We start from the raw sequence: 56956 nt of genomic DNA, 5'->3' as shown, positions 1-56956 counted from the left end.
CAACTATGCGAGTCGGCTGGATTAAACAAAAAAACCTGCCCTTAACCCCTGAACTGGCAAAATATCTCCATTATATACAGGTAGCTCTCAACAAGGCGGTTGCCGACACCCACCTTCCTACGACAGCTTCCGCATACAATACCTATGTACAATAAACTTTTAAAACTCTAAAATTCTATTTTCTACAAGCGAAAAACCGGCAGATATAATCTGCCGGTTTTTTCATTTCAAAGATTTTACAAACTTTGCTTACGTCTTTAAGAGGCTGTCATCAGCTTGGCTTCAGCCGTAACAGCCACGGTTCCGTTTTCCTTTATAACGCATCCTTTTGTTACAAACAACCGTCCTCGCCGAGAAACGATGTGAGATTCAATACGAACTTTCTCTCCGATTTTCACGGAATCCTTGAAGCGGAGGTGCAGGTCCGCCGTATACGCCGGTTTTCCCGTCAAAACGAAAACGTGATTTCCCATAACTTCATCGATGAGCGTGGATACCAACCCCCCATGCATTCGATCATCATAACTTTGATGCTCCGGCTTCGGAACAAAGTCGGCATACGAATCACTTTCATTTACATACATATCCAATTTTAATCCTATGGGATTATCCTTACCGCAGCCGAAACACCGTGTGTATTCTTTCTTTTCCAATTCCGCACCTCCTCGAGTTTGTTCTTCATTATACCATAGGTTTACTCATACAAATGAAGAATACAATTTAAATTACCGCTACTTTTTATTGACAACTTTTTTCATAATTGATATATTGATATCGACAGATGATATGGTTTGCGGAGGTAGGGCATGAATATCGATACACTCTTAATTCATCACTGTGCACCGACATTGGCGGGTCTTAAACCCGGTGCTCTTCTCTGTTTCCACCGCCAGGGAACCGTAGATGAATTTAAAAATACGGTTGATAAATATAATCATAAATTCAACAAAAAAGGATTATATTTTCGCATTTTATTCACCTGCCCGACTCGAACGCTGTTATACGTATATCGTCCGAAAATGATCTGTGAATACGTGCGTCGCAAATGCAACCTTTGTTTCTTACGACAATTCGGATATAGTGACAGTATGACATTGACCGATATGTTGAACAAATTGAAAGAACGTTTTTCCGAGACGGGTTGTTTTCCCCACGAGTCAGGGATTTTCCTCGGTTATCCTGTTGAAGATGTTTACGGATTTATTCGCAATAGCGGCAACCATGCCAAACTGTGCGGTGAATGGAAGGTATACGGCGATGCTCAAAAAGCGGCCGAAATCTTCGAAACGTATACACGCTGTCGTCAAGACTATATCAACAGATTCTCTGTTGGCATAAAATTAGAAGAGCTTATAGTAGCTTAAGGAGGAGTTCATTATGGTAACAATCGTTTATTGGAGCGGCACAGGCAACACGGAAGCAATGGCTAACGAAATCGAAGCAGCAGCAAAGGGTGCCGGTGCTGAAGTTGAAAAAATGTTATTTGACGATACAACCGTCGACGCCGTCGCAGGTAAAGACGTTATTCTCCTCGGTTGCCCCGCAATGGGCGGCGAAGAATTGGAAGAAACGGTAGTTGAACCGTTCTTTGCAGAATTAGCCGGCAAATTAAGCGGCAAAAAAGTCGGTCTCTTCGGCTCTTACGGCTGGGGTACCGGTGACTGGATGGAAACTTGGAAACAGCGCGTAATTGATGCCGGTGCAAACTTAATCGGTACAGCTATTGTTAACGAAACGCCGAATGATTCCGAAGAATGCAAGGCTCTCGGCGAAGCTGCTGCCAAAGCATAAGATTTAAAATCCGATTCATATTTCATGAAACTCCATTAAGAAGGGCGCTTCCGCAAAGCGCCCTTCTTTATTTATGTAACCTCTTCGTATCATCAGACAGCATAATAAAACCGCCTCTGCAAGTCTCATCTTACAGAAGCGGTATATATATTTCTTTATTCTTCAATCATTTGAGATTCCGATGCCATACGCATACGCAGTTGCATGGCTTCATCTTCCTGTTGAGCTTTTAAAGACGGATCCTTGTCCGTACCCACAAGGCGTCCGTAAAAGAGAAAGTAGCACACAAGCGCTACAAGAGCAATAACAGCCGTCGTCGAAAACATTCCTGTAAAGCCGACGGTTTCCTTCCAAGCTCCCAAGATATAAGGCCCGACACCAAGGCCCAGGTCAAGAGCGATAAAATAAGTCGATGTAGCCACGCCGATGCGATGAACGGGAACCATTTTAATGACAACGGCCTGACCGTTAGACATGTATGTACCGTAACCCAATCCGACAAATACGGCCGATAAAAGGACCATCCATGAAGCCGTAGCCTGACTGAGAAGTACGATACCGATAGCTAAACATACATAGCTGGGATACATAACACAATTTTCGCCGTGACGATCGAATACGATACCGAGGACGGGCCTAGTCAGCGTAATGACGATAGCATAAACTACGAAGAACAAGGTACCTGCTTCAACGAGATTTACTTCACGGGTATAAGAGGCCATGAAGCCCAAAATGCCGGAGTAGGACAGGCCCACGAGAATAGACACAAGAGAAATAGAGTTAACTCGCGGTTCCAGAAAATCGGAAATACGCGTGCCCTTTTCTTCTTCTACGACTTCGGCACTGAATGTAGGTTCTTCAAACTTCAACAAGAACGCTCCGATAATACACAAAATAACAAGAGCTACACAGAAAGCGACGATAAAGGTAAAGTTTGTAATCGACAGCATTAAAATTCCCAAGAAAGGACCGATAGCTGCTGCCAAGCTGAGGCTCAAACCGTAGTAGTTAATGCCTTCACCTCGACGAGTCTTCGGAATAACCGTAGCCACAATCGTACTGGTTGCCGTCGATGTAACACCGTAGGCAAAACCGTTTACAAAGCGGATAGTATCCAAGACGAGCAAATTCGGTATATAAAAATACAGAATCGTAGAAATAAGATAAATGAACAGACCGCCGTACAAGACTCGTCGGCATCCTAAGGTACCGACAAAACGGCCGGCAAAGATACGAGCTACGACAGTACCGATAATATAAATACCTACCGCCAATCCGGCCTCACTGGCTGAAGCATGTAATTCATCTTTAGCTACGACAGCAATGATAACCATCAATAAGTAGTAAATCAAAAATACCAGCAAATTAATAACCGTATCCAGTACAAACGGAACAGTCCATAAGGTTTCCTTTTTCTCGCCCATCATCTTATACTCCCTTTTCGATATTAGCTTAAAGAATTAATAAAGACGATTATAATTCCGTCACCATATCATGTATAGACAATAAAACGAATGGCGCCATCAAAATAATTAATGACGCCATTCGTTTTACTGAAAACTTTTCTTTTGTAAGTAATCGGAAAATACATCGATATAGGGCTGTTTAACATGATCCTTTTTGTGTACTAAATAAAGAGGCAACTTCAGACCCTGTCGTAAATCTTTACACTTTCTGCGAATTCCCGTTGATTCAGCCAACCGTTCAGATAAGAGAAATCCGGCTCGATTCCGCCTGCAATAATCAATCATGGCATAGGGATTGGACAATTGAATTTCTTCCCTGGCGTGTCGACCTGCAAAGTACTCGTGAAAAGCAGTCTCCATAAAATATTTCGGAGGATACCTTAATAAAGGCAAGTCCAAAATTTCTTCTCTATCCACCGGATCGGATGAATTCAATTTCGGTCCGAAATATACATATCGATCGGCACCGACGGGAACGACTCCGTACGCTTCCCACTTCGTCATATCCGTAATATAGACAAAGGCTACATCTACTCGTTCAGCATATAAATCCGATATGATTTCTTCTTCTTCCATGTCGTACACGTTCACAACAAAGTCGGGATGATGTTTCTTAAAGTATGCAATATGGGTATTCATGACTACATCACCCATACTGCGCATAACGGCCACATGAAGCTCGGGGCGACGACTGTCATACATGGTTTGCGTACTTACAACGGCTTGTTCCAAGGCACTCAAAATCCTTGTCGCCTCTTTGTAAAAGATTTCTCCCTCTGCCGTAAGGGAACTCCCCTTATTGTCCCGACGAATAAGAGGCACGCCGACAATGATCTCCAGCTTTTTAATTTGTGCACTGAACGCCGACTGTGTTACGTTAGCTTCTTTGGCTGCCAAGGTGAAATTCCCCAAGCGCCCGTAAATGACAAAACTCCTTAAAGTCTGAATATTCGGTAATTCCATAGTATATATACCCACTCCAACATATACTCTTATAAATAATATATGCCGATTATACCAAGACCTGTTATTTTAAACAATAAATCCCTTTTGGGTCGTGTAAAACAATAACCCCTATGTTAAAATAACTATAATAAGGGTATTATTTTTAAGCGAGGTACTCATGATATCTATAGACTTTTCATCACTAACAATTTATTCTCCTTTTACAGGTGAACTGCATCCTATCGATGACACCCCCGACGAAGTCTTCTCTTCTAAAGTTACAGGCGACGGGTTTTGCGTTTTTCCCTCAAAAGGAGAGGTAACAGCGCCTACAAGCGGTACGATTACCTATGTTTTCGATACAAACCACGCACTGGTACTACACGATACTAACGGAGTAGAATACTTACTGCACATAGGTATCGACACAATTCGCTTAGGCGGCCGCGGATTTACGATTCATGTTGCAGAGGGAGATACGGTAACTCGCGGCGACACACTTCTTACCTTTGACCGCGAATTGCTTCATTGCGAAGGATATTCCGACGTCTGTGTCTGTGCCTTCACGGACCTTGATGATACAGTAGAAGTTGCCCCTGTTACAGTGCGTGACGTAAACGCTACAGACCCGGCCGTTCAAATCGTATACAGGAAGGACTGCGAATAATGAAGAAAAAGGACCTGCTTCTCATCGGTATCCTACTTCTTTTATCACTTTTACCTACGCTTTACTTTTTCGCCGACGGCACACTATCACGGGCCGGTCGCACATATGCCGTTATACACGTAGACGGAAAGGAATATAAAACCGTACCGTTGGATACTCACCGCGGTACAACCTTGATTACCGTTAAAACCTCGGCGGGGTACAATACCATAGCCGTGCAAGATGAATCAATCGGTGTCGTCGAAGCCGACTGTGCCGACCACATTTGTATAGACGAGGGCTTTATTTCACGACCCGGACAAACGGTAGTTTGCTTGCCCCACAAGGTGCTCATCGAAGTCCGTTCCGATGACGGCGATGAGCCGGATATCATCCGTGCTCGTTAGAGGTGCTTATGAACAGAACATTTAAATCCGTTATTATCGGAATCTTTATAGCTCAATCCTTAGTGCTGTATTTAATTGAAGGCCTACTGCCCGTACCCTTTATCGCTCCCGGAGCCAAACTGGGGCTCTCTAACCTGATTACGGTCATCGCCCTATATACATTTCCGAGAAAAAGAGATACGGCCTATATCCTTTTAGGCCGTATCATTCTCTCAACGGCTTTTGCCGGCGGCATAAATGCTTTTTTATACAGCATTGCCGGTGCAGTTTTCAGCTTTGCCGCTATGACCTTCTTAAAAAAGACGAACAGATTTACCCTCATAGGCGTCAGCGCGGCCGGCGGCATTTTACACAATTGGGGGCAGATGGCCATTGCCTGCCTCATTGTAGAAAATGCCAAGGTACTCCTGTATTTACCGCTCCTGTCCGTAGCCGGTGCCGGCACGGGTATTCTTATCGGTATTACGGCTCACTTTACCTTGAACCGACTGAAACGGTTGCCTGTATACGCGCGCATGAAAAATGCGGGAGCCTAAATACTCCTTATCTGAATATAAAAAAGGATAGATACCCGTCAGGGCATCTATCCTTTTTTGTTCTCCCCTTCTATTTCGCTTCCAAGTATTTTTTCAAGTCTTCATCAAATAAGATTGTATCTTCATCCGTCACCAGTCCGGGCACGCCTACATACCCTCCGGCTCTTCGCGAATCAAATTCAGGCCGCGTATCGCGCAGATGTAAAAACTCCTTAAGCTCCGGCATAGACCCTGTAATATTGACGACAGGAATATTCAAACCTTTCTCTTTAATAAGTTCCAACACAGGCGGGCATTCAGGGCATAAATGGCTGACATACAGTTTCATGTTAATTCCTCCTGACGAGATTATTTAAACGGCAAGATATTGCAGACAACGGCTGCATAATACAGGGGATAAAAAACAAATATATAAAAAAGGTTCGTTCCGATAAAGGCCGCCATGGACAGATTGACATTCAAATTATATAGTCGCACGGCTATTAGAGCGTTGATAGCACACGGTGCGGCCATAGCGATAATCATCGTTCCCGTCAAGACAGGGTCTTCAAAGAAGAAGAGACTGACTCCGTAAAGAATGAGCGGTGTTACCACTACTTTTACGGGAATGAGTTCGGCCGTCTTTTTAAAATATGCCGGTAAGGCGGCAAAATCAATCATATACCCGATAGGAACCAGACTGGCCCAGGCACTGAAGTGAATGAGAAAATGAAAGGCGTCGCCCATAAGTGCCGGCCGTTGAATTCCGTTTGAATAAAGAATTGCCCCTACAACCATACCGACAACGGCTAACTGATTTTTATTAATGAATACATTCTTCCAAGGAATATCTCGTATAGACGAGCCGGCTCCACCTTCTACTCCATATTTATAATAACTTCCCATGGGAAAAAGCACAAAAAACATGACCAGATTCTGAAATACGGCCATGAGTTGAATGTATGCAAAAGAAGTTTCACCGTATAAAATATAGCCGCAAAGGCCTCCTAAGGATCCTACGTTGGACGGAATGGCCGTAATTAAATAGCTGCCTCTTTCCTGTACATTCGTAAAACGCTGATCAAACCTGCCTACTTTTACAATAAGCCACGGTACAATGACATTAAAATACGCAAAAAAAGGCAGGGCCATCAATTCTTTACGTAGTGGTAACGTCCAAAAGCTCAAAAGAGCCAAGGCCGTCATGACGACGATAATATTAAAACGAATGAGGCCGTTACAAAAACCGGATGATACAACACTGCGTTTTTTCAAACAATAACCGACACCGATGGGCATAATAATATCGAAAAAAATGTACGCAATGCGAAACAGTTCGCCTTCCCCCATAACTCTCCTTCTTTCATTTTTATATACGTTACTTATTATAACACAGCCACCGTCTCTCTGTGCCGTATTGTTCCTGTGGTATAATGAGAATGATAAAAGGAGGTGTTTTTTTGAAACGATTGTATGCATCGGCACTCATAGGTTTATTCGTAATTTCGATTTTTTCCGGTTGCGGCACGGAAACAAAAGTTGCCGAAAAAGAACCGGCTCAAACAAAAATACACGAACGCAGTCCTGAAGCGGCACGACTGATTCAAGAGGGCGGCGAGGCCTACGGTCGCTTCAACTATGACCGAGCCGTCGACCTGTATTCACAAGCGCTCGCCATAGACGAAAACGACTATACCGCACTATCCGGCGCCGGCATCGCCCTGGCCATGCGCGGCAATGCGACAGGCTCACAAAGTGATATTCAAGAAGGCATCCGAAAGATAGAAAAAGCCTTGACCGTAAACCCCGACGATACGGCTTCTTTTTACAATCTGGCACTGGCTTACAAAATTGCAGGCCGCACGGATGAAGCCGTTACCTGGTTTCAAAAGGTCATAGACAAGGACCCGCAAAATACATGGAGTTATTACGGCATTGCCTCTATTTACGGTGACCGCGGCAATGCCGAAAAAGCGGTTGAATACTTGCAAAAAGCCATGAATACGGACGAGGAGAACGTTCGCAATGCCGCCGCATCACAAAGCCACTTTGATGCTGTTCGCAACGATTCTCGGTTTCGCAAGCTAATTTATAAGGAGTGATTTCATATGAATGAACGCACAGACGGAAAACACACAGCTTATGACATTAAAGGACCTCTTGTGGCCAAACAGTTTACAAAACGTAATTTCGAAGCTACCTACTGTCCTACCAAAGAAGAGGCCTTAGCCAAAGCACTCTCTTATATTCCTTCGGACCACGTCGTCTCCTGGGGCGGTTCCGTATCGATCAATGAAATCGGCTTGAGACCCTACGTATTGGAGCACAATCCGGTCATCGACCGGGATACGGCCAAATCTCCGCAAGAAAGAGTTGAACTGATGCGCAAGGCACTTCTTTGTGATACTTATATTATGGGAACAAACGCGGCTACGGAAGACGGCCAACTCGTTAATATAGATGGAAACGGCAATCGCGTAGCCGCTCTGACCTTCGGTCCGAAACAGGTCATTGTCATCGTCGGTATGAACAAGGTAATGCCCGACGTGGAAGCAGCTTTCCACCGCTCCCGTTCCACAGCGGCACCTGTTAACGTACGCCGCTTTCCCGGCACGAAAACTCCCTGCTACACTACGGGCATGTGTCGGCACTGCGTATCGGAACAAACAATTTGTTGTCACCTTGTACGCACGCGGGTCTGTCGACCTGCCGGACGCATCAAAGTCATTCTTGTAGGTGAAGACTTAGGTTACTAGGTTTTCTACCGTAAGTAAGACAAAACCGGTACCTTACGGTATCGGTTTTTGTATTGTATAAATCCGGCCTCACCTATACACTAACAGCTATACATTTAAGGTTGATTCACAAAGTTTAATAATCTCTGTTTCAAGGAGTGCTTCATGAACTACTCGCATTTTCAAAATCCGGCCCGTATGGGTCTCTGTATATCTTTAACGGTCATTATGTCCTACATACTGGCCATTCACACAACCTTTATTCATCTCACCTTCGGCTTTATTCCCACGGCAATTTTCGCTATTCTCTACGGTCCTGTCGCCGCCGGAATCATGGCAGCTATTGCTTGTTTTATCGGCATGCTGCTCTTCGGGCAAGGCGTCTTCTTTCCGGGCTTTATGGTCTCCGAGTTTCTCGTAGGCTATATATACGGTTACTTTTTATATAAAAAGGATGTTACGTGGCAACGACTTCTTTTGCCGGAAGCCCTCATTACGGTCTTCGTTCACTTAGGTCTCAACACGCTTTGGCTGACATTGTTCTACGGTAAAGCGGCAAGTGCCATCTTAACAGGACGAATTGTTAAAAATCTCATTTGCTTTCCCTTGGAGATTTTTTTAATTCTCCTCGTCTATAAAGCCGTTTATTCTATCCTGAAGCGGGAAACTTTATAACTGCATGACAGCCTGTATCTTTTATTCCCATCCGCTTACAAGCACGTTCAAAACATGACGTCAAGCCTCCTCCAACACGAGGTCTGTACCCCCCAACACAAAGACACAGGTATCGTTCATGAACGATACCTGTGTCTTTGTGTTCCTATATATCCGCTTCCGCAATTTCACAAATCATGTGAATTATCATAATGTGCATTTCCTGAATACGTGCCGTAACTTGCGAAGGCACGGCCAGGCAAAGATCCGACTCCTTTGCCAATATGCCGCCATTTTCACCGGTCAGGGCGATGACGTAAATCCCCTTTTCTTTAGCTGTTTTTACCGCCTTTACTACATTGGCGCTATTGCCCGACGTGGAAATGGCAATGAGAACATCTCCTTCTTGTCCCAGGCCTTCTACTTGACGTGAAAAAACGCAATCAAAACCGTAATCATTACCGACGGCTGTCAAGAGGGACGTATCTACTGTAAGTGCCAACGCCGGTAGAGATTGTCGCTCTTTTACGAAACGACCGACAAACTCCGCCGCCATGTGTTGTGAATCGGCAGCACTACCGCCGTTACCGCAAATGAGGATCTTACGTCCCTTTTCCAAAGCCGTGCGCACCCTAAGTCCCGCCGACGCTACTTCAGGCATGATTTTTTTCATATCCTGTACGACTTTAAAATGATTTTCAAGACGCTGTCCTGCCAACAATTCGGCAGCCTGTATTTGAGTAGCCATAAGCGTACCTCCTTAGGTCTTATAAGTCTTCAAGAAAGGAAACGGCCCCCGTATGGGGATTAATGACACAACCGCAAACATTTACATAAGCGGGAAGATAAGGACATTCTTTCAGCTTTCGGACACTTTGAGCCGTCGAGTCTTCGACGCACTCAATCGAATCGGCCCAAGTTTCTATATACGGACGCAACTCTTTTATGGCCGTTTCATCAATACCCGCCTCGGCCATTTTAGCGCACAGCGATTCGCCTGTCGTCGCCAGCATCCCGCAACCTTCGTGACCGACAACCAGAACCGTATGAGCCTTCAATTCATAAACGGCTACGAGCAGACTGCCCAGAACACTGTCAAATCCGTCACTTACAGTATTCCCCGCCACCTTAATAATTTTGGCATCCCCTCGTTCAAGGCCCAAGGCCGGTTCTAAAAAATTGACGAGGCGCGTATCCATGCAGGTCAATATAACCAGATTCCGTTTAGGGTACTTATCGACTACTGCCAAGCCTTCTTTGGCGGATTTTTGTAGAAAGGCTTCATTGGCAGCCTTTAATTCTTTTATAATGGGCTTTAAGGTCTCATTTGTCATTATACATCTTCCTTTTTCATTATAACTTTCACCGGCAATATCGTGCAAGGCACACCGGCTTACAAGCCTACAGCTAGAAAACCCGTATATAAGGAAACCGCATCTGCACACAGTGGCAGATGCGGCCGATATACTGGTGCGCCCAAGAGGATTCGAACCTCCGGCACGCGGTTTAGGAAACCGCTGCTCTATCCACCTGAGCTATGGGCGCATATACACTTATGATGCTTTCTTATGATACCATGTTCTATCGGCGTAAGCAATTCCGAAGAGACCGTCTCCGTATGATATAATAAATCCGAATATACGAGGGGAGAGATTCGTTCATGATTGATTTACATACTATTGCAACAGAACAGCGTAATACGGCGACAACAGCCATTGATACCCTATCTACACAAGACTTGGTCGCTTTGATTAATCATGCTGACAAAGAGGTTCCGCTGGCCGTCGAAAAAATTCTACCCGCTTTGGCAACGGCCGTCGATGAAACGGCAAGTCGTATACGCCAAGGCGGACGACTTTTTTACGTCGGCGCCGGTACTTCAGGACGACTCGGGATTTTGGATGCCGCCGAATGTCCCCCCACATACAATACAGACCCGCAAACCGTACAAGCCCTCATCGCCGGCGGAGAGTCTGCCGTTTTTACGGCTAAAGAAGGTGCCGAAGATTCGGAATCTGCAGGCGCCCGCGACTTGTCTTCTAAAGAACTTTCACCCGTTGATACCGTTGTCGGCCTCAGTGCATCGGGCCGCACCCCCTATGCCCTCGGAGCCTTACGCTATGCCGCTTCTTGCGGTGCCTATACCATCTGCATCACCTCTTCTCCCGCATCACCGTTGGCTGCCGTCGCGAACCTTGAACTTTGTGCCGTAACCGGACCTGAAGTCATTACGGGATCTACCCGCATGAAAGCCGGTTCGGCACAAAAGATGATCCTAAATATTTTGTCGACAGGGGTCATGATTCGATTAGGCAAGGTATACGGCAACTTAATGGTCGATGTCAAAGCCACTAATGAAAAATTGCGGGAACGGGCCAAGCACATTGTCGTCGATGCGACCGGTTGTACAATTAAAGAAGCCGAAACAGCATTGAATGCGGCGGCAGGCAAGGCCAAAACAGCCATCGTCATGCTTTTATTACATGTAACGGCAGAACAGGCAAACGCACGACTTGAACAAGCAGACGGCTATATACGTCACACCTTGGATGGAGGCAACCATGACTTATAAGGAAACGGCACGGCAAATATACGATATTATAGGTCCGGCAAACAATATTATTAACCCTTACCACTGTATGACACGCCTTCGCTTCACGGTAGCTAAAGAGGACTTTACAAAAGAGGCTTTAGAGGCCTTGGAAGACGTAAAAGGTGTACACATTTCCGGTGCGGAATGGCAAGTTATCCTGGGGCCCGGCAAAGCTTCTAAGGTAACGGAAGCCCTTGAAGAAATTATAAAAAATGAAGAAATGACGATCGCTTCGTCGCCTTCTCCAATTACGGGCGGAGACGATTTACATACGCGAATTCGCAAAAAAAATGCGACTCCTTTTAAAGAAGGTTTGCGAAAAATTTCCCGCATTTTCACCCCCCTCATTCCCGCCTTTATTGCTTGCGGTTTATTGACAGGTATTTTGAACGGCATAGCCAAGGTTGACCCGAATCTGGCCGTTACGGCCTGGTTCCAACTGGCCTCCGTCGCCGGTAATACAGCCTTTTGGGGATTAAACATCTTCGTAGGCCTGTCGGCCTCCAAGGAGTTTGAAGGCACCCCGATAATCGGCGGTATCCTGGCAGCCTTTATGATGCATCCGGCGCTGTCTAAGATCATGCTTTTCGATGCACCCCTGACGCCCGGCCGCGGCGGTATTATTGCCGTCATCTTAATCTGCTTTATAGCCGCCAAGACGGAAAAGAAGTTACACCATTTGATTCCTGATATGTTTGATCTGTTTTTAACCCCTCTGATGACCTTTCTTATAGCTTCCGCCCTGGCCATTCTTATTTGTCAACCTGTAGGCGGATTTATTTCCGAAACCATAGGAATTTTGGCGACAACGGCTATAGATAAAGGTGGCGCTTTGACCGGCTTCGTCTTAGCAGGTACTTTTTTACCCCTCGTCCTCTTGGGCGTTCATCAAGGCCTGACTCCCATCCACGCCGAATTATTGTCTCGCTATGGCGTTACGGTTCTCTTACCCATTCTCGCCATGGCCGGTGCCGGACAAGTAGGTGCATCCATTGCCGTTTACACAAAAACGAAGAATAATCATTTAAAAAAGACGATTGCTTCCGCCTTGCCCGTAGGTGTCCTCGGTATCGGCGAACCGCTGATTTACGGAGTAACCCTACCTTTGGGAAAACCGTTCATCTGTGCTTGTCTGGGTGGAGCCTGTGGCGGTGCCGTTATCGCCTTCTTCGGAATCGGAGCTGCGGCCTTCGGTATATCCGGTCTACCTTTAGCCGCAGCTACGACGCGGCCGTTGTACTATTTGTTGGGACTGATTACAGCCTATACCGTCGGATTTTTTTTAACGTATATAATAGGGTTTGCAGATCCGCAAGAATCTTGCGAGGAGGTATAGTATGACCATCGGAATTTCCGTATATCCAGGCTTGGATAGTCGCAAATCGTTAGAAGAATCAGTGGCCCTTGCTATAAAAGAGAATTTAAAGTACCTTTTTTTATCACTCCATATCCCCGAGGCAGATCAAACAACCTTTTCCGAAGATCTGGAGTACGTCTTATCTCTAAGTCGAAAAAATCACATAAACGTTATCGCCGATATGACTCCTGAAACGAAAAAATTATTCGGAAAGAAAGTAAGTTGTTTTCATAAAGCGGGTATTAGCATCCTTCGCCTCGACGACGGCTTTTTACCCCATGAAATTGCCGACCTGTCTTATGACTCCGACCTGGCCTTAAACGCTTCTACCTTGTCATACAACGATTTGGACGCTCTTTGCAGTGCCGGCTGTGATTTTTCGCGCATTACAGGTCTACACAACTTTTACCCGAGACCTTATACAGGCCTCGGTCCTCGTGACTTATATCATAAAAATGAATTATTTCACCACTATCGTATAGCAACAGGAGCTTTTGTCGCTGCCGCAAATCACGGACGAGGTCCCTTGCATTGCGGCCTACCTACATTAGAGACTACGCGTAATACGGATATTTATAAAGCTACTCGACTCTTACGTCTCTTAGGCACTGATGAGGTATTCATCGGCGACTCTCGTGCTACACAAAAAGACATTCAGGCCCTTAAGAGCGGCGCCTATGAATCGACGGACTGCATTAGGCTCCCCATTGTTCCACAAGGAGACAAGTCCTTAGTGGAAAAAATCGTCAACATTCCCTTCCTGTCCCGCCCTGACCGGGCCTGCAACGTCATTCGTGTCAACCGTATTCGTACGAATGTATTTAAAGACATATCCGTCCCTATAAATTCCGACACAACGGTACGGCGTCGCGGTGATATTACTGTCGACACCGGCGCTTACGGTCGTTATAACGGTGAAATACAAGTCATTACGACAGATTTGCCGGCAGATTCGAAAACACGCCTCGTTGCCCGTATAAAAGAAGAGGACACATGGCTTCTGGACGGTATTACGGAAAACCAGTCCTTTATGCTCGTCTGCAAGGATATGGGGTCATAAGTTCTTACATTTCAGCGTATACACAAAAACTCACGAGAAAAAATTTCTCGTGAGTTTTTCACACAGCCCTTATTCTCCGTGACGCTTTAAATGATATCGTGTCGAGTGCTTAATAAATAACGGCACAAAACACACCTCAACAAGATGCAAAAGCACGTAAGCAAGAACTACGAAAGGCATGACGGCGACCATCGGCTCCAACCAAGTTCCCTTCCCTTCAGGCGTATGCAAAAGTTGCGTAACGAAGGGTAAGTACGTTTTGAAAATAAAACGGTTGGTTGTTATATTGCCGAATAGAAAGTACACTCCGGGCGTTAAAATGGCAAGAATTCCGACGAGGCGAACCTGCCCAACCACTTCGTGCAACACCTGCACCTGTATGATTTTAGGTAAGGTTGCCATGTAAGGCGTACATGCCGACCACTTTCGCAAGAGCCGTGCCTCGCCTTCATGGAAGCGCCGTTCACCCCGTGCTTTAATCCGATTACAACGAAAATACAAAAAGAAGCAAAAAATCGCCAATACCAGGGTGCCGGCGGTCACAAAGGGCAGATACGGCATAGGCAACTCTTCCCCGTGCAGCTCATATAAAAGAGAGGCTAACAACAAAAATACAACATAGGAAACACACCCTACCCAAGCAGTTACGGTAACAGCTACGGCATATCGTTCACGACGTTTTTTATAAGCAAGTAACATAGAGCAGCATCCTTACTGAAAAGATTTATCTATAAACTTCCCTTTTATTATACATAAACTTATTTTTTTCTGAAACACAATGGCCCGAATTTTACAAAAAAGCTCTGTTTCCATAAGGAAACAGAGCTTTTACGGTTACTCTCTTAAGCGTCTTTTCGATAAATTTTCTGCACGCCTCGATTAGAAAGGTAGCAGGAAAAGAGGCAAACAACAACGCCTACCATAATCAGGTAGAACCCGCTGTTCCAACCCCAATGGTCGACGACAAAACCGAAAAGAGTCGTGCCCATGGAGCTGCCGACAATATAACTCATAAAACCGCGTAAGCCGACAGCCGAACCGAGTGCAAAGCTGGGAATAACTTCCATGGCCTGAACGGCAACCATAGATTGAGGCACATAAATAAGGCACCCCGTAATAGTAGCAAAGACCGTAATAGCCGCAATAGATGTAGACGACATATAGCCGAACACGCAAGCAAAAATAACAACAAGACAATAAATAGGCAGCATCATGACACGGCCTTTAAAATACTTATCGACGAGCCAGCCGGCTAACAAAGTAGACGGAATGGCTGCCCATTCAAAGAGCATGAAAGCAAAGCCCATTTCTCCGCGAGTCAATCCTTTTTCGGTCAATAAGTACAACGGAATCCACGTAATCATTCCGAAACGAACCATATACGTGAAAATATCGATAAGTACCAAATACCAGGAATTGGCATTTTTAAAGACATATTCATAGAAGATTTTAAAGGCCGACATATCTTTCGGCTTTTCGTCCGAATTCTTCATGACCTTCGTATTGACCGATTCTTCATGAAAGACTTCTTCAACAGGCGGGAACCCTTCTTCTACAGGGCGTTTCTTAACCAAATAAAGAACTAAAAGGACGCACACCAAAGCAGCCATTGCCGGCACGAGATAAGCGGCGATTCGCCAATGTTCCGTACCGATATAGCTGAGAGCCGCACCGACTAAGGGTGAAACAAGACCGCCTCCCAGGTTATGCGATACATTCCACGTCGTGCTGGCACGTCCCCGTTCGGATCGGGGGAACCAATGTCCAACCGTAATAATAGAAGGCCCGACCCCCATACCTTGGAAAAGACCGAGGCTGACGACGAGAAGTACGAAAAGATAGAAGCTGGTCGTGAATCCCATGGCGATATTAACAAGAATACAAAGAATAAGACCCAGTGCCATAAAATATTTCGGATTCGACTTATCGGCAAGCATGCTCATAAAACCCTTGCTGAGACCGTACGTAATGAGCATACAACTGGTAAGTAAACCGATTTCACTCTTACTTAATCCGAGTTCACCCATCAGATAAGGCGTAGAAAAAATAAAATTGTTACGTACAATATAGTACGCTGCATAACCGATAAAAATCCCGCACAAGGACTGAAATTTGAATCGGTTGAACTGTTTGACCAGTTCCGCATTTACTTGCGCTGACATAATTGTCCCTCCATTTTCCGTTTCATAAGTTTTTGCTGCTGAACATGAATCGGCAGATAAATGATAAAATGACAAAAACCTATCAAACAAGCTTATATATTACGCTTGGATATTATCATATATATATAAATTAGGCAATCTCATTTTCTTATCATTTCACACAATGCTGATACTTCTTATCATTCTTGTCAAAAAATATAAAGAGACGCTTCACTGGAAGCGTCTCTTTATATTCGGCCGTAAAAAGCGTCATCATAAGAATCGTAAAATTTCATATTGTAAGCTAATGCAAAAGATAATTCTCCTACAGGCAAAGATATATCCGTCGCCGCCCAATCGCCGTTAGGATCGAGATACCGCCAAGCATCTGTCAAACTGAGATCCACATACATCCGCTTTAATTCATAATTATAAAAGAAGCGAAAAGTCCTGACTCCGTTAATATCCGTCCCTCCTCGATCCGCATCAGGCACGGTGACAACATTAACGGCAATAATATATTGCGGAGGATCATATTTTTGTACGTTTAATGAACTGCGATCCAAATACCAGGCTGTTTCCTTATAGGCATCGCAGAGAATATAGTTCCTGTCCTCATTCAAATATACAGGATATGATTCCGCTCCGGCTATCATGACTCCGCCTATAACCAGCCACAAAAATAAGCCCATGCTTATGAATAGTCTTTTCATATTTGTGCCCGCCTCCACCTTCTAATTACACAAAAACATCGGTATCGACAGTTTGATGACTTTATGGCATTTTATCACGTGTCCCGCGAAGCCGCAAGTTTTACCTCTTTTTTTAGATTTTTATAGCCAAATCGCCAAAGTATGCTATAATAAAAATCGTAAAAACTACTTATCCAGTATAAATATAAGGAGGCTTTTCACATGGCCATTACCAGAGATACGAACATTATTGAAGCAGTTCAGAAATATCCGCAAATCATTGAAATTTTCCAAGACTACGGTCTGGGTTGCGTCGGTTGTATGGCATCTCATTTTGAAACAATCGGTGAAGGGGCCGGAGCTCACGGAATCGACGTAGACGCTTTAATTGCCGACTTGAATGATTGTATTTCGGAAGGATAGATAGTACCAAAGATATAAAAAATGCAGGTGTACATGCGTACACCTGCATTTTTTATATCTAATACTTTGACAGTTATACTCACAGCTGTTATAGTACCTCAAAAGCAACAAACACAGACTGATTTATTCGCTCTGAAAGTAAGACTTGCACCGGAATGCTATCTACTGCCCTTGACTGAAAAAAAGGATTTAGCCATGTTCGAACTGAAAAAGATAACTAAACAATACGGTCAAACCACGGTTCTTCACGAAACAACCTTAACGGTAAATGACGGGGAGTTTTTTGTTCTCGTCGGTGCCAGCGGAAGCGGTAAAACGACGTTACTGAAGTTATTAAACCGTCTTATAGAGCCGACAAGCGGAACGATTCTCCGCAACGGCAATCCCCTTCACGATCTGAATTTACGGTCGCTGCGACTTGATACCGGCTATGTACTGCAACAAATTGCGCTCTTTCCGAACCTAACAGTCGGTGAGAATATAGCCCTCGTCCCGTCAATGAAGCATATCGATAAAAATGAAATTCGGCGGCGTAGCTATCTATGGCTTGAAAAGACGGGCCTGGATCCTCACGAATTCATGCACCGCTATCCCCACGAATTGTCAGGAGGACAACAACAACGTGTCGGCATCATCCGTTCCCTCATCGGTCGTCCGAAGGTTTTACTCATGGATGAGCCTTTCAGTGCCTTAGACCCCCTAACTCGTAAGCAATTACAGGGTCTTATCAAAAAAATTCATCAAGAATTTAACCTAACCGTCGTCTTCGTGACTCATGATATGGTTGAAGCCTCCTACTTGGGTACTCGTCTTTGTATTATGGATAAGGGGCAGATAATCCAGATTGATACAGCGGAAAAGATTCGCCGTCATCCGAAAAACGAGTTTGTAAGACGCTTATTCGAGATGGGCGGTGATATTGATGAATAATCTTATAGCCGTCTTTATAGACCGGCAACATGACCTCTTTACAGCGCTCATCCAGCATTTGGAACTGTCTGTCAGTTCCTTGTGCCTGGCCATACTTATTGCCTTTCCTTTGGGACTGTTCATCAGTCGTAAGCCCCGAATGGCCGCTGTAATAACGCAACTGACAGGAATTATGCAGACCTTGCCTTCATTGGCTATTTTAGGCCTTATGATTCCCCTCTTCGGCATCGGCCCCATTCCGGCCTTGGTAGCCCTCGTCATTTATGCTCTTTTCCCTATCTTACAAAATACTGTTACGGGTATCAACGAAATCGATCCGTCCCTTCAAGAAGCCGGTGAAGCCTTGGGCATGAACCGTTTCGTAAAGTTAAAAACTTATGAAATCCCCTTAGCCATGCCCGTCATTATGTCCGGTGTGCGTACAGCCGCCGTTATGATTATCGGTACGGCTACCTTAGCCGCCCTTATCGGTGCCGGCGGACTCGGCTCCTTCATTCTTCTCGGCATTGATCGCCATGATAGTTCCCTCATTATAATCGGCGCTTTCGCATCAGCACTGTTAGCCATTGCTTTCAGCAGTTTCTTACGCTTGGCAGAAAGGCGTTCACTCCGCTTTATAACCGTCTCTTTCCTGATCATAGCCATCGGTACAACGGCTGCCTTCGTTCAGCCGAATATGCCTCATAATAAAGTGATTATTGCCGGAAAGCTCGGCACTGAACCGGATATACTGATTAACATGTATAAGGAGCTTATTGAGGCTCATAGCGATCTAAAGGTGGAATTAAAACCGAATTTCGGCAAAACGGCCTTTCTCTACGAAGCCATAAAAAGCGGCGATATCGATATATATCCCGAATTTACGGGAACTGTAACGACTACCTTGTTGAAGGAAAAACCGACTCCGTCTACAAACGCCGAAACAGTATATAAACAAGGACGAGACCTTATTTATAAACAAGATCATCTTGTCTATTTAGAACCTATGGCCTATGAAAATACATACGCCGTTGCCGTTCCCTCCGCTTTTGCCGAAACTCATTCCTTAAAAACGATTTCCGACTTGGTTCGAGTTTCCGACTATGCCGTGGCGGGCTTCACCCTGGAATTTACCGATCGGGAAGACGGTTACCGCGGTCTTCAGTCCCTCTACGGCCTGAACTTACACGTAAAGACAATGGAGCCGGCCCTTCGTTACGAAGCCCTTAAGAACGGTGCCATTACGATTACGGATGCATATTCTACTGACAGTGAACTCGTGCAATATGATCTCGTCGTCTTGCAAGACGACAAACACCTCTTCCCGTCCTATCGGGGAGCCCCCCTTATTCGCGAGTCGGTCTTAATAGACCACCCGGAATTAAAGGAGATTTTAAATGCCTTAGGCGGCAAAATAACGGAAGACGAAATGCGTACCATGAACTACGATGTACGTGTCAACGGCAAGAGCGCTCAGGATGTAGCCAAACACTATTTACAAAGCCGTGGTTTAATTTAAAGTCTCTGCCAATACAAAAATCAGGCCTTGAAATTCAAGGCCTGATTTTTCATGTAAGTCCGGTTTTTATTCCAAAGATGAAACGCAACGGTGGCACAAGGTCTTATGATCTGCGTCCGTACCGACCGTCTTATCATGTTTCCAACAACGTTCGCACTTTTCATATGCCGAGGCTGCAACTACAGCTTTCATATCACCGTGTTCTTCACCGGCAACGGCATCGACAGGGCCTGCACCTTCAACCAGTGTGGCTTCACTGACAATCAGCAAGGTTGCCAATTTATCTTCCCATTCTTTCAAGAAAGTATATGAATCGCCGGTCGCATAAATCGTAACGGCCGCATCTAAAGAGTGGCCGATAGTACGATCCTGACGAGCCCCTTCCAAAATACGGGTCAAATCTGAGCGATAGCTCAAAAGCTTGGTCCAACGAGCCGCCAAGTCCGTATCAAGATATTCCTTATGATATTCGGGCCAGTCCGTAAGGAGCACGCTTTCTTCCTTACCTGAAACGGCAGGCATATATTTCCATACTTCTTCAGCTGTAAAAGAAAGTACGGGTGATACGATTTTAACCAACGTATCGAGGATGATATACATAGCCGTTTGGGCGCTACGACGTTCACGAGCATCCGTTTTTTCCGTATACATACGATCCTTCGTTACATCTAAGTAGATAGAGCTGAGATCGACGGTGCAGAAGTTGTGAATGGTATGATACATAACATGGAACTGGTAGTTTTCATAAGCTTCCGTAACAGTTTCCAGAACCTGTTCCAATCTAAGAAGAGCCCATTTGTCAATTTCCGACATATCCTTATAAGAAACGGCATCCGTTTCAGGATTAAAATCATTAATATTACCGAGAAGGAAGCGGAATGTATTACGAATTTTACGATATACATCACTAAGCTGTTTCAAAATTTTCGGCGAGAGTCTTACATCGCCCTGATAGTCGGCAGACGATACCCAAAGGCGCATAACATCAGCACCGTACTGGTCAATAACTTCCTGAGGCGCTACGGTATTGCCCACGGATTTACTCATCTTACGACCTTCACCGTCAACGGTAAAGCCGTGCGTCAAAACGGCCTTATACGGAGCGATGCCGTTAGCTGCTACCGATGTGAGCAGGGATGAGTTGAACCAACCGCGATGTTGGTCGGATCCTTCCAAGTACATGTCGGCAGGATATGCCAATTCGGGATCATGGCACAATACGCCTTGGTGCGTGCAACCGCTGTCAAACCAGACGTCCATAATATCCGATTCTTTTCGGAATTCCGTACAACCGCATTCAGGGCATTTAAAGCCTTCGGGAAGCAATTCCTTTTCCGTATGAGCCCACCATGCATCGGACCCTTCTTTAGCAAAGATTTCCTGCAAGTGAGCGATGGTTTCATCCGTAATAATGGCATGGTTATGTTCGCGGCAGTAGAAAATAGGAATAGGTACCCCCCAAACACGTTGACGAGAAATGCACCAGTCGCCGCGGTCACGAATCATATTATAAATACGGTCATGTCCCCATGAAGGAATCCACTGTACCTGATCAATGGCTTCTAAAGCCTTTTTACGATACCCGTCAACAGATGAAAACCATTGTTCCGTAGCACGATAAATGATGGGATTCTTACACCGCCAGCAATGTGCATACTGGTGACGCAATGATCCCTTAGCAAAGAGGGCCCCGGAAGCAGCCAATGCTTTAATCATCTCTACATTCATATCAAGGGCGAACTTTCCTTCATAGCCGGGAACGGCCGATGTATACTTTCCGTCAGGGCCTACGGTACCGATGGGTTCCAAATGCCAGTCGGGATATTTTTTGCAAACTTCAAAGTCTTCTACCCCATGGTCAGGAGCCGTATGAACTAAGCCCGTGCCGGCTTCCAAGGTTACATGGTCGCCGAGGATAACGGGGACTTTACGATCTTCGTACATGGGATGTACAAAACGCAACCCTTCAATATCCGTTCCCTTCATGACGCCGGGCAATACTTCATATTCCGTAACCTTGGCGGCTTCCATGGAAGATTCAACGAGTTCCTTGGCCAACAAGAGAGCATCATCGCCGACCTTTACCCATACATATTCAATGTCACTGTTAGCAGCGATGGCCTTATTGGCCGGAATGGTCCAAGGCGTCGTCGTCCAAATAAGCGCATATGTATGGCCCTTATCGAATCCCTGCGGAGCATGGCTACCTAAATCTTCAGCCTTAAAGCGTACGAAGATAGAGTTGGACTTAATTTCTTTATATTCAATTTCCGCTTCAGCCAAGGCGGTTTCACAATGGGGGCACCAGTATACGGCCTTCAAGCCCTTGTAAATATAACCTTTTTTAGCCATTGTACCGAAGACACCGATTTGGGCTACTTCTACGTGCTTAGCCAAAGTCAGATACGGATAGTCCCATTCCCCGAGAACCCCGAATCGAATAAAGTCCGCCCGCTGTTCATCGACGCGTGCCAACGCATAATCATGACAACGTTTGCGCAAGTCGAGGGGACTCATTTCATGACGATTGAGCCCCGTTTCTTTAATAACGGCATGTTCAATCGGTAACCCGTGCGTATCCCACCCGGGTACGTACTTAGTATAAAAGCCCTGCTGAGTCTTGTATTTTAAAATAATATCTTTCAATACCTTGTTTAAGGCGTGACCGATATGTAATTTTCCGTTCGCATAAGGAGGTCCGTCATGGAGAATAAATTTTTTCGCTCCTTCTCTTTTTTTGAGGCGTTTGTGATAGATATCGTTATCTTTCCAAAAAGCCAATAATTCAGGTTCTCTTTTCGGCAAATTGCCGCGCATCGGAAATTCCGTTTCCGGAAGATGCAAGGTTTTACCATAATCCATTATGATTTCCTCCTTAAAAAAAATAACATCTTCATCCCTAAGGGACGAAGATGTTTAATCACCGCGGTACCACCCTAATAACTGCGTACAGCCACTTTTGACCCGTTAACGGCGGTAAGCCGGCAACCGGTTCGCGGCTGCAACTCCGAAGTGATTCGCCAAGGGTTCCTTCTGTCGGTCTCCCACCGTCACCGACTCGCTTAAGACTGAATATTCCCCGACCGTCTTCTTCATAGTTTTTTCTTATACATTATGTATATAGACCTATTGTACTGATATTCTTTTTTTTGTCAAGAAAAGACTCTTTTAATCACGCTACTGTTTTATTTTTTACACACAAAAACGGGAGCCTCTCAAAAGAGGCCCCCGTTTACAACTCGGCTTATTTCCAAAAATCGAGATTCGTTTCATCCAAGCCGATATTTTTCGCCAAGAATACAGGATTCTTTCCTTCTTTTTTCTGGCGTTCATAGTCTTTCATAGCTTTAACGGCCGTAGTGCCCAAAATAGCACATGCCGGGATGTTGATAAGGCACATGAAGGCCATAAAGATATCCGCTATGTCCCAAGCCGCAGCCATGGACATACCGGCACCGACAAAGATAATCAGAGCCGCAATGATGCGATACGCAACCATAAAAGATTTGCTGGGCACCTTACCGTGAAGAAAGGTCAAGCAATTATCTACATAAAAGAGGTTACCGATCAGTGTGGAGAAGGCGAAAAGGACCATGCAAACGGTAATCAGAATCGGACCGAAAGACCCGAGATCCGCCGTCAAGGCCTGCTGTACATAGGTAGCCCCGGCAGCCTCTTTGGTAATGGGCACACCCGAACAAAGGCACATCATTGCCGTAGCCGTGCAGACTACCAAGGTATCCAAGTATACGGAAAGCATCTGTACAAGCCCTTGTTTTACGGGATGGCTGACATCGGCTGTAGCGGCCGCATTCGGGGCCGAACCGATACCGGCTTCGTTCGAGTAGAGGCCGCGCTTTACGCCGTACATGAGGCAAGATCCGGCAATACCGCCGAAAATCGCCTGAAAGTCAAATGCATTAGCAAAGATAAGCGCAAACACATCGGGGATATATGTAATATGGGTCAAAATAATATATAAAGCCGCTACTACATAAATGCCGCCCATGATAGGAACAATCCAAGAAGTCGTGCGAACAATACGCTTGCCGCCCCCGAGAATACAATACCCTACCAAAACAGCAAAGATGGCTCCTAAAATCCAAGGCGTCGTCGCTTTATCATAAAAACTGTATACGGCAAAGGTTGATTGTAAGTTATAAGACGCCAGGAGATTAAAGCCGCCGGCATAGGTCAAAATCAAAAAGAGGGCAAAAACAGCACCGACAAAACGACTGTGCAAGGCTGTTTCAATATAGTAAGCCGGACCGCCGTAACTACCGCCTCGGGAATCACGCCGTTTATAAATCTGAGCCAATGTACTTTCAATAAAGGCACTGGCCCCGCCGATAATAGCCACCAGCCACATCCAAAAAACGCTTCCCGGACCGCCGAGACAAATAGCCGTAGAAATACCGATAATATTCCCCGTACCGACACGCGACGCCGTAGATACCATAAGAGCCTGAAAAGACGATACAGATTCAGCTCCTTGCGGTTTTTCCAAAACGACACGAATACTTTCGGCACACATCCGCAACTGTACCAGTCTGGTTCGCCAAGAAAAATAAAGTCCCGCTACAACCAGTACGACGACCAAGACGGGATAATAGAGGACACTGTCCAAATAATCCAACTCATTTAAAATAAGTGCAGCCATAAAAGCTCTCCCCTTTTGTTAAAATTCATTTTCACATATAGAAATCATAAGATGTGCCGTTGTTTTTGTCAATAAATATTCACCTTATTAAGCGATTTTTCCCTTTCTTTTTTAATATGTTACAAATCGAAACTATCGCTTTTGTTTATAGCTTTGTTATTTTTCATATTTTCTTTATTTTGCCCTTACTTTTCCTTATTTATTTCTGTTTTATGGTCATTTCCTTTCTTTTCATATTGCGAATCGCTGTTTCCGAATCGCGCGCATCGCCTCGTGTCATTCGTATTTATAAAGATATTCTGTTTATAGCAAAAGTCTGTACGACCTAGTATAATGAAAATATATTAATAAGTATGATTTTGAGGTACCTGACATGGATATAAGTAAACTTACGGTAGCCGCCATTACTTACGACAAAGGCGATGCTAAACGCATTCAACACTTTATTAAAGTTCATTCCTTTGCCGAGCTCATCGGCCGTATGGAGGGGCTTGACCCTCGCACGCTGGAAATTCTTTGCACAGCGGCAGTCTTGCATGATATAGGAATTCATGCCGCCGAAGAAAAGTACGGAAACTGCTCGGGAAAATATCAGGAAATAGAAGGTCCTGCACCGGTACGAGAAATTTTAAGCCGTTTAACGACAGATAAAGAACTCATAGACAGAGTATGTTTTCTCATTGCTCACCACCACACTTATAGCGGTATAGACGGTTCCGACTGGCAAATCCTCTTGGAAGCCGACTTCATTGTCAATGCCTATGAAGACGCATTAAGAGCGGATGCCATTCGACATTTTCGCGACAGCATATTCAAAACAAAAAGCGGCCTTTCGTTATTAAACAAAATCTTCGCCTTATAAGGAGGTTCGTATGTCTGAAATCGATCAATTCGTTCAAATGGTAAAGAATTCCGACAATATCGTTTTTTTCGGCGGAGCCGGTGTTTCGACAGAAAGCGGCATACCCGATTTTCGCAGTGTAGACGGCCTGTATAATCAGACCTATGACTTCCCTCCCGAAACAATTTTGAGCCACACTTTCTATGAAAATAACAAGGAAGAGTTTTATCGTTTTTATCACGACAAAATGCTCTGTCTTAATGCAAAGCCCAATGCAGCCCACTTGAAATTAGCTGAATGGGAACGGGCCGGAAAAGTCAAAGCCGTCATTACGCAAAATATCGACGGTCTACACCAAAAAGCGGGCAGTCACAATGTGTTGGAACTCCACGGCAGCGTGCACCGTAACCGGTGCGAACGTTGCGGGGCCTTCTTCGATGCAGAGTATATGAAAAAAGCCGACGGCATCCCTCGTTGCAACTCCTGTGGCGGCCCCATAAAACCTGATGTCGTCCTATATGAAGAATCATTAGACGACGAGGTTATTACGGAAACGATACGGTATATCCAAAAAGCGGACATGCTCATCATCGGCGGCACGTCTCTCGTTGTCTATCCGGCAGCCGGACTTGTTCACTATTACAAAGGCCATAAGCTGGTCCTAATCAATAAAGGTGAGACGGGACTGGACACTCAAGCCGATCTGGTCATTCGCGAACCTATCGGCAAGGTTTTCAGCCAAGTAAAAATATAAGCACAAAAGGACACGCTTCAGAATTCCCTCATTCTGAAGCGTGTCCTTTATCATTTATTATCGACTTGCTTTTAATTCCTGAACCTCTTGTAACAATTGCTGTACCAACAGTTCTAAACGGGTAATTCTGGCATCCTTCGACTTGCCTTCCGCAACATAGTCATTCCCTTTACCGGTTTTAAAGGATACATTCAAAGTATATTGCGTATCGTCTCCCACTGTCGTCCCGAACCCGACCATAGTTCGTTCATTGGGCCGGTAAAAAGCCCCCAAAGCCACGGCACTTTTTCCTTTATAATTGCCCATCGAAACAGCATAGCTGGCCTTGTCATCCTTATTAAATTCAAGCGGATGCAGTCCTGCCAAAGCGGCTGACCTGGCTCCTACTTTCCCTACTTGCGAGTCTGTATAGTTATTAGCTTGTGTAGCTGCTATATTGGATATATTATTAATTCTGTTGTCTAAAAGACGTATATTGCCGGCATTGGTTTCAATAGCCTGCGTCACAGCATGTAATTGGCTACCGTTAACCGCATCTGTCGACGTATCGGACACTCGACCTGCGGCTACATTAGTAATAGTTCGCTTAATTTCAAAAATATCGCCTTGTGCATTCTGTCTCACTGTACCGATAGATACAGTACTGTCGGCCGTACTGCCGGCCAGATTATAATTCGTACCGTTAATCGTCATGACGGCGGTGGATACGGCCTGATCCGTCGTGGAACTGGAGCCTAACGCAACGCTGTTGATCTCCGTTGCTTGTGCTGAATGGCCCAGTGCCACCGAGTCCTTTTGAGTTGCATTGGCAATGGTTCCCAATGCTAATCCGTTTTCCCCGGAACTCGTTGCCTGATTACCGATAGCGACAGCTCCCTCACTGTCTGTTTTCGCCTTAAAACCCATGCCGACGCTATAGTCACCTTTGCTCTCCACATGACTGCCTACTGCCAGAGAGTTGGTCCCCGAAGCTTCGGAGTCGGACCCGAAGACAGATGACTGGTTACCGGTAGCCGTATTCTGATACCCCACAGCCGTAGCATACTTATCTTTAGCCTTGGAACCATACCCTACAGCCGTAGTCATAATTTCAGTCGCCTTTGTATTATTACCTATAGCAAGACTGTTTTCTTTTAAAACTTCCGCTCTCTTTCCGATTGCAAAGACACTGGATTCCGTAACTTTAGCTCCTTCTCCGAAAGCAATAGAATTATTCCCGTTAACACTGGAGTTTTTTCCTCCGACTACGGAATTATCCCCGGTTACTACACTATTTTCACCTATATTCAGGCTATTAGCCGCCATACTCCATCCGTTTACTGCACACAATATACTTATAGCTAATAAAGTATTCTTTCTTATCATCTTTTTCTCACAACCTCCATCGTTAGTATAGTTACAAATATGTTGTATTTATATGTTAATTCAGTTGTAATTATATTTTATTATTATTTAGTAATCAATGTTTATTCTATTTCCTTATACATTAAGTAGTATATTTTCTACTCATTTTTATTCTTCCGCATGCATCACTGTTAAAACCGACATGAAATATCCCGTAACTCCCGTTTTATTACAGCATACAAAAAGAGCGCTTCCCGAATCTCTCGAGAAGCGCTTGTTTACTTATGGTGCGGTCGATGGGACTTGAACCCATACGAACTTACGTTCACTACCCCCTCAAAGTAGCGCGTCTGCCGTTCCGCCACGACCGCATATGAAATTAATGGTGCTCAGGGACGGAATTGAACCGCCGACACGGGGATTTTCAGTCCCCTGCTCTACCGACTGAGCTACCTGAGCAAAAATGGCGACCTCGATCGGATTTGAACCGACGATCTTCGCCGTGACAGGGCGACATGTTAACCGCTACACCACGAGGCCGTTTTACACTCTCCGGGCGACTGAATCGCCTCGAACAAGTGAGATTATATCATATCTTCTTGATCCTTGGCAATAGATTTACATAAAAAAACAAACATATGCGAAAAAATAATATTTCGCATATGTTCGTATTCTAAGCACTCAATCCTTTTGCATCTCTGCCGCAACGGCACGTCCTTCCATCAAGGCCTTGCCGATAGTGGCGGGTCCGACATGGGCATCACCGGCAATAAAGACATTTTCCAAGGTAGTCCGGTAATTCTCCGTTATTTTTAAGTCTTCGGCTAGTTCTGATAAATCTACCTTCTGCCCGATAGCCATAACAATAATATCCGCATCAATATTAAATTCCGATCCGGGCACGGACTGCGGCGACCGTCGTCCCGACGCATCAGGCTCACCCAGTTCCTGGCGAATCAATTGGGCACCCGTGACGGCACCTGAATCATCACGCAGAACGCGTTTTACATTACAAAGGAAGTTGAATTTAACATTTTCATTACGCGCATCACGGATTTCGCTCTTATTAGCCGTAATTTCTTCTTCCGAGCGCCGGTAAACAACCGACACGTCATCAATAATACGAACAAGAGATCGAGCGCAGTCCATAGCAACATTACCGCCGCCCCAAACCATAGCCTTCTTATACTTCTTATAATATTCATGGTTACCGTGAATATTCAGATCATATAAAAGGGTCAGCCCGGCATACAAACCGTTCCCGGGTTCAAACCCGTACGTGTTTTCAATCTGAGCTCCTGTGGCGACAAGAACTTTATCATAATTTTTCCTTAGACCCTCAAATTTTTCACAATCGATTTTCGTATTAAAGTGAAAAGTAATATTTTTATCTTCTTTCATAGACGCAAAAACTTTGTCCAAAAAGACCTTGGACATACGGTACTCGGGAATACCCGTGTAAATAGCACCGCCAAGTCGCTTCTCTTTATCATAAATATCGACGGTATAGCCGTTCTTTGACAATTCCTGAGCCGCCGTATATCCTGCCGGTCCGGCACCGATAACGGCTATTTTTTTACCACCAGTACTCATTTCCACTACACTCTCCTCTATGTTACGACGTCCGCATAAAACTTATATCCATCTGTGTATTATTTATTACCCAGTGTATCATACTCTTTTATATATTCAAACAAACTTCCGATTCTTTTGAGCATTTTTTTCATTTTTCCGAGCCGTTACACCAAAAAAACAAAAACACTATGTAATTCATATACATTAGAGTATAATAAGTGGCGTAAATGCGGTGTTACCGGAGGAGGATTTATTTACATGCATCAATCATCAGACTCAGAATATATTCAAGAACCCCATAAGATATACACAAAGAAACGAATCTTATCCCTCATTGGGGTCTTCATTATTTTATATGCCTTATGTATTCAGTGGCAATTTATCGTGTCCCTCGGTTTGGGTCAGGATAATATAGACGCTATGCTGCGAGGCCTTATTCCCGCTGTCGGCGCTGTCGTAGTTGCTTTGGCCTTATACGTGCAAAATTTGTCGTTTCGCACCCTTGCCGCACCGGCTCTCGTGGGATTGTCATGGATAATCACGGGGCCGTATCTGGCTTATATAACTCTAATTAACGGCAACACGGTCTACTTAAATAATATTTACGACATATATAACGGTCTCTTTCTTTTTGCCGTACTTTTTCTTTTATCCATGACGGCCAAGCAATTCTTACCGCGCGTAATAAGCGCTTTAGTTATGACCGGACTGCTACTTCTTGTCGTAGCCGTCAACGTCATGCAATGGGCTTACTACAGTCTGTATCAGTCTTGTATTACCACATCCGGTTCTTTGATTATCTTCCAAACCGGTCCGGCTGAAACACTGGAATACCTGCATTCGTTAGGTGCGGGAATGATCATCGGTACTATGTTTCTACTATTCCTTATTATCGCATTCTTCTTCGGCACCCACTATACGGCACCATCTTTGCCGAAAACGACGGTATACAAAAAGATTTTACCCTTATTGTCCCTCCTCGTCATCGTTCCGTCCGTCTGGATATTGTACGACGAACTCTTGCCTAATTCTTTTCCTGTACGAACTTTTTTAGACACTCACGATTATTTGGAACGGGCTAAATTATATGCGGAAAATCATGATGATAAATATGCCGCTTTACAGGCAGTGCAGCTCAATCCTCGACTGGGACCCAATACGGTTATCGTCGTTATCGGCGAATCAGAAACACGAACACTCATGAATGCCTATAACCCGTCAGCACCGGACAATACGCCTTGGTTGAGTGCCGTAAAAGAAGACCCGCACTTCACCCTCTTTACTAATGTCTACAGCTGTGTATGGTATACGGTTCCCGTATTAGAGCATGCCTTGACGGAGTCTAATTTCTACAATACAAAACAGTTTAATGAATCCATTTCTATCATCGACATGGCAAAAAAAGCCGGTTATAAGACGTATTGGTTTAGTAATCAAGGCTCCGTAGGCGTAGCCGATACACCGATTTCACTCATTGCCAAGACAGCAGATGTCTCGGAATGGGTCGACCAGGACTTAAAAGAATCGACCTTGGACGGAGCCCTGTTACAGTTCTTAACGAAGGTGAACCCGAATGAAAAGAACTTTGTCGTTCTCCACATTATGGGCAGCCACATAGAATATAGAAACCGCTATCCGGCAGAATTCCAAAAATTTGATGACGGCAAGATAAATCAAGAGGCGGACTACGACAATACCATTTTATATACCGATTGGTTCTTGTCCCAAGTCTTCGACTACGCAAGAGATAACCTGCACTTAGATGCCATGCTCTATTTCTCCGACCACGGTTCGGACCCGAGCATTGCCCGTCAACCTGACGGAGCCAGCTTTAAGGTTTTGCGGATTCCCATGTTTACATGGCTTTCCGACGACTACATGCAACGTAATCCGGAGATTACGGCAACCTTAAAATCTCATGCACAGTCATACTTCACTAATGACCTCGTATACGAACTGGTTTGCGGTATCCTCAATATGCAATCACCTGCTTATGACGACTCCATCAGTTTGGCTTCACCCAAATGGCATTGGGAAAAGAAGGATTTGGTAACCCGCTTCGGAAAAACACCTTTAACGGAAGATACTGAATACTAGATTCCATAGGACAGACCTGCTCTTTAACGTGCAGGTCTGTTTTATTTCCACCCGCTTTGCCGTATAATAAACAGAGCTTCAATTCAGAAGGAGGATTATGAATATGAAAAATTTCGTAACATCCGATTTGCGGACGGATGAAAAGATGAATCACGCCGGCGGGCAAGGTCCTATGTATATTAAGCATTTATTGGGTAAGGAAGAACTGAACGACAAATGCGGACTTTATGCGGAAGTAACCATCCCTGCCGGTTCCGCCTTGGGCTACCACGAACACGTCGGCAACAGCGAAACCTACTATGTTCTCAAGGGGCATGCACTTTACAACGACAACGGTTCGATCCGGGAAATCGGTCCGGGCGAAGTCACCTTCACGCCTAACGGTTTTAAACACGGCGTAGACAACACAAAGGGAACGGAAGACTTCGTCTTCATGGCCCTTATTATTAACGACTGATCAGGTACGACGAAACAGCCTTCAACTCACTAATCGGTATGAGCTGAAGGCTGTTTCTTTCTGCACTACTATATACCCGGGAGCACCGAGAAATGCTAATCCATCAACGCCGACACTTATAATCAGATTTTTAAACTATTTAAATAATTATCCTATTTACTTTGTGATTTTAAATTTTATTGTCTAAATCCCGTTTACTTTTACGCATGCAGGTCTTCATATCTTGCATTAACCGTATGAATTCGCTCTTGACACGCCCCTTTCCCATGTTATACTGTAGGCAAAATCAAGGAGATGAGGTGATTCCGTTGGACGCAGAACAACACAGTGAGCCTTCGCAATATAGCGGCTGTTCCTCTCACGGTCGGCGGACTCGCACCATCAGTAAGAACCTGTAATCGACGACTCCTTCGGGCGGTACTTCTTGACTGCACCTCCACTTGGAAACAGAGTCGCTCATTACGTTGCAAGAAAAGATTTCTCTGTAAGAGAGGATTACGGATGGACGTATAGCATGACGACAATTTACCGTTTTACACACAACACTCTTAAGAAATAAATACGTATTTCAAAAGTATCTCTTCGATTACCTGTTGTGCGTGCTATGCCAAAGGATATTTTATGTAGGTCGTGTAAGAACGTTTAAATGGAAGTAATCTGCTTGTATATTTTATAGACACACTAAGATAAGACTTTACGACAATTGAATATGGTTGAAAAACACCCCGTTTGCAGATGTCTCCTGCAGACGGGGTGTTCCTTTTGCTTACTTTTCCGCAGCCTTCCTAACGGCTGCTTTCATCATTTTTACATAGTCATAAATGCGGGGACCGGCTTCATCCTTATATCGGCCTATGATTTTTACAATAGCGCTGCCGACGATTACACCGTCGGCAACAGCGGCAACTGCAGAAGCCTGTTCAGGCGTATTGATGCCGAAACCTACGGCAGCAGGAATAGATGTTACAGAACGAATGAGGTCCGTCATTTCTTTTAAATCTGTCGTAATTTTCGTTCTTGTTCCCGTAACGCCGAGAGATGAGACGACATACAAAAATCCGTCTCCTACAGCGGCAATTTCCTTAATTCTGTCCTGAGAGGTAGGTGCTACCATAGAAATAAGAGATACACCGTGTTTTTTTGCAACATCTGCGCATTCGGACCGTTCTTCAAAGGGCAGATCGGGAATAATAATCCCGTCCACGCCCGTTTCCTCACAAGCAGAAAAAAATCGTTCTTTACCGTAATTAAACACAGGATTCACATAAGTCATGAATACCAAGGGGATTTGAGAGCGTTGACGCACTTTTCTTACAATATCAAATACCGTTTTTATCTTCGTATGCCCGCTAAGAGCCCGTATATTAGCCTCCTGTATGACAACCCCCTCGGCAATAGGATCTGAAAAAGGAATACCGATTTCCACTAAGTCCGCACCGCCTCTTTCCATTTCTAAAATATATTCTACCGTCTTTTCAGGTGTCGGATCACCGGCTGTCAGAAAGGTAATAAAGGCCGGTCCGTGGTCAAAAGCCTTATGTATTCTATTCATGGATATCCCTCCCTCTATAACGGGCAATGGCTGCCACATCCTTATCACCTCGGCCGGAAAGGCAGACAATCATGCAGTCATCTTTATCTAATATAGGTGCAATCTTCATGGCTTCGTATACGGCATGAGCACTTTCAATGGCACAAATAATCCCTTCCGTACGAGCAATGTATTCAAAGGCCTCCACAGCTGCATCATCCGTAACAGGAATGTATTCGGCACGACCGGATTCTTTCAAAAACGCATGTTCAGGGCCGATTCCGGGATAGTCAAGTCCTGCGGAAATAGAATATACCTGAGCAATTTGCCCGTCTTCATCTTGGCAAAAGAGGGATTTCATGCCGTGAAAAATCCCCACACTGCCCTTGGTCATCGTCGCTGCATGTAAAGGCGTATCAACCCCTTTACCGGCAGCTTCACAACCGATAAGTCGCACTTCTTTGTCTTCAATGAAATGATAAAACATGCCGATAGCATTGCTGCCGCCACCGACGCAGGCCATGACAACCTTCGGTAACTTACCTTCAGCTTCTAATATCTGACTACGTGCTTCCTTGCTTATGACGGCTTGAAAATCACGTACCATGACAGGAAAAGGATGCGGCCCCATAGTCGACCCGATAACATAATGTGTGTCGTCAACGCGCGATACCCATTCTCGCATTGCTTCATTAACCGCATCTTTCAAAACACGTGTTCCCGACGTAACGGCATGAACCTTTGCTCCCAACAGCTCCATACGATACACGTTCAACGCCTGACGCTGCGTATCTTCTTCTCCCATAAAAATTTCACACTCAAGCCCCATGAATGCAGCGGCTGTAGCGGTAGCCACTCCGTGCTGCCCCGCTCCCGTTTCCGCAATGACACGGGTCTTGCCTCGTTTTTTAGCCAGCAGGCACTGACCTAGAGCATTATTAATTTTATGAGCCCCCGTATGATTCAAATCTTCCCGCTTTAAATATATACGAGCTCCGCCCAAATCTTCAGTCATCCGTTTGGCATAGTATAAACTTGACGGTCTGCCTGCATAGGTATTAAGTAACGTTTCCAATTCCTTTTGAAACTCGGAATCTTCCTTATACCTTTCATACGCTTCAGTCAGATCATGAATTTCATTCATTAACGTCTCGGGTACATATTGTCCTCCGAAAATCCCGAATCTTCCCTTTTCCATATATCCTCCTACAAGTTACGCACATATGTTACAAATCGCTTTATTTTCTCTTTGTCTTTTTTTCCGTTTGTTTCTACACCGCTACTTACATCAAGAGCATAAGGCCGATAAATAGCCGCTTCCCGCACATTTTCCGGAGAAAGGCCTCCGGCTAAAAAGAAGGGGCGTTGCAGAGACGCTATAAGATCCCACGAAAACCGCTCACCCGTACCGCCATTACCGTTATCCAAAAGAACCCAGGGCACCGAACTTTTCCTAGCCTTCTCTATATCGATTTTCGATTGTACGGAAAAAGCTTTGATAACAGGAACATGGCAGCATTCATTCAATGCCTTTATATATTCTTCATCCTCATTGCCGTGCAGCTGTACAAGTTGTACGGTTTTTGCTTTGACCAAGCGGTATATCTGTTCTATAGGGGCATTAACGAAGACCCCTACAGCCGGTATATTTTCATCTAATAACTGTCTTAAACGAGCCGCTTGGGCCTCATCCACCTTGCGTTTATTACCTGCAAAGACAAAGCCGACATAATCGGGTCGCACGTTATTGACAATCCGTATGTCTTCTTCTCTCGTAAGCCCGCAAATCTTAATCTTCACCGCTGCCACCCTTTAAAGCTGCTAAAGTTCCCTTTTTATCATCACTACGCATTAGACTCTCGCCGATAAGAACCGCATCAACCCGTTTTTTTCGTAAAAGTGAGATATCTTCTGCCGAACAAATACCGCTTTCAGCGACGAAAATAATCTCTTTCGGTACAGCCCGTCTCAAGTTCACACTTGTATCCAAGGAAACAGTGAAATCTTTTAAATTGCGATTGTTAACACCTATAATATCGGATCCCGCCCAAAGAGCCTGGCTAATTTCTTCCTTATTATGGGCTTCTACCAATGCATCCATATCCAACGAACGAGTCAGGTCTACAAGTTCAGTTAATTCCTCTTGCGGTAAGAGTGCGCAAATGAGCAAAACTGCCGACGCTCCCGCCGCCTTCGCTTCATAAATCTGATAAGGTTCAACAATGAAGTCCTTACGCAAGACGGGTAGGCCAATACTTTTTGCAATGTCTCTTAAACACTCTATAGATCCTTTAAAGTAATCGCGTTCCGTTAAAACGGAGACGGCATCGGCTCCGGCTGCCTCATACTCTTGGGCAATTTCTATATAAGGAAAATCATCAACAATAGTACCCTTGGAAGGGGAGGCTTTCTTCACTTCACAAATAAAGGACATGCCGCTTTTTCTCAATGCTTCTTTAAAAGTTTTTTTCTTTAGAGGTGACATATTTTCAGCCGCCTTTTTCATTTCACTCAAAGAAGTCTTTTCCATATCATCTGCTAACCGTTTATAAACGGCGGCCGTAATATCATCCAGTATCATATAATCACCTCTATACTCTGTGCGTAGCTGCAATATATTCATTCAATACGTGCAGCCCCTTCTTCTCATCTAAAATTTTTCCGGCAAATTCTATGCCGCCGGCCAAACAAGCGGCCTTACGGTCCGCATATAAGGCGGCGCCTGCATTTAAGACGATGGCTGTTCGTTTCGCTCCCTTTTCTTCTCCGCTCAGGATGCGTCTCATTATAGTCGCATTTTCCTGCGGCGTACTGCCGATTAAGTCCGCTTTTTCCCCTCTTATCAACCCGAAGTCTTCAGGCCGTATTAAAGAAGTTGTAAAGCGCCCGTTCGAGAATTCGCAAATTTTTGTAGGCGCCGACGCGGAAATCTCGTCCATGCCGTCCATCCCGTAGGCGACAATCCCCTTTTTAACTCCCAGATTATACAAAATGCGAGCCATCGGTTCGAGCAGCTCTTCTTTATATACTCCCAACACCTGTACGGTTGCTCCCGCCGGATTGGTCAAAGGCCCCAACAGGTTAAATACCGTCGGAATAGAAAGTCCCTGTCGAACCGGGGCTACATACTTCATAGCTTTATGAAAGGACCTGGCAAAAAGAAAACAAAATCCCGTTTCATCCAAAACCTTTCTGCATTGCTTTCCGTCCAAGTCAATAACCGCCCCGGCCGCTTCCAACACATCGGCGGCACCGCTTTTCGATGTAGCTGCCCGATTACCGTGCTTGGCTACGCGGCAACCTCCCGCAGCGGCAACAAAGGCGGCCGTTGTGGAAATATTAAAAGTAAAGGACTTATCACCGCCCGTACCGACAATTTCTAATAAATCTCCGTCTCCCTTAAACGCATCTGCATGTTTACGCATCACTTCAGCACAAGCCGTAATTTCTTCAATCGTTGCCCCTTTAGCTTGTAGGGCTGTCAAAAAGGAGGCCGTTTCTATATTCGTCGCTCGACCACTCATGACTTCATTCATAATTTCCGTCGTTTCCTGTGCCGTAAGGTCATTTCCATCCACTAATTTTATCGTTCCTTCTCGAATCATCGTCCAGTCTCCTTTATGTTAAATCCAAAAAGTTTTTAATTATTTTCGGGCCCGTAGGAGTCAGTATCGATTCAGGATGAAATTGAACCCCGTATACGGCCTTTTTTCTATGTTCTACAGCCATTATTTCTCCATCTTCCGCCCTTGCCGTAACCATCAACTCATCGGGCAAAGATGCCTCATCAGCTGCCAAAGAATGATATCGTCCTACCTTAAAAGGCTGCGTAATGCCTTTAAATAAGGGCGATTGGTTTTCAACAACTACCTTAGCCTGCTTCCCGTGCATTATCTCCTTTGCATAAGTTACGGTACCTCCGTAAACCTCACAAATTGCCTGATGACCAAGGCATACACCCAGTATGGGAATTATTCCGGCCGTCTGACGAATCACTGCTTCACAAATCCCGGCCTCAGCCGGTCTGCCGGGGCCGGGAGAAATTATAATTTTTTCAGGGTTCATCTCCAATATTTCCTGTACACTGCATGCATCGTTTCGCATCACTTGAATAAGGGGATTAAATGTTCCCACTAACTGATACAGGTTATAGGAGAAACTGTCGTAATTATCTATAAGTAAAATCATCAGTCAATCCCTCCGTTAGAGCGTTCTACGGCTTGAATGACGGCGGCCGCTTTATTTTTACACTCTTCGTATTCTCCTTCGGCTATGCTGTCAGCTACGATCCCCGCACCGCTGCACACGAAAATGCGTTCATCCTTTTTATAGGCCAACCGAATAGAAATACACGTATCGGCATTTCCCGTAAAATCTATATACCCGACGGCACCTCCGTAAATACCTCGTTTACACTTTTCCAACTCGTCAATAATCTCACAAGCCCTGATTTTCGGTGCTCCCGACAGAGTTCCTGCCGGAAGTACCGCTCCGATAGCATCTAAGGCCGTTTTGTCTTGTCGAATGTTACTACATACGGTAGAGCCGATATGCATGACATGAGAAAATCTCAAAATTTTCAGATACGAATCGACTTGTACACTCCCGAATTCGGAAATTCGACCTAAATCATTTCTGCCCAGGTCGACAAGCATATTATGTTCCGCCAACTCCTTCTCATTTCCGAGTAATTCAGCTTCCAACCGTTCGTCTTCTCTTTCTGTATCCCCGCGTTTACAAGTCCCTGCCAAGGGATATGTAAACAATTTTCCTTCTTCCAATCTGACCAAGGTTTCGGGTGACGCCCCGGCGATTTCAATATCTCCTATAGACATGTAAAACATATAAGGCGAAGGATTTACAGTCCGCAAAATCCGATACGTATCAACCAGACTCCCCTCTCCTCTGGCTTCCAGACGATTGGAGAGCACAACCTGGAATATATGTCCCTCCCGTATGTAATCCTTCCCCTTCTCCACCATACGACAATACTCTTTCTTATCGCAAAGCGGGGTAAATCCTTTGCTTAATACCAACGGATCCGGTGCCGCTTTTTTCCCGAACAGCAATAAATCATGCATAACTTGCAACTCATGTTGAGCTTTTTCATAATTCTCTTCCGGATTTTTCAAGTCTATGTTGACGATAAGAATGATTTCTTGCTTCAAATTGTCAAAGACAATGACTTTATCAAAGATCATCAAATCAAGGTCAGGAATTGACTCGTCATCTTCCGCCGTAAAGTGTATCGACGATTCAACATACTGTAAGTAGTCATAAGAAAAATAGCCGACCAAGCCGCCTGTAAAGGGTGGCAGATTTTCAATGCGAGGAGATTTATTCGCTTCTAAAATTCTACGAATAACTACTGTCGGCTCCTCTCCTTTGATCGTGACGTTGCCGTTTTCTATAACATGAACAATACCGTCTTTACACGTAATCTCCCCCTTAGGGTCATAGCCGATGAAAGTATATCGTCCCCACCGTTTGGCATCTTCCATGCTTTCTAGAATATAACAGTGTTTACTCACATTTTTGACGATACGTAAGGCTTCTACCGGCGTACAAACATCACTATACAAACGACGACTGAGGGGCACAATCTTATAATCTTTGGCATATTGCTTCAACTCATTAGGTGTCATTTTCTCTTCCTCTCGCAAAAAAATCCGTCCATGACAAGAATACATGTCAAGGACGGATACGGTTCCGCGGTGCCACCTTGGTTCAGGAGAAACTCCCTGCTCTCGACGGAATACTAACATATTCCCGGCAACTGACGTATGCCTTACGTCGCAAAATACTCGGCTACTGCCTTTCCTTGCGCCCTCTGCGGCCCATTTGACGGTCTGCGTTCTGCCGGCTTTCACCGTTCCGGCTCGCTGTAAGTGCACGATAACGTCGTTACTCCCGCTTCTTCGGTTTTATGGACGGTATATAATTATGTCATTCATCATATCGTCCTTATATCTTTATGTCAATACCCAATTTTCTCATCAATCTAAAAAGGTCTGTTCACAAACCTTATATTTTTCCTTTGTCTCATTTTTACTGCAAGAAAGTATTCAATGTGTTAAAAATACATAACCCTCCTCTTCCTTTTGCTGTTTACGGGCTGTTATGTGGTATAATAAAACTCGTAAGTGCAAAATATTTTTCTACCCGCTCGAAAGGGGATTTATTCATGAAAAAATCTATAAAATCATATATTCTTGCCGGTATTCTGGCAGTGTCTCTCAGTCCCGCCTCTTCAACCTTACAAACAGCCGAAGCTATAGACTGGACAAGTTTCGCCGGTGCGGGCATACAATACTTCGCCCTCGAAAAAGAGTTAAAGCATCTCGATAACGGTGGCCGCAACGAATTTTTTGAACAAATGAAGAAGAAATACGGTGTCAACAACGATCCTCGTGCCAACGCCATGTTGGACCGTATTATGACGCGTTTATCCGCTTCCATTGCAAAAACGGATCCGTCTATTACGAAAAAGCCGTACAATTACTTTGTTAATGACGACAAAAGCTTTAACGCCTTTTGTACTATCGGCCATAACCTAAGCGTTAATATAGGGGCCTTTGAACCTTTAAATTACAATGAAAACGAACTGGCCTTTGTTTTGGCTCATGAAATGGGACACGGCCAAAAAGGACACCCGATCCAAGGCATTCGTAAACAAATGCCTTTAGTCCTTGCCGGTGCGGCTATCGGCGGTGATACATCTACTCAGCTCATTACAGGTATCTTATCTCAAGTCGGCACGGCTAAATTAATTACGAAACCGATGGAAAAAGAAGCCGATGCCTTGGCATTCACATACGCCGTTAATGCAGGATACAACATCGGAGCCGGTGCTGCCGTATGGCAGCGAATTCTGGACAAGAACCCCGGCCAGTCTTCGGGCGGTATTAACGAACTCTTTAATGACCATCCGTCCACTATTTCCCGCCGTAACGTGTATAATGAAGATATTACAAAGTGGAGTGGCGGTGTCGTTAAGGTCAATGCCGATACAGGAATGATTTCTCTCCACGGAAAAGACTGGTACCAGCCGGAAACCATCTCCTCTATGAGCGGTAAAGAACGAGCCTACCTCATTGCCGGCAATTTGTCGGCCGTCTATCACGACGGTAAAAAACCGACTGCCACCGACGTTCACCGCGGCAGCGACAATCTCTTGTACGTGGGGGCACAACCGATTATGGATCTTTCGGCTGCGCAAAATCCGACAGACTTGACGAACCGCTTACAACAACTCATTTAATGACTATACAAAGGGGAGTAGGGAGACGATGAACCAAGAAATGAAATTGGCTGTCCTTATTGACGCCGAAAACATTTCCAACAAGTATATCGATGTCATCTTGTCTGAAGCCAACAACTTGGGCAATATTGTTTATAAACGCATTTACGGTAACTGGACAACACCTCAAATGGCTTCTTGGAAAAATATTATTCTCGATAATGCCATCCAGCCGATTCAACAATACAGCAACACTATTCGTAAAAATTCATCCGACTCGGCACTCATTATCGATACAATGGATCTTCTTTACCAAAGCGATTTGGATGCCTATTGTATCGTTTCATCGGATAGCGACTTCACTCGTTTGGCTTCTCGTTTAAGAGAATCACAAAAGTATGTTTTAGGCATGGGTGAAAGCAAAACACCTCGCTCATTTATTTCGGCTTGCAACAAGTTTCTATACTTGGATGTCCTCTTTGAAGAAGCTTGCGAAGAACCGGTCGAACACGAAACTTCGATACCTCATGACCGTGAAAAGACCTCCCATTCTTCCGAATACCGTCATAACGGGCAAGACGCATTCGATAATACGTTAGGCAAAGATTTATCGACTATTAAATTGGCTCTTATCAAACTGACGGAAGAAAACTCCGATGAAGACGGCTGGATTTTCTCAGGCACTTTAGGAAATTTATTGAATAAACAATTCTCCGACTTTGATGTAAGAAACTTCGGCTTTAAAAAATTTGTTCCCTTTATCGAATCTCTCGATCTCTTTGATGTATACACGACGACGGACGACAAAAATACGGCCATTAAGCACAACTATTTCCGCGTAAAAGCCGATAAGAAAGAACACCGCCACCGCAGCTTCTCTAAAAAGTTAAAATAGTACGCATTATAAAACCCGCTTGTCCCCATAAGGACAAGCGGGTTTAGCCATGTAGATATCCTATTTCGCCAATTCTTCAATGCGGTTAATTACGCGTTGTGCATGTTCGTGAGCTGCCGACTCCATAGCCTTGCAAGCTTCCACATCATCACGGTTCGCATAGCCGAGACCGCACGTATACACGGCACCTTCATAGTCCAAACTGCACAAATGAGCCGTCTGAATAAAACGAGTCGTCATCATTTCCACAGGGTAGAGTTGAAAACCTCCTTCACGATACATATCTTCCGGTGCACCGACAGTAAAGGAGAGTAGCAGTTTCTTTCCCACTAAGGCCTTTCCTTTGGAGCCGTGTGAAAGCCCGTGTTCAAAGGTCTGTTCCATCCAACGTGCCAAAAGTGACGGCATGCTGTACCAAAAAATGGGGAACTGAAGGACAATAACATCGGCCCATACCAATTGTTCCTGTTCCTTTTTTACATCAATTTTAAAATTGGGGTACATGGCATCTAAATACTCGAAATGAGCTTCAGGCAGAGCCTTTTCCAAATCTGCCATAATAATCTTATTGTTAAACGAATCGTGCTGTAAATCCGTGTGTCCCGAAATAACCAATACGTTTTTCATATATGTGCCTTTCTAAATCGGCTACGGCAAAAGCATATCGCCGATCCGTATACTCTTTTACAAAGTTTTAACCCTTACCGTCTTGAAAAGCCGGATACAAGGTCATGCCGCCGTCTACAAAAAGGGTGATTCCTGTTACGTATGACGCTTCATCGGAAGCAAGCCAAACCACACAAGCTGCTACTTCTTCAGGCTTACCGATACGCTTCATAGGAACCATACTCATCGTTTCTTCATACTGAACGGGGTCGGAGAATTTTTTCGCATTAATAGGCGTATTAATAGCTCCGGGACCGACGGCATTCACCCGAATTCCGTACTTGGCATACTCCATGGCCACAGTTTGCGTAAAGAGTTTAATACCGCCTTTGGACGCACAGTAATGTGCAAAGGTCGGCCAAGGAATCTGCTCATGAACTGATGACATATTTACAATACTTCCCTTTACATCATGCTCCATAAAATATGTCAAAGCCGCACGTGTACCGAGAAATACACCTGTTAAATTAACGTTAATAACTCGTTCCCAATCGCTTAAGGGCATTTCATGAGTCGCCACCTTGTTTTCCATGCCCGCATTGTTAATCCATACGTCGATACCTCCGTAGTTTTCTACAGCCGCATCGACCAGAGACTGCACGCCTTCTTCCGTACCGACATGAGCCTTGACAGTAACCGCCTCTCCGCCGGCACATCGAACCGCTTCTGCAGCCAACTCTGCACCGGCTGCATCGGAATTATAGTTAATGACAACCTTCATGCCTTCTTGCCCGAAACGCTTGGCGATAGCCGTTCCGATTCCCTTAGATCCGCCTGTAATGACGGCTACTTTTCCTTTTAATTCACTGTACATATAGAAATCCTTTCGTCCCCTAATTCTCAATAAATAAGATTATACTACTGCCGCCAATAACACAAAGTAACACGCTTGCAGTAAAAGTCTGTTCGCGTCGTGTCCTTATGCCTTTTAAAATAAGAATCCACCAGACGTGCCTTCTGCTTTCTGAAGAATCAACGGCTGTATTTCTGCTCCTAAAGCAGTAACCAAAGCTATTATAATTTCCCTTAAGGTTCGCTACTCCATAAATGTACTTCCTTACTTTCATTTCACGACTGTTTCAGTATACTATAGTCATATATATTATCAAGATTTTATTTAACAATAATTTTATTTTCCCTCAAAAACCGCAATTTATTTTACACATGCAAAAAGGGACTCGTAAGAGCCCTTTTTTGCATGTTGCATAAAATCAGAAGGATATTACTTATATAGTGTTGCCGAAATAAACCAGCGTTGTTTCATATAATATGCCACATGGTCTTCCATCATATTGGCAAGAAGGAAGTTATCTTCCTTTTCAGCGCCTTCTCGAATTTTTAAAGCCGCCTTTGTCATTACTTCCAGGTCTTTCAACACAATGTCCAAGGCTTCCGCCACGGGATATTCCTTAGCCGGGACTTCCTTAATTGTAGCCGCCTTCATATACTCTTCCGTAGATACGGAAGGCATTTGCCCTTGCATCTTAACCAGTTCCGCTACGGCATCATAATACTCGAAATAGGTATTATAGATACTTTCCAAGTATTCATGAACATTTTTAAAGCTCGATCCTACTACATTAAAATGAAGGTTATGTGTCTTAATGTTGAGAACGGCAAGATTCGCAATATATTGATTTACAGTCTTTAAGTTTTTCATGTAAAACTCCCCCTATCTATTATTTGATTTTCTTTATTTTAACTTTATTGATTTTTATTTTCAACTAACAAAAAGGTTAGACCCATGATATACTATAAAGAACTATAAGGTTTTATGAAAGGACGGTGAATCTCTTATGGTCGAATTTAATAGAAAATTCCAAGATATACAAGATATTCTCAGGCTAAAATGGATTCCCGAAATACTGGCATCTATTGATTCCGGCAAAAACTCATTTTCCATTATTTTGATAAACATTCCTTATATTAGTGAAACAGAATTGAATAGAAAGATTAAAGCACTTCTTACCCGCCATTTAATTCAAAAAAATGAAAAAGGTCTTTATGAATTACTCCCCTTGGGCAAAAGTATTTTATATACGTTAAACCACATACAAAGAGTCTATCAGAAATACGGAGACTGAAAAAAAGCCTTGCTTTACATTCCTGTAAAGCAAGGCTTTTTTATACTCCCTTAGCTTCTATGGTTCCCTTAGATATTTCAAATAAGTGAACGCTGTCCGTTTCTCCTGCCAACTCTTTTTGAACTTCAACGGCCAGACGCCGAGTTTCTTCAGAACAAGTAAACAAAAACACTTGCTCCGTTTTTCCCAGGTCGGCCAGAAATCTCAAGGCTTCTTTTTGCCGAACTTCATCAAATCGAACAAGGATATCATCCAAGATAAGCGGCATAGATTCTATCTGTCCGGCGAAAGCCATGGCCAGGGCCACACGAACGGCCAGATAAATCTGATCCCCCAATCCGCTACTCCACTCTTTTTCGGACGTACGTCTTTGCATACCGTCGACGGCAAAGAGACGCCGTCCGTCCGATGCAGACTGCAAAGTATACCGACCGCCTGTCATAAAATACAAATACTCACCGGCTTTTTTGATAACTGCCGGTTGTCGTACACGTTCATAGTATGACTGAGCTTCACGCAACATATGCTGAGCGTATAACTCTGTAAGCCATTCATCCATCAGTTTATCGAGCTCGGCACAGGTAGACTGCTTTTCCTGTAACAATTCTGAGTATACCTCGTTCTTAGCCATGGCACTCAAACGCTCTACGACGGTTCCTCTTTTTTCTGCTATAGCCGCCAGTTTTTTTTCACATTCGGCCAAGCGACTTTCATAATGAGCCTTCTCGTCTTCCCAGACCTTCAAGTCGTGAATGCTCAATTCTCGCTGCAATTCTGCATAAGTCTTCGCATCTTTAGCAATTAATCTTATATGAGATTCAGATTGTTCATAAACCTCTTTATACTGACAAAACCGTTCAAATTGTAAGGCCTTAGTACGAAACTCACCCACACTACGGCATTCCGTCTGCTTCAACAATTCTTGTAATCGAGCTTCCCGCAGTCGTTTTTCCGCTTCCAATTCAGCAATACGGGCGTCCCCTTCGCGGCGTAGTCGCTCTTGTTCTTTAGCTACTTCAAGGTGAACTTGCACTGCTTGCCACTGTTTATATACTGCTTCCACTGCATCGGGCGTAACCTCTTTTTTTACGGACAGTTCCCTGAAGATCTGCTCGCCCCTATCAATCATACGACTTACACGCTGTTCCAGCTCGCTCCGTTCGCTCTCCCATTTAAGATTCGCTTCATATAAACGATGCCATGTTTCCCATAGATTATGAGCTTCATTAAATCGGTTTAACGGCAAGCGTGTAAATCCCGAATGACTCTGCCATGTGCGCCATGTCGATAAAGCTTCCTCCAACTGTTCCCGACGAGTTTTTCCTTCTTTTTGCCATTTATCATACAGAGCCAAATACATGTCCTGTTGTTCCCGTTCCCATGACTCACGGGTCGAGCGCGTCTGCCAATCCGTATATTCACGGCGTAAACCGTCCAAAACGCCGGTCCACTCTTCAACACTTGCTGTTGAATCGAGATGGGGAGCATATTCTTCTGCAAAGGATTGCAGTCGACTCTGTGCCGCTTCCAAGTGAGCTTCCAACTCGCCAATTCTTTGAGGCCGATAGGATACGGCTTTATGACGTTTATGCCAAAGCACCGCACTGATACAGAAAAAAACAAGAGCCACTACATATAAATAGGACAAGTCTTCCGCGACGGCACCGCTCACCGCTGCAACGGTAACCGCCAGAGTGACAATCACGGAGCCGGTCAATGCGCTAACGGACGGAGCCGGAGTCGCCTTAATCCATTCGAGCATTTCCGCAAGTCGGCGTTTCTCCGCTAAGGCATCGCGTGCAGCCCCCAGATTTTTTCCCAAGTCCTGCCACTGAATTTTTGTGCGGACAGGGCCGGTGATTTTCCGTTCTTCCGTTCCGTCAACCGCCTTCGGTTTGGCAGCCTGCCATTTTTCCGTCTCTCGTTCCAGCCTTTCGGCTATCATAACGGCCTTCAAGCCCTCTTCCCAATCTACCCGGCGTGAAACCTCCCCGTCCGTCCATTCCCGCAAAGTGCGTTCTATGCGATTGCAATCAAAACTGCGGTCCGTATGGGCATCATTGTTTTCAGCCAACTTAGTCGCCATCTGTTTCCATTGAGCGATTTCTGCATGTAGACTTTCGATTTGAGGGGCCGCCGCCTTCCAGCACTGTGCGTCTTCGGGAACTTCATCCGTTTTTCCGTACGAACGGCGGATAGACTCTATTTGTTCCGTAAAAGAGGCTATTTTCTCTTCCGTTTGAGTAAATTCCTTAGCTCCTTCGGGCGGAAATTGGGATACATCGGCCAATTCCTGCATATGATTCCACGCTTCACGACCGCGACGATATACCTGCCATGCGGAAATAGGCATAGAAATTCGCTCTAACTGCAACTTGATCTCTTCCGCTTCCAAGCGAATACGACGTTCTTCTTCGTGTGTTTTTTCCTCTTCCTTTTGCAAGGCGGCAAATTCTTCTTCATCATAAGCCAGACGATCAATACGTAAATCGTAATCTCGCTGTTGCGATAAAAGCTGATTAATCGGCTTTTTTCCTTGAACGGAAGCAACCAGTAAATCACTCATACGCCGCTGTAAATCACGACTTGTTGCCCCCAGGTTCATGCCGCTTTCAATGCTGAAAAATCGACTGCGCACAGCTTCATTGGACAGGACCTTAAATCCTTGAAGATCTTCCAACCCCATGGCAAAGATATTGTCATACGTTACACGTTCCAAGTCATGCCACCATAGACGGGCCGGCTCTTCATGAATAAGCATGTCTCCATCGGCTATATAAGATTCCTTTTCATTACGATAAATCCTATATTCCCGTCCGTTCTCCCGGCGAATATCCATGTGTCCGAAATAGCCTTTCCACTCACCTCTCAGGTAACCGAAAAACATGGAGCGAACGTATTTCATTAACGTCGTCTTACCGCTTTCATTACGACCGTGCATAACGATAAGCCCTTTTTCGGGAGGGTTCCACATGACATTATGATAAATGCCGAAGTCATCTAAATTCATTTGAATTATTTTCATTCGCTTACCCTCTACTTGTCTCCGTCAACTGCTGTACTCCGAACCATTTAGCCCGTTCAAAAGCGGCTATCAGCCGCTCATCCGTAAGGTTTCTGCCATAGGCTCCGAGCCGTTCGAACTCAGGGCGATCTGTTAATATACGCCGCAAAAGTTCCGCCTTTTCAGCGGTCGGCAAGCCTTCTATCTGCTCGGCAATATTCAAAAAATCTCCGACGGTATCCGGTAACTGACTTCGCTCCGTTAAGTTAAGCTTCGGTCTGGCCTTATTCTTGACAGACGTTACCATAATAAAAGCATATTTACCTTCTTCATCTTCTTGCCAGCTGTTTATCCAGTATTGTACCGATTCAGAGTTATTAATAACGCGATACATACTCCCGGCACCGGTAAATTCTACAGTCAAAAATACGGGTTTTCCCGCCTGACGACGAATTTTTTCTTTTTCCAATCTAACCGCTTCCCGCAAAGCTGAAACCGACTCCAAGGTATCAATGGGGATACTCACGGTTTCCCACCGAGCGACGGACGTATCAACAAATTGCACGTTCGTCGTACCGTAGGGGCCGGCTTCTACATAATAGCATCCGCGCGGACCGGTTTCCGTACAATCCAATCCCTGAGGATTGCCGGCGTAAACGACGTACGGCGATTCGCAAAGAATACCGTGCTTATGTACGTGTCCCAAGGCCCAGTAGTCCATACCGCTTTCTTTTAAATCAGCAAGGGAACACGGTGCATACGATGAATCGGTACCGTCCACTTGTGTATGCAAAACACCGACGGCATAACGATCACCCGTTTGACGCCTCATGTCGCGCGACGCATTTTCACGTAACTCGCGACGTTCGTAACTGCGACCGTATATGGCAGCCAATTCTTCCCCTTCGACAACGAGAGGAATTCGTTCCGCTTTATCCGTCGAAAAAACGTGCACATTCGGCGGAAAAGGAATTTCCGCTTGCCAGGATATAGCCGGGTCATGATTACCGTAAGCGATAAATACGGGAATTCCATGTGCTGCCAAGGTGTGCAGGCGGCGTACGAAATCAAGTTGAGCCGTCAAATTGTGACTGGCACTGTTATATATGTCCCCCGAAATAATTAAGGCATGTACCCGTTTATCTATGGCCAACTGTACGATTTTATGAAAGGCTTTCAAGGTTGCATCCCCGACAATACGCTTCCAGCGATCTTCTAACGGGGCCAGACTGCGAAAGGGCGAACCTAAATGTAAATCGGCACAATGAATAAATCGAAATGTTTTAGCCATGAATAACTCCTTCTGCCGTCCATGCCTCATGCAATGTTCTTACGGCATCTTCCAAATCGGCCTCTCGAATACGTGCAAAGGATAAAAAAAACACTTTTTTTGTACCTTCGCTGTATATTTCATAAAAACTTTTCATGGGCTTCACCAGGCACCCCTTTAAAATAGCCGTTTCTGTCAGTTCCTCTTCACTCAAAGATGACTCAAAAGCCAACCGCAGACGTACACCCGACCCGGTGCGATTCACTTCGGCACGGGGTCCGAAGTATTTTTTCAATAACGTTTCCGTCTGACGCCCTTTTTCCTGGTAAAGACGACGCAACCGCCGAGTTTGTTTCGCCATTTCACCGCTACGAATATACTCGGCTACTACACATTGTTCAGGCACGGATACACTTTGACGAAACAGCTCCTGCTCATGACGGTAAGCATAAATGAGTTCATCAGGCAAAATCATGTAACTTATGCGGACGAAAAAAGGCAATACTTTTGATAAGGAGCCGAGGTAAACGACACGATTCGTCTCATCCGTACTCTTTAATGCCGGCACGGGACGTCCCTCGTAACGAAGTTCGCTATCGTAATCGTCTTCAATAATAAGTCCGTCCCGGGCCGCTGCCCAACGTAACAATCCGCGACGACGTGCGACGGGCATGACTGAGCCCGTCGGAAACTGGTGAGACGGCGTAACGTAAACCATATTCGCCGCACTTGCAACCAATTTTGACTCATCGATTCCGTCATCGCCTACAGGTACGGGATAAACAGTATAGCCGCCGGATCGAAAAATTTCTCTGGCCAAACGGAAGCCCGGCTCTTCTACGGCTATATTCGATGCCCCTTTTTGTTTCAACAAATACCCCAAAATACGCAAAAGCGCCGTAACACCGCTACCGATAACAATATGCTCCTTATCCGTATAAACGCCACGGGTTTCATACACATATCGACTCAACGCTTCCCTCAGAACCGGGACCCCTTGTTCATCCTGTGCTTCGTTCAGCATGACCGGCTCGGAAAGCACACGATGCATATAACGCCGCCATAATACTAAGGGAAACCCTTCCGCCCCGGCATCACCACTCGTAAAATCGTATAAAATACGACGTTTCTCCTCCACCGGGCACACCTGAAGTCCCCTAACCGCTGTCTCCTTATCACCTAAAAAGGCGGCCTCAAAACGAGCCTTACTTCGCCCTTGTATATAGCCTTCATTTGATAATTGAAAGTACGCTCTTTCAACCGTAAGTTTGCTGATTCCGACTCTCATAGCCAGGGCACGTATAGACGGTAACTTTGTTCCGGCCCGCATACGTCCGCTTTCGATTTCAGCCTTAAAGTATTCATAAACTTGTACATAATACGGTTTTTTCGATACTTTGTCGATTTGGAGCATTATTTTTCTTCACCTTCATAAAAGATATACCTATTGTAACGAAAAAAAAAGAGCCTGAAAAGGCTATATTTTTCCGATATCTGCTTCCTTTGTAAACTTTTTAAAGGTTTTTTAAGTTGACCTTATACTTTCTTTATTCTATACTGATTTTATGAATAAAACTGCACCCGGGAGGACCAGCATGGAGATTTCAAAATTATCAGCCTACACTCAGCGCATCTTAGGCGGTGGAGAGATAACGCCTGAAGAAGCACTTGAACTTTTGACCGTAAATGATGAAGACACCCCGTTATTAGCTGCTTTTGCCGATAAAATACGACAACATTTTTGCGGTAACGATGTCGATTGCTGCGCTATTGCCGCAGCCAGGTCCGGTAAATGCTCAGAAAACTGCAGTTTCTGTGCCCAATCGGCATTCCATCACGCAAATATCCCCGTTTTTCCTCTTATTTCTACAGAAGAAATTATCACTTGCGCCCGCAAGGCCAAGGCTGCCGGGGCCACTCGCTTTTCAATCGTCACGGGAGGTCGTTCTGTCGAACCGGGCCCCGACTTTGAAAATATTATAAGAGCCATACCGGTCATTAGGGATACTATCGGTATTGAGATATGTTGCTCCTTGGGCCTGATTAACAAAACTCAGTTAAAGGCCTTAAAGGCTGCCGGCATTACCCGATACCACAGTAATATTGAAACAGCACCGTCCTATTTTCCCTCAATCTGTACAACTCACACCTTTGCCGATAAGGAAAAGATGGTAAAAGAAGTGATAGCCGCAGGATTACGGCCCTGTTGCGGAGGTATTTTCGGTTTAGGAGAATCGCAACACCAGCGTATTGAAATGGCCTATACCTTAAAGCGCTTGGGCATCGACTCCGTCCCGGTCAATATTTTAAATCCTATAAAAGGGACTGCACTGGAAAATGTACAGCCCCCTTCACCGTGGGAAATTCTTCGTATTTTTTCAGTCCTTCGCTTTATTTTGCCGAAAGCCCAAATACGCACGGCCGGCGGACGGGAAATAAATCTCCGCTCCATGCAGGCCTATGCATTAACGGCCGGTGCCGACGGCCTTATGATCGGCGGCTATTTGACGACAAAAGGAAATGAAACTCACGTGGACCGTCAAATGTTGCAAGATTTAAATCGTCGCCCCGCTATTCCCTGTCTCTCATAACGATAGCCGCCGCAATAGCCGCCCCGACAAGGGACGAATTCTCCAAAAATTCTGGCAGAGCCTTCATTTCTTTCATATTTCCTGCCGCATTGTGAAAGCAGTTGAATGCCGCTTCCGTCATAACAGGCAGACAACCGCGTACACGCGTGCACACACTGCCGTCAACAGCAATGGTTTGGTTGGGAACTTCTTCATGTCCGTACATATGAAGAAGCACGGCGGCTACGGCGGCTCCCATGAGTTGGGCCGAGCGAACAAAAACGGAAGCCCCCAGATTGCTCAACGCCTTCGTATCTTCAAAGGTAAGAATACGTCCCCATGCCGCCGACATGAGACGCCGTGTCTCCTGTGGCGATTCACTGCGAATCAGGTTCGCCAAGGTTTCAGTAGAGATGTGAGGAATTTGATCCGTTTTAAAATAAGCCATGACAAGGCGGCGAAAAATCCGTCCTAAATAAGCTCCGCTAAGCATTTTTTCCAAGAGATGTCGCCCGGGATGTTGGGTTTCTTTATCTACCGCCAAGTCCCAAGCAGAGCGGGTAAGACGAGAAAATTCACCGGCTTCCAAGTTGACAATCTCTTTTTTTCTATTGTCATAAAAACACATATTAAATCCCGTACCGCAAATAACGGCTACATTGCAAATTTCATTGGCATAAGCGGCCGTCAGCAAGGTAGCCGTCGTATCATTCAGTAAGGCTACCGGTCGGATAAGCGTGTACCCTCGGCGCTTCAAGGCTTCGGTCAGCAACTGATTCACATACTTCCCCTCGACTCCTGACGTTCCGATTTCCTTTACCCACGACAATAGTTTACCGTCTCCCAATTCATGTTGCTCTACAGCAAAGGAAAAAGTATGCCCCAATACATAATGTTTATTCTTATCAGCCACTTGGCTCACCAAGTCGGCCAACGCGTCGAATAGTTCTTCCGCCGTTGCCGACTGACTTGTAAAGTCATGTTTCCCCGGTACAACCAATGGCATTTGTGCCTTCCGTTCAATAACGTAATATCCCTTACCGGTCAGGAGAATACGGGCGGCGCGTAAAGTAGACCCGCCAAAATCGACGGCTATATATCGCCCGCCTTCACGGCCGGTGGGTAATCCGATAAAGGTCCGATCGGCAGATAAGGACGACTCTTTTCCGGCTAACGCCGCTTCCATATCTTCTCGAAAGGCTGCCGTAAATTGATAGAGTGCTTCGTCAGATAAGCAAAAATCTTTACCTATGGCATACCATTCATTGTTCTTTTCCATGGCGCTCCTCCTCTGTATGTATATTTTACCATAAAACGGTATTCCCAAAAGTCACCGAACCGGCAAATAGTGTGCAAGATTATAAATTGATATTATGCATATGCTTTATTATAATGGTACATAGAGTGAGTTCGTATCAGCGACCGCACGAAGGGGTACACCACCACGGGTGTATTTTTTCGTGCGGTTTTTTGCGAAAAAGGGAGGTCCGTATGATTATTGTTAACGGCCGAGGGATTGATAAAAAGTCCCTGTGCCTGTCCCATTGGTTGCTTTTAAACGACTACGATCGCGACCTCATTGCCGTCGAGCGAAACGGTTCTATTGTGAAGCGAAGCGATTATGACAAAACAGTCTTACAAGACGGGGATACGGTAGAGATAGTTCAATTTGTCGGTGGAGGCTAATCTCCACATAAAAGGAGTGTTGTATATGAACGCAGATACTTTATGTCTAGGCGGACATAAGTTTACATCAAGATTTATTTTAGGTTCCGGGAAATATTCGGTTAACTTGATTCACGCTGCCGTCACGGAAGGAGAAGCGGAAATTATTACCCTTGCCCTACGACGGGCAGAAGCAGGGCCGAAAGATAATATTTTGCATCATATTCCGCAAGGTATTACCTTATTGCCGAATACCTCCGGTGCCAGAACGGCTGAAGAAGCGGTACGCATTGCTCGCCTTTCCCGTGAAGTCGGCTGCGGTGACTTCATTAAAATCGAAATTATGAATGACAGTAAATATTTATTGCCCGACAACAACGAAACGATAAAAGCTACGAAACAATTGGTAGATGAGGGTTTTATCGTACTCCCTTATATGTACCCCGATTTGTATGCCGCCCGTGAACTTCAAGCTGCCGGGGCATCAGCTGTCATGCCTTTAGGGGCTCCTATCGGAACCAATAAAGGTCTATGTACCAAAGAATTTATTAAAATACTTATTCGTGAAATTCCTCTTCCTGTCATTGTCGATGCCGGTATCGGCAAACCTTCCCAAGCTTGTGAAGCCATGGAATTAGGTGCTGCAGCTGTCATGGCCAACACGGGCATTGCTACGGCCCACGACATTCCCCTTATGGCTAAAGCCTTTAAAGAGGCGATCAGAGCCGGGCGAAACGCTTATTTGTCAGGTCTCGGTCCCGTCAGTGACCATGCCGTAGCCTCCGATCCGCTAACGGGCTTTTTGGATTCTTAAGGAGGTAATTTTCCATGAAAAACGACCATATGGTTTATCAGCCGGGAATGGAAGTTATTGAATCCCGTATGCTGGACACGGTACTTCACTACCGCAATGCCTTTAACGACTCTGACTACACGGCAAAAGAGGTTGAAGCGGCTTTGTCTAAATCGATTTTGGAAATATCCGATCTCATGGCCTTGCTGTCTACAGCGGCTACTCCCTTTTTAGAAAAAATCGCACAACGAGCTAAAGACACTACGCGACGCCATTTCGGTAATTCCGTCTGTATCTTTACTCCTATGTACCTGGCCAACTACTGCGAAAATTATTGTATTTATTGCGGCTTCAATTCGCATAACGCCATCCGACGTGCCAAGTTATCGGATTCAGAACTATGCCGGGAATACGAGGCCGTTGCCGCTACAGGGCAAGAAGAAATTCTAATTCTTACAGGAGAAAGCCGGTCCATGTCCGATGTAAAATATATCGGTAATGCCATAAAGAAAGCTCGTCAATACTTTCGCGTCATAGGTATTGAAATATATCCTGTCAATAGTGATGAATATGCTTATTTGCATCAATGCGGTGCCGATTACGTAACGGTGTTTCAGGAAACTTATAACTCCGATAAATACGAAAAGCTCCATTTAGCCGGCCATAAACGAATTTTCCCGTATCGCTTTTACGCTCAGGAACGAGCGCTTATGGGAGGTATGCGCGGTGTCGGGCTGGCTGCACTTCTCGGTCTGGATGATTGGCAAAAAGATGCCCTTTCCACAGCCGTTCATGCAAGTCTTTTACAAAAGAAGTATCCGCATGCCGAAATTTCCCTTTCCTGTCCGCGTCTGCGTCCCATTATCAACAACGATAAAATCAACCCGAAAGATGTAGATGAACGAAGATTGGTGCAAATCATCTGTGCCTATCGTCTTTTTTTGCCATTTGCATCTATTACCGTCTCCAGTCGAGAAAATGCAGCCTTCCGTAATAACATCATAAAAATTGCGGCGACAAAAGTTTCGGCCGGCGTTTGTGTCGGCATTGGAGGCCATATAGAAGCAGAGCCTCAAGCTAAGGGAGATGAACAATTCGAAATCTCCGATAATCGTTCATTCGAAGAAATGTACAAGGCTGTAAAAACCGCGGGTATGCAACCCGTTACCAGTGATTATATCTATCTTTAAACTCTGCGAGGACACTCATGCCTACAATTATGGTAAACGGGTGCATGATAAAAACACCTTCTCCCACCCTATATGATTTCTACCGTGAACGCTGCATGGCCGGAATGACGGTTCTCATAAACGGTCGTCCTTGCTCCGGCAATATAACACTAAAAGACGGAGACGATATTACATTCATCACCGCGACGTCCGTTCCTTCACAAGAAGATATAGTAGCTGGACTTTGCCGGCGTCACACCCAAGCCATTCAGGAAAAGTTGAACAAGGCGGACATCACCATTGCCGGCTTAGGCGGCCTTGGTTCGCATATTGCCGTCCACTTGTGTCGTAGCGGTATCGGGACTTTACGACTGTATGATTTTGACAAGGTAGACTTATGTAACTTAAATCGTCAATCATATTTCTTATCCGACATAGGCTCTTATAAAACCGAAGCCTTGTCCAACCAATTACGCCTCATTAATCCCTATCTTAGAGTCTACACGAAAACGGTTCGCCTTACACGAGACAACATTCCTTCCTTGTGTTCTTCTTCCTCCATTGTCATTGAAGCCTTTGATGACCCGAAAGCCAAGGCCTTATTGGTTAATACGGTCTTAAGCGAATTGGAAGAGACGACAGTAATCAGCGCTTCGGGAATGTCGGGATACGGTAGAAGCAATGATATTCGCACACGACGAATTTCTTCACGTTTATACATCTGCGGCGACGAGACACCCCGTCCGGCAAGCGGTGGCGGACTCATGTCGGCTCGCGTGGCCATCTGTGCCGCTCACGAAGCCAATTTAGCAATTCAGCTCTGCATTGAAAAAAAGCCGTAATTCGCTTCAAAAATTTAAAGCCAAAGCATACTTGACTTATATCTCTTCATGTAAAGTGTATCTTTACTATTTAATATACGTTTAACGCATGGTTTAATTGACTATATACGCATATTACAGTATAGTAATAATTGAAATGGTGAATGTTCGGTATTCTTAATTATTATTTTATATAGCTATTTTATTCTATATGTTTTGAGGAGCGAATCATGCGAAAAGTCATTGCAATTACCAATAGGCACCTTGTACACAGGGATTATTGGGATCAACTGGAACAAATCGTAGCGTCTCCCGTCGAATCTCTGGTACTCCGTGAAAAAGATCTTAGCGAAGATGAGTATATCGATTACGCAAAGAAAGCATTAAGTTTATGTAACATACACGGTAAGCAATGCATTTTGCATAACTTCGGCCGGGTTGCCGTACGCCTGCATATCCCGCGCTTTCAGTGTTCTCTAGACTATTTAAAAACGCATACATCCATCAGCTATTATATGTCCACCTTAGGCGTATCCGTTCATACAGCTGAAGAAGCCCATGAAGCCGAAAAGCTCGGAGCCACGTATGTCATTGCGGGGCATGTCTTCCGTACGCCGTCAAAGGAAGCTTATTCACCTATCGGAGTTTCTACGGTTAAAGACATCTGTAACGCCGTATCCGTTCCCGTCTATGCCTTAGGCGGAGTGAATCCGACTACAGTAGGTGAGTTGAAGGCCACCCCCGTCAAAGGAATCGCTTTAATGTCGGGCCTTATGGAAAGTAATGATATTCCTTCTTATGTCGCCAGTCTTCAAGTCTAATATGATTTCAGCACTGTCAAACAACTCTGTAATATAAAACGACTCGAATCATTTGAATTCGAGTCGTTTTTTCATATATAAATCCGGATGCTACTATACACAGTAGGTTTCCTTCTTTACTTGTCAAAATAAAGGATTTATTGTAGAATATTTCCAGGAATTAAACGATATGTTGTATTTTGACGTAAGAAGCAGGGAGATGGCCTTATGAAAACACGTTGCATTGAATTAAGCCGATTTGAAAGCGAAATACTCCGCGAATATATTCCCGTTGCTGCAGAGCGTCCTTTACCGGCAACTTTATGTCGTTCTATTTATCGTCGCTTGGAAGGCCTTCCCGTCTTTGAATCTAACGATATTTCCGGCCATGCACATACAGTCATATCGTCTCATCATGTTCGAGTCACCAAAGCGGTTAACGAATAACCCCATTATCCGAAAGTCCCCGTATCGACATAGTCAATGCGGGGACTTTTGTATTGTTTACAGACTATACTTACTTACTTTTTTCCACTTCTGCCGACAATCGTTCGGCAATAGCCTTACCGGTTTCGGTCTTAGCCAAGCCGCCGTCCGCCGTTTCTTTCAAGGATACAGGCAGTAAGCGCCCTATTTCATCCATAGCCGCAATAACTTCATCCGGCGGAATAACACTACGCACACCGGCCAAAGCCATTTCCGCCGCCGTCAGAGCAATGACTGCAAAAACGCCGTTTCTTTTAACACAAGGAACTTCCACCAATCCGGCAACGGGATCACACGCAAGGCCCAATATATTTTTCATAGCCAAGGCAAAGGCTTGTAATACCTCATCATTCGTCCCGCCCATGAGTTCCGCAACGGCGG

General features: G+C 44.9%; 58 protein-coding genes and 4 tRNA genes (1 of these 62 cut by a window edge). 29 read left to right on the top strand and 33 right to left on the bottom strand.

Annotated elements, in window-relative coordinates:
* Positions 1-155, top strand: the final stretch of a protein-coding gene (locus HMPREF9429_RS04080) for a LysR family transcriptional regulator (RefSeq protein ID WP_040773769.1). Its footprint begins 814 nt before the window's first position; 155 of the gene's 969 nt are visible here — the last part of the coding sequence; its start codon lies off the left edge, out of view; it ends in the stop codon at positions 153-155.
* Positions 156-257: 102 nt separating this feature from the next.
* Here HMPREF9429_RS04080 and HMPREF9429_RS04075 read toward each other — a convergent pair whose 3' ends face one another.
* The gene (locus HMPREF9429_RS04075) at positions 258-653 is read right to left on the bottom strand and encodes a PaaI family thioesterase (RefSeq protein WP_006941878.1); all 396 of its coding nucleotides are present in this window, start codon (positions 651-653) and stop codon (positions 258-260) included.
* A 153-nt stretch (positions 654-806) separates the two neighbouring features.
* Here HMPREF9429_RS04075 and HMPREF9429_RS04070 point away from each other — a divergent pair, with 153 nt between their 5' ends.
* Positions 807-1364: a DUF3793 family protein gene (locus HMPREF9429_RS04070; protein ID WP_006941877.1), complete on the top strand. Its 558-nt coding sequence runs from the start codon at positions 807-809 to the stop codon at positions 1362-1364.
* 13 nt (positions 1365-1377) lie between these two features.
* Positions 1378-1791 (top strand): flavodoxin, encoded by a 414-nt coding sequence (locus tag HMPREF9429_RS04065; protein WP_006941876.1) that lies wholly within the window; start codon positions 1378-1380, stop codon positions 1789-1791.
* Positions 1792-1946: 155 nt separating this feature from the next.
* On the opposite strand, the gene HMPREF9429_RS04060 is transcribed toward HMPREF9429_RS04065, so the two are convergent.
* Together HMPREF9429_RS04060 and HMPREF9429_RS04055 are read right to left on the bottom strand one after the other, a co-directional pair.
* On the bottom strand, positions 1947-3215 hold the full coding sequence (locus HMPREF9429_RS04060) for an MFS transporter (protein WP_040773767.1): 1269 nt from the start codon (positions 3213-3215) through the stop codon (positions 1947-1949).
* Positions 3216-3341: 126 nt separating this feature from the next.
* Complete coding sequence (locus HMPREF9429_RS04055) at positions 3342-4220, bottom strand: LysR family transcriptional regulator (RefSeq protein WP_006941874.1); 879 nt, start codon at positions 4218-4220, stop codon at positions 3342-3344.
* Positions 4221-4380: 160 nt separating this feature from the next.
* Between HMPREF9429_RS04055 and HMPREF9429_RS04050 the strand changes: the two genes are divergently transcribed.
* Genes HMPREF9429_RS04050 through HMPREF9429_RS04040 form a run of 3 tightly spaced genes read left to right on the top strand, consistent with a single transcriptional unit; the run spans position 4381 to position 5791 of the window.
* Positions 4381-4869, top strand: coding sequence for a PTS sugar transporter subunit IIA (locus HMPREF9429_RS04050; protein WP_006941873.1), 489 nt, complete (start codon positions 4381-4383; stop codon positions 4867-4869).
* Complete coding sequence (locus tag HMPREF9429_RS04045) at positions 4869-5255, top strand: NusG domain II-containing protein (protein ID WP_006941872.1); 387 nt, start codon at positions 4869-4871, stop codon at positions 5253-5255. The genes HMPREF9429_RS04050 and HMPREF9429_RS04045 overlap by 1 nt, the downstream gene beginning before the upstream one ends.
* 8 nt (positions 5256-5263) lie before the next feature.
* The gene (locus HMPREF9429_RS04040; protein WP_006941871.1) at positions 5264-5791 is read left to right on the top strand and encodes a Gx transporter family protein; all 528 of its coding nucleotides are present in this window, start codon (positions 5264-5266) and stop codon (positions 5789-5791) included.
* A 70-nt stretch (positions 5792-5861) separates the two neighbouring features.
* Here HMPREF9429_RS04040 and HMPREF9429_RS04035 read toward each other — a convergent pair whose 3' ends face one another.
* The gene (locus HMPREF9429_RS04035; RefSeq protein ID WP_006941870.1) at positions 5862-6119 is read right to left on the bottom strand and encodes a hypothetical protein; all 258 of its coding nucleotides are present in this window, start codon (positions 6117-6119) and stop codon (positions 5862-5864) included.
* 20 nt (positions 6120-6139) lie between these two features.
* The gene (locus tag HMPREF9429_RS04030; RefSeq protein WP_006941869.1) at positions 6140-7120 is read right to left on the bottom strand and encodes an AEC family transporter; all 981 of its coding nucleotides are present in this window, start codon (positions 7118-7120) and stop codon (positions 6140-6142) included.
* A gap of 110 nt (positions 7121-7230) precedes the next feature.
* Between HMPREF9429_RS04030 and HMPREF9429_RS04025 the strand changes: the two genes are divergently transcribed.
* The 3 genes from HMPREF9429_RS04025 to HMPREF9429_RS04015 all read left to right on the top strand — a co-directional run bounded on the left by HMPREF9429_RS04025 (position 7231) and on the right by HMPREF9429_RS04015 (position 9180).
* Complete coding sequence (locus tag HMPREF9429_RS04025; RefSeq protein ID WP_050777765.1) at positions 7231-7872, top strand: tetratricopeptide repeat protein; 642 nt, start codon at positions 7231-7233, stop codon at positions 7870-7872.
* 6 nt (positions 7873-7878) lie between these two features.
* Positions 7879-8526 (top strand): lactate utilization protein, encoded by a 648-nt coding sequence (locus HMPREF9429_RS04020; RefSeq protein ID WP_006941867.1) that lies wholly within the window; start codon positions 7879-7881, stop codon positions 8524-8526.
* 144 nt (positions 8527-8670) lie between these two features.
* Entirely contained in the window at positions 8671-9180 is a 510-nt protein-coding gene (locus HMPREF9429_RS04015; RefSeq protein WP_006941866.1) for a folate family ECF transporter S component, read from the top strand.
* Between the two features lie 145 nt (positions 9181-9325).
* Here the strand turns inward: HMPREF9429_RS04015 and gmhA are convergent, their stop codons facing one another.
* The 3 genes from gmhA to HMPREF9429_RS04000 all read right to left on the bottom strand — a co-directional run bounded on the left by gmhA (position 9326) and on the right by HMPREF9429_RS04000 (position 10704).
* Positions 9326-9832, bottom strand: a complete 507-nt coding sequence (gene gmhA, locus HMPREF9429_RS04010; RefSeq protein ID WP_198005688.1) for a D-sedoheptulose 7-phosphate isomerase — start codon at positions 9830-9832, stop codon at positions 9326-9328.
* 94 nt (positions 9833-9926) lie between these two features.
* The gene (locus HMPREF9429_RS04005) at positions 9927-10493 is read right to left on the bottom strand and encodes a beta-class carbonic anhydrase (protein ID WP_006941864.1); all 567 of its coding nucleotides are present in this window, start codon (positions 10491-10493) and stop codon (positions 9927-9929) included.
* A 134-nt stretch (positions 10494-10627) separates the two neighbouring features.
* Positions 10628-10704 (bottom strand) — tRNA-Arg (locus HMPREF9429_RS04000).
* A gap of 115 nt (positions 10705-10819) precedes the next feature.
* Between HMPREF9429_RS04000 and murQ the strand changes: the two genes are divergently transcribed.
* From murQ to HMPREF9429_RS03985, 3 genes are read left to right on the top strand one after another with little or no spacing between them, the layout of a single operon-like run.
* On the top strand, positions 10820-11731 hold the full coding sequence (gene murQ / locus HMPREF9429_RS03995) for an N-acetylmuramic acid 6-phosphate etherase (protein ID WP_006941863.1): 912 nt from the start codon (positions 10820-10822) through the stop codon (positions 11729-11731).
* A complete protein-coding gene (locus HMPREF9429_RS03990; RefSeq protein ID WP_040773760.1) occupies positions 11721-13088 on the top strand; it encodes a PTS transporter subunit EIIC in 1368 nt (455 codons plus the stop codon). Before murQ ends, HMPREF9429_RS03990 begins: the two co-directional genes overlap by 11 nt.
* A 1-nt stretch (position 13089) precedes the next feature.
* Positions 13090-14169: a MupG family TIM beta-alpha barrel fold protein gene (locus HMPREF9429_RS03985; protein WP_006941860.1), complete on the top strand. Its 1080-nt coding sequence runs from the start codon at positions 13090-13092 to the stop codon at positions 14167-14169.
* A 69-nt stretch (positions 14170-14238) separates the two neighbouring features.
* Here HMPREF9429_RS03985 and HMPREF9429_RS03980 read toward each other — a convergent pair whose 3' ends face one another.
* The 3 genes from HMPREF9429_RS03980 to HMPREF9429_RS03970 form a co-directional block, all read right to left on the bottom strand.
* A complete protein-coding gene (locus HMPREF9429_RS03980) occupies positions 14239-14868 on the bottom strand; it encodes a hypothetical protein (RefSeq protein WP_006941858.1) in 630 nt (209 codons plus the stop codon).
* Between the two features lie 143 nt (positions 14869-15011).
* Complete coding sequence (locus tag HMPREF9429_RS03975) at positions 15012-16331, bottom strand: MFS transporter (RefSeq protein ID WP_006941856.1); 1320 nt, start codon at positions 16329-16331, stop codon at positions 15012-15014.
* 227 nt (positions 16332-16558) lie between these two features.
* On the bottom strand, positions 16559-17023 hold the full coding sequence (locus HMPREF9429_RS03970) for a hypothetical protein (protein ID WP_006941854.1): 465 nt from the start codon (positions 17021-17023) through the stop codon (positions 16559-16561).
* Between the two features lie 201 nt (positions 17024-17224).
* Between HMPREF9429_RS03970 and HMPREF9429_RS03965 the strand changes: the two genes are divergently transcribed.
* The 3 genes from HMPREF9429_RS03965 (at position 17225) to HMPREF9429_RS03955 (ending at position 19853) form a co-directional block, all read left to right on the top strand.
* Positions 17225-17425: a DUF1858 domain-containing protein gene (locus HMPREF9429_RS03965; RefSeq protein ID WP_006941852.1), complete on the top strand. Its 201-nt coding sequence runs from the start codon at positions 17225-17227 to the stop codon at positions 17423-17425.
* A 195-nt stretch (positions 17426-17620) separates the two neighbouring features.
* The gene (locus HMPREF9429_RS03960) at positions 17621-18355 is read left to right on the top strand and encodes an ATP-binding cassette domain-containing protein (protein WP_040774187.1); all 735 of its coding nucleotides are present in this window, start codon (positions 17621-17623) and stop codon (positions 18353-18355) included.
* A complete protein-coding gene (locus HMPREF9429_RS03955) occupies positions 18348-19853 on the top strand; it encodes an ABC transporter permease/substrate-binding protein (RefSeq protein WP_006941848.1) in 1506 nt (501 codons plus the stop codon). Before HMPREF9429_RS03960 ends, HMPREF9429_RS03955 begins: the two co-directional genes overlap by 8 nt.
* Positions 19854-19919: 66 nt before the next feature.
* Here the strand turns inward: HMPREF9429_RS03955 and ileS are convergent, their stop codons facing one another.
* Positions 19920-22715, bottom strand: a complete 2796-nt coding sequence (ileS, locus tag HMPREF9429_RS03950) for an isoleucine--tRNA ligase (protein ID WP_006941846.1) — start codon at positions 22713-22715, stop codon at positions 19920-19922.
* Between the two features lie 382 nt (positions 22716-23097).
* Positions 23098-24513 (bottom strand): alanine/glycine:cation symporter family protein, encoded by a 1416-nt coding sequence (locus HMPREF9429_RS03945; protein WP_006941845.1) that lies wholly within the window; start codon positions 24511-24513, stop codon positions 23098-23100.
* Between the two features lie 373 nt (positions 24514-24886).
* On the opposite strand from HMPREF9429_RS03945, the gene HMPREF9429_RS03935 reads away from it, so the two are divergent.
* The gene (locus HMPREF9429_RS03935) at positions 24887-25375 is read left to right on the top strand and encodes an HD domain-containing protein (protein ID WP_006941843.1); all 489 of its coding nucleotides are present in this window, start codon (positions 24887-24889) and stop codon (positions 25373-25375) included.
* A 10-nt stretch (positions 25376-25385) separates the two neighbouring features.
* Complete coding sequence (locus HMPREF9429_RS03930) at positions 25386-26108, top strand: NAD-dependent protein deacylase (protein WP_006941842.1); 723 nt, start codon at positions 25386-25388, stop codon at positions 26106-26108.
* A 57-nt stretch (positions 26109-26165) separates the two neighbouring features.
* Here HMPREF9429_RS03930 and HMPREF9429_RS03925 read toward each other — a convergent pair whose 3' ends face one another.
* The 5 genes from HMPREF9429_RS03925 to HMPREF9429_RS03905 all read right to left on the bottom strand — a co-directional run bounded on the left by HMPREF9429_RS03925 (position 26166) and on the right by HMPREF9429_RS03905 (position 29045).
* Entirely contained in the window at positions 26166-27413 is a 1248-nt protein-coding gene (locus HMPREF9429_RS03925; protein ID WP_198005681.1) for a YadA-like family protein, read from the bottom strand.
* Between the two features lie 324 nt (positions 27414-27737).
* Positions 27738-27823 (bottom strand) — tRNA-Leu (locus HMPREF9429_RS03920).
* 12 nt (positions 27824-27835) lie between these two features.
* Positions 27836-27911, bottom strand: a tRNA-Phe gene (locus HMPREF9429_RS03915).
* A gap of 5 nt (positions 27912-27916) precedes the next feature.
* Positions 27917-27992, bottom strand: a tRNA-Asp gene (locus HMPREF9429_RS03910).
* Positions 27993-28133: 141 nt separating this feature from the next.
* Positions 28134-29045: an FAD-dependent oxidoreductase gene (locus HMPREF9429_RS03905; protein WP_006941840.1), complete on the bottom strand. Its 912-nt coding sequence runs from the start codon at positions 29043-29045 to the stop codon at positions 28134-28136.
* A 240-nt stretch (positions 29046-29285) separates the two neighbouring features.
* Here HMPREF9429_RS03905 and HMPREF9429_RS03900 point away from each other — a divergent pair, with 240 nt between their 5' ends.
* Both HMPREF9429_RS03900 and HMPREF9429_RS03895 read left to right on the top strand, forming a co-directional pair.
* On the top strand, positions 29286-31124 hold the full coding sequence (locus tag HMPREF9429_RS03900; protein WP_006941839.1) for a phosphoethanolamine transferase: 1839 nt from the start codon (positions 29286-29288) through the stop codon (positions 31122-31124).
* Between the two features lie 103 nt (positions 31125-31227).
* Positions 31228-31581, top strand: coding sequence for a cupin domain-containing protein (locus HMPREF9429_RS03895; RefSeq protein WP_050777764.1), 354 nt, complete (start codon positions 31228-31230; stop codon positions 31579-31581).
* Between the two features lie 766 nt (positions 31582-32347).
* Here the strand turns inward: HMPREF9429_RS03895 and trpA are convergent.
* Genes trpA through HMPREF9429_RS03860 form a run of 7 tightly spaced genes read right to left on the bottom strand, consistent with a single transcriptional unit; the run spans position 32348 to position 38757 of the window.
* Complete coding sequence (trpA, locus tag HMPREF9429_RS03890; protein ID WP_006941837.1) at positions 32348-33133, bottom strand: tryptophan synthase subunit alpha; 786 nt, start codon at positions 33131-33133, stop codon at positions 32348-32350.
* Complete coding sequence (gene trpB / locus HMPREF9429_RS03885; RefSeq protein ID WP_006941836.1) at positions 33126-34310, bottom strand: tryptophan synthase subunit beta; 1185 nt, start codon at positions 34308-34310, stop codon at positions 33126-33128. Before trpB ends, trpA begins: the two co-directional genes overlap by 8 nt.
* An 8-nt stretch (positions 34311-34318) precedes the next feature.
* Entirely contained in the window at positions 34319-34912 is a 594-nt protein-coding gene (locus HMPREF9429_RS03880; RefSeq protein WP_006941835.1) for a phosphoribosylanthranilate isomerase, read from the bottom strand.
* The gene (gene trpC, locus HMPREF9429_RS03875; protein WP_040773753.1) at positions 34902-35693 is read right to left on the bottom strand and encodes an indole-3-glycerol phosphate synthase TrpC; all 792 of its coding nucleotides are present in this window, start codon (positions 35691-35693) and stop codon (positions 34902-34904) included. The genes HMPREF9429_RS03880 and trpC overlap by 11 nt, the downstream gene beginning before the upstream one ends.
* A gap of 10 nt (positions 35694-35703) precedes the next feature.
* Positions 35704-36717 (bottom strand): anthranilate phosphoribosyltransferase, encoded by a 1014-nt coding sequence (gene trpD, locus HMPREF9429_RS03870; RefSeq protein WP_006941833.1) that lies wholly within the window; start codon positions 36715-36717, stop codon positions 35704-35706.
* 13 nt (positions 36718-36730) lie between these two features.
* Positions 36731-37300 (bottom strand): anthranilate synthase component II, encoded by a 570-nt coding sequence (locus HMPREF9429_RS03865; protein WP_006941832.1) that lies wholly within the window; start codon positions 37298-37300, stop codon positions 36731-36733.
* The gene (locus HMPREF9429_RS03860; RefSeq protein WP_040773750.1) at positions 37300-38757 is read right to left on the bottom strand and encodes an anthranilate synthase component I family protein; all 1458 of its coding nucleotides are present in this window, start codon (positions 38755-38757) and stop codon (positions 37300-37302) included. The genes HMPREF9429_RS03865 and HMPREF9429_RS03860 overlap by 1 nt, the downstream gene beginning before the upstream one ends.
* A 539-nt stretch (positions 38758-39296) precedes the next feature.
* Here HMPREF9429_RS03860 and HMPREF9429_RS03855 point away from each other — a divergent pair.
* Together HMPREF9429_RS03855 and HMPREF9429_RS03850 are read left to right on the top strand one after the other, a co-directional pair.
* Complete coding sequence (locus HMPREF9429_RS03855; RefSeq protein WP_040773747.1) at positions 39297-40373, top strand: M48 family metallopeptidase; 1077 nt, start codon at positions 39297-39299, stop codon at positions 40371-40373.
* Between the two features lie 28 nt (positions 40374-40401).
* Positions 40402-41247, top strand: coding sequence for an NYN domain-containing protein (locus HMPREF9429_RS03850; RefSeq protein ID WP_006941829.1), 846 nt, complete (start codon positions 40402-40404; stop codon positions 41245-41247).
* A 60-nt stretch (positions 41248-41307) separates the two neighbouring features.
* Here HMPREF9429_RS03850 and HMPREF9429_RS03845 read toward each other — a convergent pair whose 3' ends face one another.
* The 3 genes from HMPREF9429_RS03845 to HMPREF9429_RS03835 form a co-directional block, all read right to left on the bottom strand.
* Complete coding sequence (locus tag HMPREF9429_RS03845) at positions 41308-41874, bottom strand: NAD(P)H-dependent oxidoreductase (RefSeq protein WP_006941828.1); 567 nt, start codon at positions 41872-41874, stop codon at positions 41308-41310.
* A gap of 67 nt (positions 41875-41941) precedes the next feature.
* Complete coding sequence (locus HMPREF9429_RS03840) at positions 41942-42727, bottom strand: glucose-1-dehydrogenase (RefSeq protein ID WP_006941827.1); 786 nt, start codon at positions 42725-42727, stop codon at positions 41942-41944.
* Between the two features lie 408 nt (positions 42728-43135).
* Positions 43136-43573, bottom strand: a complete 438-nt coding sequence (locus HMPREF9429_RS03835) for a Dps family protein (protein WP_006941825.1) — start codon at positions 43571-43573, stop codon at positions 43136-43138.
* Positions 43574-43709: 136 nt separating this feature from the next.
* Here HMPREF9429_RS03835 and HMPREF9429_RS03830 point away from each other — a divergent pair, with 136 nt between their 5' ends.
* Positions 43710-43997, top strand: coding sequence for a winged helix-turn-helix transcriptional regulator (locus tag HMPREF9429_RS03830; RefSeq protein ID WP_006941824.1), 288 nt, complete (start codon positions 43710-43712; stop codon positions 43995-43997).
* A gap of 40 nt (positions 43998-44037) precedes the next feature.
* Here the strand turns inward: HMPREF9429_RS03830 and HMPREF9429_RS03825 are convergent, their stop codons facing one another.
* The 3 genes from HMPREF9429_RS03825 to pdxR are packed head-to-tail and all read right to left on the bottom strand — an operon-like array spanning position 44038 to position 49685.
* Entirely contained in the window at positions 44038-47022 is a 2985-nt protein-coding gene (locus HMPREF9429_RS03825; protein WP_006941821.1) for an AAA family ATPase, read from the bottom strand.
* A 4-nt stretch (positions 47023-47026) separates the two neighbouring features.
* Positions 47027-48292, bottom strand: coding sequence for a metallophosphoesterase family protein (locus HMPREF9429_RS03820; protein WP_006941819.1), 1266 nt, complete (start codon positions 48290-48292; stop codon positions 47027-47029).
* Positions 48285-49685: a MocR-like pyridoxine biosynthesis transcription factor PdxR gene (gene pdxR / locus HMPREF9429_RS03815; protein WP_006941817.1), complete on the bottom strand. Its 1401-nt coding sequence runs from the start codon at positions 49683-49685 to the stop codon at positions 48285-48287. The genes HMPREF9429_RS03820 and pdxR overlap by 8 nt, the downstream gene beginning before the upstream one ends.
* A 181-nt stretch (positions 49686-49866) precedes the next feature.
* Here pdxR and bioB point away from each other — a divergent pair, with 181 nt between their 5' ends.
* Positions 49867-50862, top strand: a complete 996-nt coding sequence (gene bioB / locus HMPREF9429_RS03810) for a biotin synthase BioB (RefSeq protein ID WP_040773744.1) — start codon at positions 49867-49869, stop codon at positions 50860-50862.
* Here the strand turns inward: bioB and HMPREF9429_RS03805 are convergent.
* Entirely contained in the window at positions 50843-52120 is a 1278-nt protein-coding gene (locus HMPREF9429_RS03805; RefSeq protein WP_006941813.1) for a hexokinase family protein, read from the bottom strand. The genes bioB and HMPREF9429_RS03805 overlap by 20 nt on opposite strands.
* A gap of 212 nt (positions 52121-52332) precedes the next feature.
* Here HMPREF9429_RS03805 and thiS point away from each other — a divergent pair, with 212 nt between their 5' ends.
* From thiS to HMPREF9429_RS03775, 6 genes are all read left to right on the top strand, one after another.
* Positions 52333-52527, top strand: a complete 195-nt coding sequence (gene thiS, locus HMPREF9429_RS03800; protein WP_006941811.1) for a sulfur carrier protein ThiS — start codon at positions 52333-52335, stop codon at positions 52525-52527.
* 25 nt (positions 52528-52552) lie between these two features.
* The gene (locus tag HMPREF9429_RS03795; protein ID WP_040773742.1) at positions 52553-53320 is read left to right on the top strand and encodes a thiazole synthase; all 768 of its coding nucleotides are present in this window, start codon (positions 52553-52555) and stop codon (positions 53318-53320) included.
* 14 nt (positions 53321-53334) lie between these two features.
* Positions 53335-54489 carry a 2-iminoacetate synthase ThiH gene (gene thiH, locus HMPREF9429_RS03790; protein WP_006941806.1) on the top strand — a complete coding sequence of 385 codons (1155 nt, stop codon included), beginning with the start codon at positions 53335-53337 and terminating at the stop codon, positions 54487-54489.
* A gap of 17 nt (positions 54490-54506) precedes the next feature.
* Positions 54507-55310: a sulfur carrier protein ThiS adenylyltransferase ThiF gene (thiF, locus tag HMPREF9429_RS03785; RefSeq protein WP_232216644.1), complete on the top strand. Its 804-nt coding sequence runs from the start codon at positions 54507-54509 to the stop codon at positions 55308-55310.
* 209 nt (positions 55311-55519) lie between these two features.
* Positions 55520-56110 (top strand): thiamine phosphate synthase, encoded by a 591-nt coding sequence (locus HMPREF9429_RS03780; protein WP_006941804.1) that lies wholly within the window; start codon positions 55520-55522, stop codon positions 56108-56110.
* 207 nt (positions 56111-56317) lie between these two features.
* On the top strand, positions 56318-56536 hold the full coding sequence (locus HMPREF9429_RS03775) for a hypothetical protein (protein ID WP_006941803.1): 219 nt from the start codon (positions 56318-56320) through the stop codon (positions 56534-56536).
* Positions 56537-56606: 70 nt separating this feature from the next.
* On the opposite strand, the gene HMPREF9429_RS09325 is transcribed toward HMPREF9429_RS03775, so the two are convergent.
* Positions 56607-56956: L-serine ammonia-lyase, iron-sulfur-dependent, subunit beta (locus HMPREF9429_RS09325; protein WP_006941802.1), on the bottom strand; the 350-nt coding region annotated here is incomplete at its 5' end.

Source organism: Megasphaera micronuciformis F0359 (assembly GCF_000165735.1).
Taxonomy (GTDB): domain Bacteria; phylum Bacillota; class Negativicutes; order Veillonellales; family Megasphaeraceae; genus Megasphaera; species Megasphaera micronuciformis.
Note: the sequence above shows the minus strand (reverse complement) of the source record. Positions and strands in the feature narration are given on the sequence as shown.

Excerpts from the sequence above, each read along its gene's own strand:
- HMPREF9429_RS04070 (WP_006941877.1), top strand. The coding sequence starts at position 807 with ATGAATATCGATACACTCTTAATTCATCACTGTGCACCGACATTGGCG.
- HMPREF9429_RS04065 (WP_006941876.1), top strand. The coding sequence starts at position 1,378 with ATGGTAACAATCGTTTATTGGAGCGGCACAGGCAACACGGAAGCAATG.
- HMPREF9429_RS04060 (WP_040773767.1), bottom strand. The coding sequence starts at position 3,215 with ATGGGCGAGAAAAAGGAAACCTTATGGACTGTTCCGTTTGTACTGGAT.
- HMPREF9429_RS04055 (WP_006941874.1), bottom strand. The coding sequence starts at position 4,220 with ATGGAATTACCGAATATTCAGACTTTAAGGAGTTTTGTCATTTACGGG.
- HMPREF9429_RS04050 (WP_006941873.1), top strand. The coding sequence starts at position 4,381 with ATGATATCTATAGACTTTTCATCACTAACAATTTATTCTCCTTTTACA.
- HMPREF9429_RS04045 (WP_006941872.1), top strand. The coding sequence starts at position 4,869 with ATGAAGAAAAAGGACCTGCTTCTCATCGGTATCCTACTTCTTTTATCA.
- HMPREF9429_RS04040 (WP_006941871.1), top strand. The coding sequence starts at position 5,264 with ATGAACAGAACATTTAAATCCGTTATTATCGGAATCTTTATAGCTCAA.
- HMPREF9429_RS04035 (WP_006941870.1), bottom strand. The coding sequence starts at position 6,119 with ATGAAACTGTATGTCAGCCATTTATGCCCTGAATGCCCGCCTGTGTTG.
- HMPREF9429_RS04030 (WP_006941869.1), bottom strand. The coding sequence starts at position 7,120 with ATGGGGGAAGGCGAACTGTTTCGCATTGCGTACATTTTTTTCGATATT.
- HMPREF9429_RS04020 (WP_006941867.1), top strand. The coding sequence starts at position 7,879 with ATGAATGAACGCACAGACGGAAAACACACAGCTTATGACATTAAAGGA.
- HMPREF9429_RS04015 (WP_006941866.1), top strand. The coding sequence starts at position 8,671 with ATGAACTACTCGCATTTTCAAAATCCGGCCCGTATGGGTCTCTGTATA.
- gmhA (WP_198005688.1), bottom strand. The coding sequence starts at position 9,832 with ATGAAAAAAATCATGCCTGAAGTAGCGTCGGCGGGACTTAGGGTGCGC.
- HMPREF9429_RS04005 (WP_006941864.1), bottom strand. The coding sequence starts at position 10,493 with ATGACAAATGAGACCTTAAAGCCCATTATAAAAGAATTAAAGGCTGCC.
- murQ (WP_006941863.1), top strand. The coding sequence starts at position 10,820 with ATGATTGATTTACATACTATTGCAACAGAACAGCGTAATACGGCGACA.
- HMPREF9429_RS03990 (WP_040773760.1), top strand. The coding sequence starts at position 11,721 with ATGACTTATAAGGAAACGGCACGGCAAATATACGATATTATAGGTCCG.
- HMPREF9429_RS03985 (WP_006941860.1), top strand. The coding sequence starts at position 13,090 with ATGACCATCGGAATTTCCGTATATCCAGGCTTGGATAGTCGCAAATCG.
- HMPREF9429_RS03980 (WP_006941858.1), bottom strand. The coding sequence starts at position 14,868 with ATGTTACTTGCTTATAAAAAACGTCGTGAACGATATGCCGTAGCTGTT.
- HMPREF9429_RS03975 (WP_006941856.1), bottom strand. The coding sequence starts at position 16,331 with ATGTCAGCGCAAGTAAATGCGGAACTGGTCAAACAGTTCAACCGATTC.
- HMPREF9429_RS03970 (WP_006941854.1), bottom strand. The coding sequence starts at position 17,023 with ATGAAAAGACTATTCATAAGCATGGGCTTATTTTTGTGGCTGGTTATA.
- HMPREF9429_RS03965 (WP_006941852.1), top strand. The coding sequence starts at position 17,225 with ATGGCCATTACCAGAGATACGAACATTATTGAAGCAGTTCAGAAATAT.
- HMPREF9429_RS03960 (WP_040774187.1), top strand. The coding sequence starts at position 17,621 with ATGTTCGAACTGAAAAAGATAACTAAACAATACGGTCAAACCACGGTT.
- HMPREF9429_RS03955 (WP_006941848.1), top strand. The coding sequence starts at position 18,348 with ATGAATAATCTTATAGCCGTCTTTATAGACCGGCAACATGACCTCTTT.
- ileS (WP_006941846.1), bottom strand. The coding sequence starts at position 22,715 with ATGGATTATGGTAAAACCTTGCATCTTCCGGAAACGGAATTTCCGATG.
- HMPREF9429_RS03945 (WP_006941845.1), bottom strand. The coding sequence starts at position 24,513 with ATGGCTGCACTTATTTTAAATGAGTTGGATTATTTGGACAGTGTCCTC.
- HMPREF9429_RS03935 (WP_006941843.1), top strand. The coding sequence starts at position 24,887 with ATGGATATAAGTAAACTTACGGTAGCCGCCATTACTTACGACAAAGGC.
- HMPREF9429_RS03930 (WP_006941842.1), top strand. The coding sequence starts at position 25,386 with ATGTCTGAAATCGATCAATTCGTTCAAATGGTAAAGAATTCCGACAAT.
- HMPREF9429_RS03925 (WP_198005681.1), bottom strand. The coding sequence starts at position 27,413 with ATGGCGGCTAATAGCCTGAATATAGGTGAAAATAGTGTAGTAACCGGG.
- HMPREF9429_RS03905 (WP_006941840.1), bottom strand. The coding sequence starts at position 29,045 with ATGAGTACTGGTGGTAAAAAAATAGCCGTTATCGGTGCCGGACCGGCA.
- HMPREF9429_RS03900 (WP_006941839.1), top strand. The coding sequence starts at position 29,286 with ATGCATCAATCATCAGACTCAGAATATATTCAAGAACCCCATAAGATA.
- HMPREF9429_RS03895 (WP_050777764.1), top strand. The coding sequence starts at position 31,228 with ATGAAAAATTTCGTAACATCCGATTTGCGGACGGATGAAAAGATGAAT.
- trpA (WP_006941837.1), bottom strand. The coding sequence starts at position 33,133 with ATGAATAGAATACATAAGGCTTTTGACCACGGACCGGCCTTTATTACC.
- trpB (WP_006941836.1), bottom strand. The coding sequence starts at position 34,310 with ATGGAAAAGGGAAGATTCGGGATTTTCGGAGGACAATATGTACCCGAG.
- trpC (WP_040773753.1), bottom strand. The coding sequence starts at position 35,693 with ATGATACTGGATGATATTACGGCCGCCGTTTATAAACGGTTAGCAGAT.
- trpD (WP_006941833.1), bottom strand. The coding sequence starts at position 36,717 with ATGATTCGAGAAGGAACGATAAAATTAGTGGATGGAAATGACCTTACG.
- HMPREF9429_RS03865 (WP_006941832.1), bottom strand. The coding sequence starts at position 37,300 with ATGATTTTACTTATAGATAATTACGACAGTTTCTCCTATAACCTGTAT.
- HMPREF9429_RS03860 (WP_040773750.1), bottom strand. The coding sequence starts at position 38,757 with ATGACACCTAATGAGTTGAAGCAATATGCCAAAGATTATAAGATTGTG.
- HMPREF9429_RS03855 (WP_040773747.1), top strand. The coding sequence starts at position 39,297 with ATGAAAAAATCTATAAAATCATATATTCTTGCCGGTATTCTGGCAGTG.
- HMPREF9429_RS03850 (WP_006941829.1), top strand. The coding sequence starts at position 40,402 with ATGAACCAAGAAATGAAATTGGCTGTCCTTATTGACGCCGAAAACATT.
- HMPREF9429_RS03845 (WP_006941828.1), bottom strand. The coding sequence starts at position 41,874 with ATGAAAAACGTATTGGTTATTTCGGGACACACGGATTTACAGCACGAT.
- HMPREF9429_RS03840 (WP_006941827.1), bottom strand. The coding sequence starts at position 42,727 with ATGTACAGTGAATTAAAAGGAAAAGTAGCCGTCATTACAGGCGGATCT.
- HMPREF9429_RS03835 (WP_006941825.1), bottom strand. The coding sequence starts at position 43,573 with ATGAAAAACTTAAAGACTGTAAATCAATATATTGCGAATCTTGCCGTT.
- HMPREF9429_RS03830 (WP_006941824.1), top strand. The coding sequence starts at position 43,710 with ATGGTCGAATTTAATAGAAAATTCCAAGATATACAAGATATTCTCAGG.
- HMPREF9429_RS03825 (WP_006941821.1), bottom strand. The coding sequence starts at position 47,022 with ATGAAAATAATTCAAATGAATTTAGATGACTTCGGCATTTATCATAAT.
- HMPREF9429_RS03820 (WP_006941819.1), bottom strand. The coding sequence starts at position 48,292 with ATGGCTAAAACATTTCGATTTATTCATTGTGCCGATTTACATTTAGGT.
- pdxR (WP_006941817.1), bottom strand. The coding sequence starts at position 49,685 with ATGCTCCAAATCGACAAAGTATCGAAAAAACCGTATTATGTACAAGTT.
- bioB (WP_040773744.1), top strand. The coding sequence starts at position 49,867 with ATGGAGATTTCAAAATTATCAGCCTACACTCAGCGCATCTTAGGCGGT.
- HMPREF9429_RS03805 (WP_006941813.1), bottom strand. The coding sequence starts at position 52,120 with ATGGAAAAGAACAATGAATGGTATGCCATAGGTAAAGATTTTTGCTTA.
- thiS (WP_006941811.1), top strand. The coding sequence starts at position 52,333 with ATGATTATTGTTAACGGCCGAGGGATTGATAAAAAGTCCCTGTGCCTG.
- HMPREF9429_RS03795 (WP_040773742.1), top strand. The coding sequence starts at position 52,553 with ATGAACGCAGATACTTTATGTCTAGGCGGACATAAGTTTACATCAAGA.
- thiH (WP_006941806.1), top strand. The coding sequence starts at position 53,335 with ATGAAAAACGACCATATGGTTTATCAGCCGGGAATGGAAGTTATTGAA.
- thiF (WP_232216644.1), top strand. The coding sequence starts at position 54,507 with ATGCCTACAATTATGGTAAACGGGTGCATGATAAAAACACCTTCTCCC.
- HMPREF9429_RS03780 (WP_006941804.1), top strand. The coding sequence starts at position 55,520 with ATGCGAAAAGTCATTGCAATTACCAATAGGCACCTTGTACACAGGGAT.
- HMPREF9429_RS03775 (WP_006941803.1), top strand. The coding sequence starts at position 56,318 with ATGAAAACACGTTGCATTGAATTAAGCCGATTTGAAAGCGAAATACTC.